Source organism: Burkholderia ambifaria AMMD (assembly GCF_000203915.1).
In the GTDB taxonomy this organism is placed as follows: Bacteria; Pseudomonadota; Gammaproteobacteria; order Burkholderiales; family Burkholderiaceae; genus Burkholderia; species Burkholderia ambifaria.
On sequence record NC_008391.1, the window covers coordinates 1,373,271 to 1,430,941 of the forward strand.

The following is a 57,671-nucleotide window of genomic DNA, read 5'->3' on the forward strand; positions in this document are numbered from 1 at the left end:
ACGCGCCGAGCACGCTGACGAGCAGGCAGCCGAGAATGCCGCCAATGCCACCGAGCAGGAATCCGAAGAATTGGTGTCCGCGCCCACGCACGATGACCTGACCGACGACGATGCCGTCGTGCATCACCGGGATGGTCACGGGCCCGGGCAGCGCGAGATCGGCGACACCGCGCTCGAGCCGTGCAATCCGGCCTTCGGCGGGCAGCTTCCAGGTGGCGAACAATTGCCCCCTGGCATTGGTGACGACCACCTGCGCGACGTCCTCGTCGTTAGCGATGGTGGCGATCGCCTCGTTTGCCGCGACGCGGTCGCCGAACACGAGCGCCGCCTCGACCGTATAGCCGAGCGAGCGGGCCAGCAGGTTCAGGTTGTTGCCGGCATACGCGCGCAACGCGATCACGGCGACGACGATCAGCGACACGGCGGCCATCGCAACCGCGACGAACGCGAGGCGCAAATGCGCGCGACGCAGCACGCTTTGCAGCGTCGGGCGCGGCACACGTGAAGACGAAATGGGGGGCGCGGAGCGTGTCATGGCGTCAGCGGCCGTCGCGCGAGATTGAGCACGTTCGGATGCACGCGCACGCCGCTGCGCGCGACGGCATCGAGATTGATGTCGAACGTCACGCGTTCTCCATCGACGGTGAGGCAGAACATGGCACCCGCGGTGCAGGACTCGTCGTGTTCGGCGATCGTCAGCACCGGGCGGCCCGCCAGCGCGGCTCTCACCCGTGCTCGCTGATCGTCGCCCAGGGTGCCGAGATACACGACGTCGCATGCGAGGCCGAGCGCGGAATCGTCGAAGCGCACGCGCTGCACGTCGAGCACGGTCGCGCCGGCCTGCAACGTGTCGGTGAGGCCGGCCGCGTAGTCGGGGCGACCGGTCACGCACAAATGCAGACGAACGGGCGTCGACGGCCAGCGCGTGAAACTGACGATGCCGAGCACGACCTGGCGCACGGTGGAGTCGTGTGAGGAAATCGCGGGATTGGCAGGAGTGACGGCCGGCCCGGGGGCGGCGATGCGCACGGTTTCGCCCGGCTCGTCCGGATCGGCAGACGCCCCGGCGAGGACGGCCGGCGCACCGCTCAGAACGCAAACGATTGCGACGAACGCGCGGCGTAACGTGGCGACTCGGCCCGGTCGGCCGGACGCCGTATGCGCAGCGATGGCCGCCGCGCGCACTGGCGTCGATACGGCTGCATGACTCGCAGCCGCCGCGCACACACTCGCATCCATGATGGAAACATCTGCTGCAGTCGTTCCCGGCGCTACCGCTTACCTGCATGCGCATGCAAGCACCGTCTCACGCGCACGAATGCTTCCATCTTAGGTAAAAATTCGTATCCCAAACCAGTGGGATACACCCGCGAATAACATCGGAAAGTATGTTGAATCGCGGCTGTACACATCGATACGAGCGAACGCGTTAGCCGACGTCGATCGAGTCGCGACGCCAATACATTGATCAGTGGATTGGACGCCCGGTTACGTCAGGTTATCGATCGGGGCAAGCTGTTGAGGACCTTGTCTGCGTCAGCCGTCGTGATCGGCAATGCGTGTACGCTCGACGGCCATACGGGGCAATATGGCAGGCCGCGAATCAACCTCGCCGACAATATCGATGCGTGACTCCTGCCGCCATATCCGCCGGAATGCCGGAGCCGACCCGAACATTGGAGCGTCATGAAAATAGAAAACTCGGAACTCGAAGCGTTCGTCGCCGTCGCGGAACTCGGCACGTTTCATCGCGCGGCGGAAAAGCTGCACCTGACGCAGCCGGGGCTGTCGCGCCGGATCCAGAAGCTCGAACAAACGCTTGGCGTCGAGTTGTTCCAGCGCACCACTCGCAGCGTGACATTAACGGGCGTCGGTCGTCAGTTCCTGCCGATGGCGCGCGAGCAGATCGCCCAGCTCGGGATGATGCTGTCGTCGATCCAGGAAATCGCGCAAAAGCGCTACGGCAAGGTGCGGCTGTCATCGATCCCGACCGTCGTCGCGCAAACGCTGCCCGATGTACTGCGTCACTACTCGGACAAGTATCCGCAGGTCGCCGTGCAGATCCTCGACGGCAATCACGACTTCGTACTGTCGCAGGTGCGCGCGGGCATCGCCGAGTTCGGCGTGAGCCTGCACCCGGGCGACGACGACGATCTGTTGTTCGAACCGCTGTTCACCGACCGCTACGTGCTGGCAGTCCACGAGGACGATCCGCTGGCACGCGCGGACGCCATCACGCTCGGCGAATTGCGGCACGCGAAGCTGATCATCGGCGGCCGCGACAGCGGCAACCGTCTGCTGCTCGAAATGCTGATGGGCCAGGAGGCGGTGCGAACCCGGTGGTTCTATGAGGTCGAGCACATCTCATGCGTCGCCGCGCTCGTGGCAGCCGGTGTCGGATGCGCGATCCTGCCCGAGAGCGCATTGCGTGCGTACGGCTCGCCCGAGGTACGCACGGTGCCGATCGCGAGCCCGACGATCGACCGCACGGTCGGCATCGTGCGGCATCGCACCATCTCGATGTCCAGCTTCGCGAGCGACCTCCATGCGCTGGTGAAGGCAGCGTTCGCATAACGCCGCGGGCCGCGTGGCGTCGCCGCATTGATGCCGGTTTCGCATGAATCGTGAGCCGAACGGCATTGGACGCCCGAAAAATGGCTGGTGACGATGGTGGCGAACATGAACGACGGAAACGGGCAGCGCCCCGGTTCCGGGCTGATTCTGGAGGAGCCACCATGCATTTCGACGTGATCCTGCGCCGCGGCGAACTGATCGACGGTACGGGAGCCGCGCGCTTCGAGGCCGATCTCGGCGTGACCGGCGAGCGCATCGCCGCGATCGGCGACCTGAGCGGCGCAACCGCCGTGCACACGCTCGATGCGAACGGCCTGGTCGTCGCGCCGGGCTTCATCGACAGCCACACGCACGACGATGCGTTCGTGCTGACCGCCCCCGACGTCGAGCCGAAAGTTGCGCAAGGCGTGACCACGGTGATCGCCGGTAATTGCGGGATCAGTCTCGCGCCGCTGCTCGCGGAACGCGACGTGCCGCAACCGCTCGACCTGCTGGGCGCATGGCAGTCGTTTCGCTTTCCGTCCTTTCGCGCCTATCTCGACGCGCTCGACGCAACGCCCGCCGCCATCAACACGGCGGCCCTGGTCGGCCACTCGACGCTGCGCGTGCGGCACATGGCCGATCTCGGACGCGCAGCCGACGCGGCGGAGATCGCGGCGATGGCGGCCGACGTGCGCGAGGCGATGACGGCCGGCGCATTCGGCGTCTCGACGGGCACCTTTTACCCGCCCGCGGCGGCCGCGACGACCGACGAGCTGATCGACGTGTGCGCGCCGCTGCGCGAGACGGGCGGCGTGTTCGCGACGCATCTGCGCGACGAAACCGATGCGATCATTGCGTCGCTCGACGAAGCTTTCTCGATCGGTCGCGCGCTCGACGTGCGCATCGTGCTGTCGCATCACAAGGTGGCCGGCAAGGCGAACCACGGCCGCTCGGTTGAGACGCTCGCGCATATCGATGCGCAGCGCATCCGGCAACCGCTGTGCCTCGACTGCCATCCGTATCCCGCCACGTCGACGATGCTGCGCGCGGATCGCATCCGCCAGTCGTCCCGCGTGCTCCTCGCATGGTCGAAGCCGCATCCCGAACTCGCGGGCCGCGAATTCGCCGAACTGCTGCCACTGTTCGGCGATTCCATCGACGCCGCGATCGATGCGCTGCGCCCCGCCGGCGCGATCTACTTCGTGATGGACGAAGCGGACGTCGAGCGCATCATGCGCCACGAACTGACGATGGTCGGCTCCGACGGCCTGCCCAACGACATGCGCCCGCATCCGCGGCTGTGGGGTACGTTTCCGCGCGTGCTCGGCGAATTCTCCCGCGAGCGCGGCCTGTTCCCGCTCGAAACCGCCGTGCGCAAGATGACAGCCCTCACTGCCGAACAATTCGGAATCGCGAAGCGCGGGCGCCTCTCGGTCGGTCACTACGCCGATTTGGTCGTGTTCGATCCGGCGCGCGTGATCGACCGTGCGACGTTCGCTCACCCGACGCTACGCCCTGAAGGCATCGAGCACGTGTTCGTCAACGGCCGAGCCGTGCTCGAACACGGCCGGCACACCGGCACGCGCCCCGGCCGGGCGCTACGCCGCGCAAGCTAGGATCGGCCGGCCCATGGCGCGCCTTTGCGCTGTCGCGGAAGCCGCCGCTCGCGCGGCCGCCGCGCTGGAGTCAACCTGCACGGAGTCACCATGACGAATTCCAACGGCATCCCCACGCCGCGCGGCATGCAAACCGGCTCGGACCCGCATGCGGATGCCACCGCGCCCGGCATCGACGCGCTGTACACGCGCGTGAGCCGACGCATCATTCCGCTGATCCTTGTTTGCTACTTCTTCGGCTATCTCGACCGCGTCAACGTCGGCTTCGCGAAGCTGCAGATGGTGACGGACTTGCATCTCACGGACGCTGCCTACGGCGTCGGCGCCGGTCTGTTCTTCGTCGGCTACCTGCTGCTGCAGGTGCCGGCCGGCTGGCTCGTGCGACGGATCGGCGTGAAGCGTTGTCTCGCCGGCTCGATGCTGACGTGGGGCATCGTGTCGGTCGCCACGCTCGCAACCCGGGACACCGCGAGCTTCTATGTACTGCGCTTCCTGCTCGGCGTAACGGAAGCGAGCTTCTTTCCGGCCGTGATCGCCTACTTCAGCGTGTGGTTTCCGTCGCACCGGCTCGCCAAGGTGATGGCCTTCCTGTTTCTCGCCATGCCGCTGGGCGTGATCGTCGGCGGCCCGCTGTCGGGCTGGATCATGGACGCGACGCATGGCGGCTTCGGGCTGCGCGGCTGGCAGTGGATGTTCCTGATCGAAGGCCTGCCGGCCATCGTGCTCGGCATGTATCTGCTCGTGCGTGTAACGGAACGGATCGACGATGCAGCGTGGCTGACCGACGCGGAAAAACGGATGATTCGCGCGGAGATGGCCCAGGAAGCGACAGGCAAGCGCACCCGCCTCGGCGCCGCGCTGCGCGAACCGACGCTATGGCTGCTGTTCGCGACATCGTTTCTCTACAACGTCGGCAACTATGGGCTGGTGTTCTGGATGCCGACGATGATCAAGGCACTCGGGTCGCTGAGCAACCTCGGAATCGGCCTCGTCAGCGCCATTCCGTATCTGGTCGCGTCGGTCGCGATGGTCGCGAACGCGCAGCATTCGGTACGAACCGGCGAGCGCCGATGGCATACGGCGCTGCCCGTCGCGATCGGCGGCGTCGCGCTGCTCGCGAGCCTCGGCGTGCGCACGCATCCGGTGCTCGCCGTCATGTGCCTGACCGCAGGCGTGGCGGGCATCATGAGCACGCTCGCGATGTTCTGGAGCTTGCCGTCGCGGATTCTCGCCGGCGAGGCCGCCGCGGGCGGCGCCGGGCTCGTCAACATCGGCGCGGCCGTCGCCGGGTTCGTCGGACCGACGCTGATGGGCTACGCGACGGGATTGACCGGCAGCACTGAACTCGGCGTCGCGCTGCTCGCCTTCACGCTATTCGCCGCCGCCGCGCTGATCCTGTCGATTCCGCGCCGGCTCATGGTGCGCGCGTGAGCGTGGTGCCTTCGATGCGCGGCGCGCTCGCGCTGGCGGCCGAGGTTCGCGCGGGGCGCGTGAGTGCAGTGTCGCTCGTGCAAACCGTGCTCGCCGATATCGCCGCGCGCGACGGCACCATCCATGCCTGCGCACAAACCTTCGACGCGCGCGCACTGCGTGACGCGCTGCGGATCGACGGCCTCGTGCGCAACGGGCGTGACCCCGGCCCGTTGGCGGGCGTGCCGTTTCTCGTGAAGTGGAATTTCGACGTGACGGGTTACACGGCGGTCGCGGGATCGCCGGCGCGCGCCGCATTGCCGGCCGCCGCCACCGATGCATCAGCGGTCGCGCGACTGTGCTCGGCCGGCGCGGTGCCGGTCGGCGCAACGCATATGGACGAACTCGCGTGCGGCGCCACCGGCGTGAATCCGCACTATGGCGCGGTGCGCTTGCCGGCTGACCCGGCACGCATGACGGGCGGCTCGTCGAGCGGCTCGGCCGCCGCCGTCGCCGCCGGATACGTACCGCTCGCGCTCGGCAGCGACACGAACGGCTCGATCCGCGCACCGGCGGCGCTGTGCGGCGTGTGGGGGTTTCGCCCAAGCGATGGGCGGCTGTCGCGAGCCGGTTGCCTGCCCTATGCCGAATCGCTCGACACGGTCGGCGGATTCGCGAACGATATCGACGATCTGGCGGCGCTGTATGACACGCTATGCGACGCGAATTCATTGCGCGCGCAACCGATTCGCGATCCGGCCGCCCCGCTTCGCGTCGCCGTGCTGACGGGCGATTTCGACAGACTTGCCGATGCGGAAGCGCAACGGGCCGTCCGGCGCGCGGCGCTCTGTCTGCATGCGGTGGAATCCGTGCCGGTCGACAGCGACGAAGTCGCACGCGTGCGTGACGCGGCGACCGCGATATCGAATGTGGAGCTGGCCCGCACCCATCGCGGGCTGCTCGACGCGCCGGCGGCGCTCGTCTCCGAACGCCTGCGCTCACGCATCGCAATCGGCCTCGCCACCCCCGACGCCGCTTATCGGGACGCGCTTGCCTGCCGTGACGCCTGGCGCACGCGCATCGAAGCGCTGTTCGCGCGCTACGACGTGCTGCTCGCGGCCGCGACGCCCTGTGCCGCACCGCGCGTCACCGACGCGACCGTCGATGTCAACGGCGTCGCGCTCGAACCCGCGAAGACGCTCGGCCTGCTCACGCAGCCGATTTCGTTCGCGGGGCTGCCGGTCGTCAGCGCGCCGTGCTTCATGTCAGGTGAATTGCCGGTCGGGGTGCAGTTGATCGGCGCACCGCAAGCCGACGCGGTTTGCTTCGACGCCGCGCGGCAATTCGCTGTCGCCTGGAGCGACCTGCGCCGCTAACGACGCGCCCCCCCTTGGTGCCCCGCCCCACCGCGAGTATCCTTGCGGTTCGAGCCACTCCAACCAGGGCGCACACCGCACCGCGGCCAGGCGCCCCCGCTAACGGCCAATACACGATGGATTTCGACGTAATCGTTCTGGGCGCAGGCATCGTCGGCGTCTCCGCCGCGCTGCACCTGCAGGATCGCGGCCGCAAGGTCGCCCTCATAGACCGCGGCGCGCCCGGCGAAGGCACGAGCTTCGGCAACGCCGGGCTGATCGAGCGCTCGTCGATCGAACCGTATCCGTTTCCGCGCAGCCCGTTCACGCTGATGCGCTACGCGCTGAACCGCTCCACCGATCTCTACTGGCACAGCACGTCGCTGCCCGCGTTCGCGCCGTGGCTCGCGCGTTTCTGGTGGGAATCGGCGCCGATGCGTCACGCAGCCGCGTCGCGCGACATGCTGCCGTTGATCGAGCGCTGCATCGTCGAGCACGACGCGCTGATCGCGCGTGCCGGCGCCGGGGAACTGGTGCGTGCAAGCGGCTGGATGGAAGCGTTCCGCACGCCGGCCGCATTCGAACGCGCGGTCGCCGATGCAGGGCTCACCGCGCGCCGCCACGGGCTCGGCATCACGCCGCTCGATGCCGCGGCACTTCGTGATCAGGAACCGAGCCTCGCGCCGGGCTTCTGCGGTGCACTCCACTGGCTCGATCCGAAAAGCGTCGTCGATCCGTCCGCGCTCGTCAAAACCTACGCGCAACTCTTCGTGCAAGGCGGCGGCACGCTGCTCACCGGCGATGCCGCGAGCCTCGACGCGTTGTCGCCAGGCTGGCAGGTCACGACGGAACAAGGCAAGATCGCCGCGCCGGCCGTGGTCGTCGCGCTCGGCCCATGGTCCGACACGGTGTTCGGCAAGTTCGGCTACAAGATTCCGCTGCGCGAGAAGCGCGGCTATCACATGCACTACGCGCCGTCCGAACGCGGCGCGCCGTCGGCGCCGATCGTCGATCGCGAATACGGCTACGTGATCGCGCCGATGCGGCGCGGATTGCGGCTGACCACCGGCGTCGAGATCGCGCGGCGCGGCCTGCCGCCGACCGGCGTGCAGCTCGATCGCGCGGAGCGCGTCGCACGCCCGGTGTTCGGCTTCGGCGAACGGCTCGACCCGCAGCCGTGGCTCGGCTTCCGGCCCTGCACGCCGGACATGCGGCCGGTGATCGGCCCCGCGCCCGCGCATCGCGGGCTGTGGTTCTCGTTCGGGCACAACCATCACGGGCTCACGCTCGGCCCCGTCTCCGGCCGCCTGCTGGCCGAGATGATGACGGGCGAAGCACCGTTCACCGATCCGACGCCCTACCGCGCCGATCGCTTCTGAGCGCGCGCGCTCAGTCGAGCGCGCGGCCGAAGATCCGGATCACCTCGTCGAGATGCTCGGCCATCGCGCGGCGCGCGGCCTCGGGGTCGCGTGCGCGGATCGCGTCGAGGATCGCGCGGTGTTCCAGCTCCGACCGGTGCGGCATGTCGTTCGGCATGTACAGCGACTGCAGGCGCTGGAACATCAGGTCGTACTTGTGCGCGAGCAACTGCTTGATCATCAGCGCATAAGCCGGGTTGTCGCTCGCTTCCGCGATACGGATATGGAACAGCCGGTCGCCCGGATGCGTGAGCGAGCCGCTGCGGTTGTCTTCCTGGTTGCGCAGGAACGCGTCGTGAATCCCTTCGATCTGCTCGTCCGAGCCGTGTTTCGCCGCGAGCGATGCGGCTTCCGGCTCGATCAGCCGGCGCGCCTGCAACAGCGCGAACGGCGGGATTTCGGTATCGAGGTCGAGCGCGATGCCGAGCTCGGGATCGATCTCGACGATCGAAAACGGCGCAACCTTCGTGTCGGGCCGCGGTGCCGGTGCGGCAGCCGCCTCGGGTTGGCGCACCTTCACGCCGTCGCCGACACGCACGCTGACGAGCCCGCTCACTTCAAGCGCGATCAGCGCCTCGCGCACCGACGTGCGCGACACGCCGAACTGCTCGGCCAGTTCGCGCTCGGGCGGCAGATAGCTGCCCGGCGGAAAATCGCCAGAGCCGATCATCGCGCTGAGCTTGTCGGCGATCTGCTGGTAGAGGCGGCGGTTCTGAATCGGCTGGATGGACATACGTTGATACAGGTAAGCGGTTGTGTTGCGGACGGCCCGACGCGTGAAGCATCGGGCCGCTCGCGCCTATTTTATATGCCGGGCTTCGGGTCGCCCGGCACCGCATAGCAACGTGCGGCCGTGCCGCCCCACAACGCGTTGCGCTCGGCCGCCGACAATCGCGCTTCGGCCCAGCGCTCGATCAGCGACGTCACTTCGTCATACGACGCCGCGAGCAGGCACACGGGCCAGTCCGACCCGAACATCAGCCGCTGCGGGCCGAACGCGTCGAGCGCCGCATCGAGGCATTGCTCGATGTGCCGGATGTCCTGCCCGCGCAGGCCGCGCCGCCAGTCCGTCTCGGTCACGAGCCCCGACAGCTTGCACACGACATGCGGCAGCGCGCCGAGCTCGCGCAACGCGGCACGCCAGCGTGCGAGCGCGGTGTCGTCGCGGTCGAACTCGGCGAGCGCGGGCTTGCCCGCATGATCGAGCACGAGCCAGTGCGCGTCGTGCCGTGCGCAGAACGCGCGCACGTCGGGCAACTGGCGTTCGAACACGAGCACGTCGTACACGTAACCGTTCGCCTGCAGCCACGCGACGCCGCGATTGAACGCGGGATCCGCGACGAACGCGCCGACGTCGGCTTCGTCCTGCATCTGATGACGAAAGCCGCGCAGCTTCGGGCTGCGCCATTCGGCGATGCGGTCGGCTAGCGCCGGCGCACCGAGATCCTCCCAGCCGACCACCGCCGCGATGCGCGCGTCGTCGCGGGCGAGATCGAGCAGGAACGCCGTCTCGTCGCGTCCGGCGCGCGCCTGCACCGCGATCGACGCGCCGAGCGCCTGCGCATGCATCTGCGGCCACAGCGCGTCGGGCAGGTAATCGCGGGCGAGCACGCCCATGCCGGGGCCGATCCACGGATAGTCGGCCGCGCGGTAACGCCAGAAGTGCTGATGGGAATCGATACGCACTGCGCCCATGGTGTCCTCGTGGTTCGCGCTCTAACGCGGCATCACATCACGCTCAGTCGTACAGCACCGCCGAGATCTTCGGGTCGTCGATATTGGTCTTGTCATACCAGTAGAAACCGGTATCGATGACCTTCGGCAGCTTCTCGCCCTTGGTCGCCTTCACGGCCGCCTCGACGGTCTTGTAGCCGATCCCGATCGGATTCTGCGTGATCGCGCCGGCCATCAGCCCGCTGCGGATCGCGTCCTTCTGCTGCTTGCCCGAATCGTAGCCGACGATCACGACCTTGCGCTTCATCTCGCGCACGCCATTCACCACGCCGATCGCCGAGCCTTCGTTGGTGCCGAACAGGCCCTTGAGCTTCGGATACGCCTGCAGGATCGACTTCGTCACCTCGGTCGACTTCAGCTGGTCGCCTTCACCGTACTGCACGGTCACGACCCGCACCTTCGGGTGCGCCGACTTCATCCGTTCGAGAAACCCGTCGCGGCGGTCGATGCCGGTGCGGCTCGTCTGGTCGTGCGCGACCACGGCGACCTCGCCTTCGTCGCCGATCAGCGCGGCGAGCTTGTCCGCGGCGAGCGATGCGGCGGCCTTGTTGTTGGTCGCGGCCGTCGTCACCGGGATGTCGCTGTCGACGCCCGAGTCGAACGCGATCACGGGGATCTTCTCGGCCTGCGCCTTCTTCAACAGCGGCAGCGCGGCCTTGCTGTCGAGCGCGGCGAAGCCGAGCGCGGCCGGCTTCTTCGCGATCGCGGCGGACAGCATGTCGATCTGCTTGTCGACCATCGCCTCGGTTTCGGGGCCTTCGAACGTCACCTTCACCTTGTAGTCCTTTGCGGCCTGCGTCGCGCCCGCTTTCACGGCTTGCCAGAACTGATGCTGGAAGCCCTTCGAGATCAGCGGGATATAGGCTTCCTGCGCCTGCGCGCCGGCTGTCACGCCGACGGCGAACGTCAGCCCGACGATCGCGTTCAACACCTTGCTCCTGATCACTTCGCGTCTCCTTGGTTGGTATCGACTGAAATGCCGGCCCGGCCGGCGGTGAAGCAGATGCGTATCACGTGCATGCGTCAGCGGCGGCGCCGGCGCAGGATGTCGACGTAGACGGCGAGGATGATGATCACGCCGGTCACGACCGTCTGCCATTCCTGCGCGACCGACATGATGCGCAGGCCGTTGGTCAGCACGCTCATGATGAACGCGCCGATGATGGTGCCGACGATGCTGCCCGCGCCGCCCGACAGCGACGTGCCGCCGATCACGACGGCCGCGATCGCATCGAGCTCGTAGCCCTGCCCGAGCGCCGGCTGCGCGGAGTTGAGCCGCGACGCGATCAGCAGGCCGGCGATCCCGCACACCGCGCCGCTGAACGTGTAGACGGCGATCTTCCACGCATCGACGTTCACGCCGGACAGCCGCAGCGCTTCCTCGTTGCTGCCGAGCGCGAACGTGTAGCGGCCGAAGATCGTGCGGTTCAGCACGATCGACGCGCCGATCGCGACGAGGAACAGGATCAGCACCGCGTTCGGAATCGGCAGCGCGGGAATCAGGCTGCCGATCAGCGAATCCTGCGCGATCGACGTGAAGCCCGGCGTGTCGTTGAAGTAGATCGGCCGGGTGCCCGAGATCACGAGCGACAGCCCCTTCAACAGCATCATCATGCCGAGCGTCGCGATGAACGGCGGCACCTTCATCTTCGCGATCACGAAGCCCGACACGCTGCCCGACAGCGCGCCAAAGCCCAGCGCGGCCAGGATCCCGAGCGGCAGCGGCATCCCCCACTTCGTCAGCACGACGCCGGCCATCACCGCGCAGAACGTCATCAGCGTGCCGACCGACAGGTCGATGCCCGACGTGATGATCACGTAGGTGCAGGCGACCGCCAGCACGCCGTTCACAGCGGTGGCCTGCAGGATCGACACGAGGTTGTCAACGTCGAGGAAGTTCGGCGACGCGAAGCTGAAGAATGCGATCAGCAGCACGAGGCTCGCGAACGCGAGCAGCTTCTGCCGCGCGGCCGGGTTGAAGAAGCGGGCTTTCAGGCCGGCTGCGCCGGCCGGCGTGTCGCCGGTGGCCAGAGGCGGAACGGGATGCGTATCGTTAGGCATGGTCGTAGGGGCTGATTCAGGACAATACGGTCGACTCGCGCTGCGTCGCGAGCTGCATGATCTTTTCCTGCGTGGCGTCGGCCGCGCGCAACTCGCCGGTCACGCGCCCTTCGCACATCACGAGAATCCGGTGGCTCATGCGCAGCACCTCGGGCAACTCCGACGAGATCATCACGATCGCCTTGCCCTCGGCGGCGAGCGCGTCGAGCAGCTTGTAGATCTCGCTTTTCGCGCCGACGTCGATGCCGCGCGTCGGCTCGTCGAAGAACAGGATGTCGCAATCGCGCAGCAGCCATTTCGCGATCACGATCTTCTGCTGGTTGCCGCCCGACAGCAGGCGCGCGGGCTGCGCGACCGACGGCGTGCGGATCGCGAGCTGCCGCACGTACGACTGCGCGGTGTCGCGCATCTGGCGCGCATCGAGGAACAGGCCGCGCCGCACAAAGCGGCGCATGCTCGACAGCGCGATGTTGTTCTGCACGTCCATCCCGACCGCGAGCCCGAAGTGCTTGCGGTCTTCCGACAGATAACCGATCCCGTGCGCGACCGCGTCGGCCGGCGTGCGGATCGTCACGGTCTTGCCGTGCACGCGGATCTCGCCGGCGTCGACCGGGTCCGCGCCGAACACCGCCCGCGCGACCTCGGTGCGGCCCGCGCCCATCAGCCCCGCGAAGCCGAGAATCTCGCCGCGCCGCAGCGTGAAGCCGACGTCGCGGATCGCGCGCCCGCGCGACAGCCCGCGCACTTCGAGCGCGACGTCGTTGGCGGACGTATCGGGCGGCGTGCGGAATTCAGTATCGAGCTGGCGGCCGACCATCATCGCGATGATCGCGTCCATCGACGTACCGGCCATCGGCACGGTCGCGACATACTTGCCGTCGCGCATCACCGTCACGCGGTCGGCGATCTGGCGCAGTTCGTCCATCTTGTGCGAGATATAGACGATGCCGACACCGTGCGCGCGCAACTCGCCGATGATGCGGAACAGCTCGGCGATCTCCGCGTTGTTCAGCGCGGCGGTCGGCTCGTCCATGATGAGCACGCGCGAGTCGAACGACAGCGCCTTCGCGATCTCGACCATCTGCTGCTTCGCGACCGTCAGCCGGCCGACGAGCGTTCGCGGGTCGAGATCGAGCCGCATCCGCGCGAAGATCGCGGCCGCGTCGCGGTTGAGTTTGTCCTCGTCGACGAACACGCCGAAGCGGCCGCGCGGCTCGCGCCCGATGAAGATGTTCTGCGCGACGCTCAGGTGGTTCATCAGGTTCAGTTCCTGATGGATGATGCCGATCCCCAGCGCCTGCGCGGCGCGCGGATCGTCGATCTCCACCGCGCGGCCGTCCATCCGGATTTCACCGCCGTCCTTTTGATACACGCCGGCGAGGATCTTCATCAGCGTCGACTTGCCGGCGCCGTTCTCGCCCATCAGCGCGTGCACTTCGCCGGCGCGCAGGTCGAACCGGCAATCGTCGAGCGCCTGCACGCCCGGAAAGCGCTTGCTGACGCCGGTCAGCTCGATCAGCGCGGCGGGTGCGGCGGCCGGGTTCGGATCAGGTTGCATGGCTCGCCGTCCTCAGCCGATCGCGCGATCGAGATGCGTATAGCCGCCGTCGACGAACAGCCACTGCCCCGTCGTGTGCGATGCGCGTTCCGACAGCAGGAACACCGCCGTGTCGGCAATCTCGTCGGCCGTCGTGAAGCGCTTGCCGAGCGGCACCTTGCCGGCGATCTCCGCCAGCTTCGCATCCGGGTCGTCGAAGCCGGCGATCCAGTTCTGGTAGAGCGGCGTCATCACCTCCGCCGGGATCACCGCGTTCACGCGCACGCCGTCGTCGCGCAACGCGACCGCCCATTCGCGCGTGAGCGCGAGCTGCGCGCCCTTCGACGCGCAATAGCCGCTCGTGTTGCCCTGCCCGGTGACGGCCGTCTTCGACGAAATGTTGACGATCGCGCCGCGCGTGGCCTTCAGGTGCGGCACGCAGTGATGCGCCATCACGTAGTAGTGGATCAGGTTGCGTTCGAGCGATGCGACGAACGCGTCGCGGCCGGCATCGAGGCCGACGCTGTCGTTGATGCCCGCGTTGTTGACGAGGCCGTCGATGCGGCCGAAACGCGCGACGGTCTGCGCGACGCCGTCGCGGCACTGCGCGTCGTCCTGCAGTTCGACGGACACGCGCTCGGCGCGCGGCTGCGTCTGCGTGAGTTCGCGCCAGAAGCCGTCGTCCGGCGCGTGGCGTGCGAACACGACCGGAATCGCGCCTTCGCCGGCGAGCCGCATCGAGATCGCAGCGCCGATGCCCGACGCGCCGCCGGTCACGATCACGACCTTGTCTTGCAGATTCAAATCCACTTCGCGTCTCCGTCGTTCATGTTGTGGCCGCGCGCGACGCGCGGCGCCTTGCTTCAGCCGCGGAACCGATACTGTTCCAACGATGCCGGCTTCATCTCGATCGAGAAGCCGGGCGCCGTCGGCGGCATGTACGCCGCGCCGCGCACGACGCACGGCTCGACGAAATGCTCGTGCAGGTGATCGACGTATTCGGTCACGCGCCCTTCCTTCGTGCCGGAAATGCACACGTAGTCGATCATCGACAAATGCTGCACGTATTCGCACAGCCCGACGCCGCCCGCATGCGGACACACCGGCAGCCCGTACTTCGCGGCCAGCAGCATCACCGCGAGAATCTCGTTCACGCCGCCGAGCCGGCACGCGTCGATCTGCACGACGTCGATCGCGCCGCGCTCGATGAACTGCTTGAACAGCACGCGGTTCTGGCACATCTCGCCGGTCGCGACCTGCACGGGCGCGATCGCCTCGCGGATCTTGCGATGCCCTTCGACGTCGTCGGGGCTCGTCGGCTCCTCGATGAACCACGGTTTCGCGAACGCCAGCGCGCGCACCCAGTCGATCGCCTCGTCGACTTCCCACACCTGGTTGGCATCGATCATCAGCTTGCGCTCGGGGCCGATCACCTCGCGCGCGATCGTCACGCGGCGGATGTCGTCCTCCAGGTTCGCGCCGACCTTCAGCTTCACGTAGTCGAAACCGGCGTCGACCGCCTCGCGGCACAACCGGCGCAGCTTGTCGTCGCTGTAGCCGAGCCAGCCCGCCGACGTCGTGTAGCAGGGGTAGCCGTCGCGCTCGAGCGCCGCGATCCGCGCGGCCTTGCCCGGCGCCTGGCGGCGCAGCAGCGCGAGCGCCTCGTCCTGCGTCAGGCAGTCGGTCAGGTAGCGGAAGTCGATCGCGCGCACGATTTCCTCGGGGCTCATGTCGGCGACGAGCCGCCACAGCGGCTTGCCCGCGGCCTTCGCCCACAGATCCCACACCGCATTGACGACGGCGCCCGTCGCCAGGTGGATCGCGCCCTTGTCGGGGCCGATCCAGCGCAACTGGCTGTCCGACGTCACGTGCCGCCAGAAGCGGCCCATGTCCTCGCGGATCCAGTCGAGGTCGAGACCGACGACGAGGTGACGCATCGCGTCGATCGCCGCGCAGCAGATTTCGTTGCCGCGCCCGATGGTGAACGTGAGCCCGTGGCCTTCGAGCCCGTCGTGGTCGGTTTCGAGCACGACGTACGCAGCCGAATAATCGGGGTCCGGATTCATCGCATCGGAGCCGTCGAGCTGGCGCGAGGTCGGGAAGCGCACGTCGAGGACGCGCATCGATCGAATGATAGGCATGACGAACGGTCCGTTAAAGGAAATCAGGCCTGCACGGTGCGCTGGCGCTGCTCGCCGAGCCCGTCGATGCCGAGCGTGATCACCTGCCCGGCACGCAGATAGACGGGCGGCTTCTGGCCGAGCCCGACGCCCGGCGGCGTGCCGGTCGAGATCACGTCGCCCGGCTGCAGGCTCATGAAGCGGCTCAGGTAGCTGATCAGGTGCGGCACGCGGAACACCATCGTCGCGGTCGTGCCGTTCTGGTAGCGGTGGCCGTCCACCTCCAGCCACAGCCGCAGCGCGTGCGGATCGGGCACTTCGTCGGCCGTCACGAGCCAAGGGCCGAGCGGGCCGAACGTGTCGTTGCCCTTGCCCTTGTCCCACGTGCCGCCGCGCTCGAGCTGGTATTCGCGCTCCGACACGTCGTTCACCACGCAGTAGCCGGCGACGTGCGACAGCGCGTCGGCTTCGTCGATATAGCGGCCGCCCTGGCCGATCACGACACCGAGTTCGACTTCCCAGTCGGTCTTCTCCGAGCCGCGCGGAATCTCGACGTCGTCGTTCGGCCCCGAAATCGCGCTCGTCCATTTGCCGAACACGACCGGCTCCTTCGGCACCTCCATGCCCGATTCGGCCGCGTGGTCGGAATAATTGAGCCCGATGCAGATGAACTTGCCGACGCGGCCGACGCATGCGCCGAGCCGCGGCGTGCCTTCGACGCGCGGCAACGACGACGGGTCGATGTCGCGCAGCCGTACGAGCGACGCGGGCGTCAGCGCGTCGCCGGCGATATCGTCGATCACGCCCGACAGGTCGCGGATCGTTCCCTGCGCGTCGAGCAGGCCCGGTTTCTCATGGTGTTTGTCGCCAAATCTCAGCAGTTTCATGTCGTCTGAATGGAATCGGAAAGGGAATGGGGAGCGCGGTCAGTTCGACACGGTCAGTTTGACCAGCCGCCATCGATCAGGTGAATCGCGCCGGTGGTGAACGACGCTTCGTCGGACGCCAGATACAGCGCGAGCGCGGCGACTTCATCCGCGGTGCCGATACGGCCCATCGGCTGCCGCGCGACGAACGCCTGGCGCACCGTGTCGGTCGACACCTGGCGCGTGCGCGCCTGTTCGGCGATCCGCTGTTCGAGCGACGGCGACTCGATCGTGCCCGGGCAGATCGCGTTGCAGCGAATGCGCTGCTCGACGAAATCGGCGGCCACCGACTTGGTGAGGCCGATCACGGCCGCCTTGGTCGTGCCGTAGACGAAGCGGTTCGGCACGCCCTTCACGCTCGACGCGGCCGACGCCATGTTGATGATCGACGCGCCGCCCGCTTCCAGCATCGCCGGCAACAGCGCGCGGATCAGCCGGTACATCGACGTGACGTTCAGGTTCAGCGAAAACGCCCAGGCGGCGTCGTCGCAGTCGAGGATCGAGCCGTGGTGCACGTAGCCGGCGCAGTTGAACAGCACGTCGAACGCGCGCTCCTGCGCGGCGAGTGCCGCGATGTCGCCCGCGTCGGTGACGTCGAGCCGCCGCGTCGTCAGGCGGCCGCCCGCGCGTTCGGCGTCGGCCGCGAGTTGCGCGAGCGCGGCTTCGTTGATGTCGGTCGCCAGCACGTCGGCGCCCTCGCTTGCGAACCGCAGCGCGGTCGCGCGGCCGATCCCCTGCCCGGCCGCCGTCACCAGCGCGCGCTTGCCCTGCAATCTCATGAGCACTTCTCCTGTGGAAGTCGGCCGAGCCGATCGATTGGCACAAAGGACTAAAGGTCCAACCAATAATAGGAACAGATTCAGGATTTGTCACGAACGCGCGATTCAGTATTTTCCCGAGCGGGAGAATCGGGGCGAACGGAGTAAAGCCGGCGGTGCGGCGGCTTTTTTGGGATGCCGGCGATCGGCCGCTCGTCGCGCAAAGCCAATACCGGCGCGGGTTTGCGGCGAGCGTCGAGGCCCGCACCACGCGCCGGCCGGCCGAAACTGACAAGAAAGTCATGTTCGCGTCAGGGTTCTAACCGGGTGCGCGCGCGATCATGGTGTTGCCGGACCGCGCTTCCCGGTACACCGCCCCCGCCCGTCGCAGATCCCTGACGGGCACCTCCGTCCTCCGCGGTGTCCACGTGACTGAGCGAGCAGCCACGGTGGCGCGGCCCGATTTTTCGCCCCGGACGTTCGCGTCCGGGGCGCTTTTGTCGCTGCTTTTTCAAGAAAATGTGCGGCGATTGTTTCTGATTCGGCAAAAGGTAATTTGAGCCAGACAGGATGTTTTTTCCGGTCACAGACGCTTACATTTACCGCACCACTCATGGAAACCGCTACGGATGCGCCCGCGGGTAGTGACATCCACTGCCACGGCCGAACCGCACGAGTTTTAGGAAACGGCAAAATGAAGGCCTCGAAATCCCTGCCTGCGCTCGATCCCGCCGACGTCCACGTCGAAATTCTCGAACGTTCCGATACGCTGCTCGTCGTGCGCTGGGTCGAACCCGGCCGCTGTCATTACGGCGAACAGCGCTGGCGGCGCCGCTTCGCGCAGCGCACCGGCACCTGCGCGCTGTCGCGCCAGGTCATCCAGCGCGGCGACGAAGTATTCCGCCCGGCCGAGCGCCCGGCCCCGGCGAACGCGGCCGCGATGATCTCCGCCGCGGAAGTACTGGCGCTGGCGGGCACCCTCTGAGGTCCGCCCGCCGCGTGCAAGGGCTGGCTGCGTGATGCGCGGGCCCGCCCTAGAAGCGCCGGTCTAATCACCCGCTTGTCTGCCCCGCCTGCGCGGACTATCGTTACAGCACTCAATGTAACGATTACGCGTCGTGGCGCATCGGCCGCGCCGATGGAGACAGACATGCATGCATGGAGCGCGCGCCACGTCCCGGCGCAAGGCGGCAAAGTCGCGGTCGTGACCGGCGCCAATAGCGGCCTCGGCTGGCAGATCGCGGAAACGCTGGCCGCCAAGGGCGCGACCGTCGTGATGGGCTGCCGCGATGCCGCGCGCGCCGCCCAAGCCGCGGACGCAATCCGCCGGCTCCATCCTGCCGCCCGGGTCGAAGTCGATCCGCTCGACCTCGCCGATCTCGCATCGATCCGGCGCTTCGCCGCCGACATCTCCGCGCGCCACGGCCGCGTCGACATCCTCTGCAACAACGCCGGCGTGATGTTCCTGCCGCTGCGGCACACGCACGACGGCTTCGAGATGCAATTCGGCACCAATCACCTCGGCCATTTCGCGCTGACCGGCCATCTGCTGCCGGCGCTGTCCGCCGCACCGCGGCCGCGGGGTCGTGACGATGTCGAGCGGGTTCAACCGCGGCGGCCGGATCCGCGTCGACGACCTGCGGGCCGAGCACCGCTACAACCGTTATCTCGCCTACTGCGACAGCAAGCTCGCGAACCTCGTGTTCGCGATCGAGCTGCAGCGCCGCTTCCAGCGCGCGGCGTTCGCGGGAATCAGCGTCGCCGCGCATCCCGGCTACGCGGCGACCAACCTGCAGTTCGCGGGCCCCGCGATGGACGGTTCGCCCCTCCGCGCCTCGCTGATGCGCGCGGCAAACCGTTATCTCGCGCAACCGGCCGACCAGGGCGCGTTGCCCGCGATCCATGCGGCGACGTCACCCGAGCTCACCGGCGGCGCGTACATCGGGCCGTCCGGCTGGTTCGAGTCGCGCGGCCTGCCGGCGCGCGCGAGCGTGCCGCGCGCGGCACGCGACGTGGCCGTGGCGGCACTGCTGTGGGAAGCGTCGGAGGCCGCGACGGGCGTGCGTTTCCTGAGCGCGGGCGCGCCTGCCGGCCGGCCGCCGGGCACGCCGTTCGACACGACGGCCGAAGTGCGCTGACTCGCGCATTTCCTGTCGCCATTCTTCATACTTATTACACTTACCGAAACGAAAGGCCGATGAAAGCCTGATTCGCCGCGCCACTGTTACCAGCCAGGAAACAATTTATCGTCAAAATCGGCGTTTACCCTGAACCACCCGGTGACTAAGATTTAGTCAATCGCTGCAGACATGGTGTCGACAGCGAACCCAATAAAACACCGGAGGTCATCATGAAATCGCTCGTTTCCGCAGTCGTTGCCGCTGTCGCCCTGTCCGCTTCGTTCAGCGCTTTCGCACAAAGCACCGTGACGCGCGCACAAGTGCGCAACGAACTCGTCCAGCTCGAACAAGCCGGCTACAAGCCGGGCGTGTCGAGCCCGTACTACCCGAACGACATCCAGTCGGCGGAAGCGCGTGTTCATGGTGCCGATGCCAGCGGCTACGGCGCACAACCGGCTCCGGTCGTCCACTCGGGCGTCCCGGCCGCCGCAGCGTCGTCGAACGCTCGCGACTCGGTCTTCTTCGGCCAGTAAGCCGACGCGCCCCCGGCGGGCGCACCGCGCATCGCGCGATGAAGCTGGATCCGGACGAGCCCGTCATGCGGGCTCGTCTTTTTTCTGAAACGCATACCTCCGCCGCCCGGCAGCGGGTGGCTTCGCCCGGGCGCGTCGCGTCCGGGCGCTTTTTCCTCGGCGAGGTACGCGTAACGAAGCGGTATGCGCCGGTCAGCGCGCCGCGGCTGCCGCAGGCACCGTGCGCGACAGCACGCGCCACCGCGACAGCAGTTCGTCGCGATCGACGTAACACCCCTGCAGATGGCGGCGGCCCGTCGACGGATCGAACTCGGTGCGCGCGTGCAGCACGCGCCGGTTGTCGAACGCCCACATGTCGCCGGCCCGCAGCCGTCGCTGCACGCGAAAGCGCGGCTCGCGCGCGAGCGCGAGAAAACGCCGGTATGCACGATAGACAGCCGCCACCGCATCGGCCGGCGCATCGAGCGGCCCGCGCAGGAAGTTCGCGACGCGCACCTCGGTCACGTTGCCGCGCGCATCGAGCCCGATCACCGGCGCCGAACAGCGGTAGTCACTGTCAGCACTCTTGTTCCAGAACTCGAACGGTGTCGACGCAAGGTGCCGGAAATCAGCCGGATATTCGCGCCGCAATGCATCCGCGAGCGCGAAGCCGTCGAGGAAGACGCTGTCTCCGCCCGTTGCGTCGTTCGCGAGGCAGTGCAGGAACTGCACGCCCGGCTGCAATTCACGCGTCGGCAGGTCGGTGTGCGGCGGCAGGTTGAGCGACGTATAAGCGTTGCTGTCCGGTCGCGGCTTCGATTCGACGTCGAACAGCACGCCGAAATTGCTTTCGCGAATCAGGCCGATACGACGCGCGATCTGATCGACCCGGCCGCGTTCGGCCGGCACACCCTCGACGAGCGTCAGCCCCGTGCGCTGCAACGCGGCGAGCCACGCGAGCAACGCGCCGTCGTCCTCCATCACGTCACGCCACGCGAACACGCCGATCGCCGTCGCGTCGTCGCCGGTCCACACGTGCCGCCCGTGCGCGGCCTGACGCTCGGCGCGCGACGCATCGTCGTATGCATGCGCGCGCAACCATCCCGGCGACCAGGTACTGCGATGCCCGTCGTTCCACTCGACGTGCAGCGCGCCGTCGGTTTCGACATGCACGACGAGGGCCGACAGATCCTCGCGCGCGTCGGCGATCTCGAACACCTGTTCGCGCGTGAGCGCATGCACGCACGCGGAACACGCGCAGTTGTCGCGCAACCAGTCGAAGTGAAACGGCGATCGTCGCGTGTCGCTCCACTCGACGTCCACCGCGCCATCGCCGATCGTCGCCGCCGCGATGGCCGCGTCGCCGGAAAAAGTCCGCCAGTCCTCGATACGGTGTTGCGCTGCCTGCATCGTTGCCTCCCGGAAACGCCCGCTACGCATGTGGTGCGAGCAGAAACTCGCCGACCATCCGGTGCATCCGCGTCGCCTGCGGGCTCGTTCCGAGCGCGCGCCAGCAGCCATGCACCAGCCCCTTCCCCATCCAGTAACGCGCGGCGCCCCCGGCCGCGCGAATCCGTTCGACGTACACACGCGCATCGTCGCGCAGCGGATCGTGTTCCGCGCCGACCGCGAGCACCGGCGGCAGCCCGTCGAAACGCGATGCCGCGAGCGGCACCGATGCACGCAGCAGCGGATCGTCATCGCCCGGCGCAATGTGTTGTGCCTCGCCCCAATACAACGCGCGATAGCGATGGACGTCGTCGAGCGTCAGCATCGGCGCGTGCGCTTGCGTTTCGCGCGCCGGCGATTGCGGTTCGATGCCGAGCATCGGATATACGAGTGCGATCCCGTCGATGCCGCCTTCGCCTGCATCGCGCAGCGCGGTTGCGACGGCGGCCGCGAGATTGCCGCCCGCGCTGTCGCCCGCGAGCGTCAGCGGTCGCGCGCACGAGCCGAACGACCAGCACGCATCGCGCGCGGCGCGCGTGACGGCCAGGCAATCCTCGAGCGCGGCCGGCGCGCGATGCTCGGGCGCGAGCCGGTAATCGACCGCGATCACGGCCAGCCCCGTGTCGGCCGCCAGTTGCGCGGTGATCAGCGCGTGACTGTCGAGCGAGCCGACGACGAACCCGCCGCCATGAAAGAACAGCACGGTGCCGCGCGGTTCGCCGTGAGCCGGCGCGGAGCGCCGCAGCGCGATCGCGTGTCCGTCCGGTGCGTGCCACACCGCATCGTGCTGCACGACGCCGGCCGGCAGTTCGGCGGGCGTCCATGCGGCCGCGAAACGATCGTAGAGGCGGCGTTGCTCGTCGGGCGAGCGCGCCGCCGCGCCGGCCGGATACGCCGCGTCGACAGCCGATACGAACGCCGCAATTTCCGGTTCGAGCATCGTGCGCGCCCCGTCGTCGCCGGCGCTAGCGGCGCGGCGGCAGGCCGATCACGCGGCCCGCATACGCGGGCGCCGCGCAATCGCGCTGCAACGCATGCAGTTCGGCCACGCGCGCGGCGACGTCGTCGTCGAACGGCGCCGATTTCGCGCCGCCGCGCGTGTCGACGTGCAGCAGCATCTGCTCGCTCGCCGACACCGCGCCGTCGCGCCCGTCGGCAAACAGTTCGAGATACAGGTGCAGCCGCTTCGCGTCGTGCGCGAACACCCGCGCATCGACGCGCACGCGCGTGCCTTCCTTGATCTCCTGCAGATAGTTCACGTGCGCTTCGAGCGTATAGACCGAGCGGCCCCGCTCGCGACGCGCGGCATCGTCGAGGCCGATGCGCTCCAGCAGCGCATCGGTCGCGAAACTGAAGATCAGCAAATAGAACGCGTCGCGCAGATGGCCGTTGTAGTCGACCCACTCGGGCCGCACGACGTCGCGGTATATCGTCAGCGGGGTATCGCCGGTCATGTTCGTTCAGTCCTCGAATCGCATTCCGTGCCGCGCCTTCACAGTGGCGATCGCCTTCAGCACCTCGGTAATGCACTCGTCGCGATAGCGTTCGAGCTCCTTGATGCTGCGCGTGCCCTGCTGCTCGCTCGTGCCTGCGACGACGCTGTCGATCAGTTCGTCGGTCAGCGTCGGCGCGACCAGCTTCGTCCACGGCAGTTCGAGCGCGGGGCCGAACTGCTGCATGAAGTGTCGCATGCCCGCGTCGCCGCCGGCCAGCGTATAGGTCAGGAACGTGCCCATGAACGACCAGCGGATGCCCGCGCCGAAACGGATCGCATCGTCGATCTCGCCGGTCGTCGCGACGCCTTCGTTGACGAGATGCAGCGCCTCGCGCCACAACGCCTCCAGCAGCCGGTCCGCGATGAAGCCCGGCACTTCCTTGCGCACGTGCAGCGGCCGCATGCCGAGCTTGCGATAGATCGCCATCGCCGCGTCGACTGCTTCGGGCGACGTGCGCGCGCCGCCGAGCACCTCGACGAGCGGCAGCAGGTAGACCGGATTGAACGGGTGGCCGACCACGCAGCGCTCCGGATGCGTCGCACGTGCGTAGAAGTCGGTCGGCAGCAGCCCCGACGTCGACGATGCGATGATCGCGCCGGGCTTCGCCGCGCGGCTGATCTGTTCGTGCAGTTCGAGTTTCAGCGCCTCGCGCTCGGGCGCGCTTTCCTGGATGAAATCCGCGTCGGCGACGCAGGCCTCGATCGTCGCCGCAAAGTGCAGCCGTGCGGGATCCGCGCCCGGCGCGAGGCCGACGCGTTCGAGCGCGGGCCACGCATTCGCGACGGTCGCGCGCAGCCGCTCCTGCGCGCCCGGCGCCGGGTCCCACACGACCACGTCGAGACCGTGCGCGAGCGCACGGCAAATCCATCCGCCGCCGATCACGCCGGTGCCGATCGCGGCGAACGTCTTGATGTCGGTCTTCACAGCCATGTCCACGCATCCTTCAAATCGAGGGGAATCGGACGGCGGCCGCCCTCGTGCGTGCCGCCGCAATGCATCACTGGTTCAGCCGTCGACGCTCACGCGAATTCGGTCGCCGCACGGCGTTCGAGCAGGCGCTCGCCGCGCGCCGGCAGGCCGAGCTTGCGACGTCCTTCGGCCGGCGTCAGCACCCGGGCGCCGAGCCGCTCGATGATTTCCCGCGCGCGCTCGACGAGCGTGCCGTTGGTCGCATGCACGCCGCGATCGAGCCAGATGTTGTCTTCGAGGCCGACGCGCACGTGGCCGCCGAGCAGCATCGCCTGCGCGACCATCGGCATCTGCATGCGGCCGATCCCGAAGCCGGCCCAGTGCGCGCCCGGCGGCAGGTTGTCGACCATTGCCTTCATCGTGCCGGTGTCCGCCGGTGCGCCCCACGGAATGCCGAGGCACAGCTGGAACAGCGGCGGATCGTCGAGCAGCCCTTCCTTCAGCAATTGCTTCGCGAACCACAGATGGCCCGTATCGAAGATTTCCAGCTCCGGCTTCACGCCGAGTTCCTGGATGCGCTTGGCACCCGCACGCAGTTGCGCGGGCGTCGACACGTAGATGTAGTCGCCGTCGCCGAAATTCAGCGTGCCGCAATCCAGCGTGCAGATCTCGGGCAGCAGTTCCTCGACGTGCGCGAGGCGCGTGAGGCCGCCGACGAGGTCGGTGCCCTTGCCGAAGCGCATCGGGTCCTCGCCCGGGCCGATTTCCAGATCGCCGCCCATGCCGGCCGTCAGGTTGATGATCACGTCGACGTCGGCCGAGCGGATCCGGTCGACCACTTCGCGGTACAGATTCGGATCGCGGCTGCCGCGGCCCGTCTGCGGATCGCGCACATGGCAGTGCGCAACCGTCGCGCCGGCCTTCGCGGCTTCGATCGCGGCGGACGCGATTTCCTTCGGCGTGACCGGGATCGCCGGATGCTTGCCGACCGTATCGCCCGCGCCGGTGACCGCGCAGGTGATGATGACTTCGTGGTTCATGTTGACTACCCTCGCTTGATTCGAATTGTGTCGCTCGATTTGTGTCGTACGTACTGCAGATGATTTGTCGCCGCGCACCGCATGCATCCGGCGCGCGAGCTGTTACAGGCCGAGATAGGCCTTCACGGCAGGCAGGCCGTCCTTGCCGTCGAACGTCTTGACGCCGGCGAGCCACGCATCGAGCACCTGCGGATTCTTCTTCAGGTACGCCTTCGCGGCGTCGGCCGGCTTCGTCTTGTTCATCACCGACTGCATCAGTTGGTTCTCGAGCTGCGTCGAAAAGCGCAGGTTCTCGACGAGCTTGCCCGCGTTCGGGCAGCGCGAGATGAAGTCGGGCGCCGTCAGCGTGTACACGCGCGCTTCGCCATAGTTCGGGCCGAACGACGCATCGCCGCCGGACAGGTAGTTCATGCTGATCTGGATGTTCATCGGATGCGGCTCCCATCCCAGGAAGACCACCCACTTCTTGTCGCGGATCGCGCGCTCGACCGTGACGAGCATCCCCGCCTCGCTCGATTCGACCAGCTTGAAGCCGCCGAGACCGTACTGGTTCGTGTCGATCATCTTCTGGATTGTCGCGTTCGCGCTGCTGCCCGGCTCGATCCCGTAGATCTTGCCGTCGAGCTCGGCGCGGTGCTTCGCGATGTCGTCGAAGGTCTTCAGGCCGGCCTGGTATTCATAGCTCGGCACCGCGAGCGTCGCCTTCGCGCCCGACAGGTTCGGCGGCTCGACCACGTTGATCGACTTGCTGTCGAGGAACGGCTGGAGCTGCTTTTGCTGCACCGGCCACCAGTAGCCGAGCGACACGTCGAGCTGCTTGCTCTTCAGGCCGGCGAACGAGATCGGCACCGACGCAATCGTCGTCGTCGGCTTGTAGCCGAGCCCCTCGAACACCGTCGACGCGAGCGCCGTCGTGGACGTGATGTCGGTCCAGCCGATATCCGCGAAGCGTACGGTCCGGCAGGTCGCGGCATCCGTTTCGGCCTGCGCCGCGGTCGCGAACGCGCCGGTCGCCAGCATGGCCGCGACGAACGCGGCGATCTTTGTCGACTTCATGGTTTCTCTCTCCCGATTGGACCGATGTCCGACGGGTTCGCGGTGTGCGTCCCGGCCTGCATCGTGGGAGTAAAAGTAACGAGCCATATTGGTCGCGGGAAGACCGGCGGCGACCTGTTCTTGACTGTTTGCGACTATGAGTGGAAACCACTATGCGCGGGCAGGCGCTTGTACTGCGGGGGTTTCGAGCGAATCCCGGCGAACGGGGGTTTGTCCGGATGCGGCGTGGAGCCGTGCGTTGGCGGCGGAGCTCGGGCGCGGCGTGACGCGATTTCCGCCCCTGCGAGCAGCACCCGCCTCCGCCAAGCGTTATCGCGGCACTTCGACGTAGGTTTCCCGGCAGATCTCGCGCAATGCCTGAACCAGCAGATCCCGCGTCGGCGCATGCGATTCGCCGGCGCGGGTGAACAGCGCGATGGGCGGCAGCGTCCAGACCAGCGAGTAAGGCACGATCGCGACGCCGGCGATGCGCACCATTTCTTCCGCGATATCGGCCGGCACGATCGACACCGCGTCGTCGCTCGACGCGATCATCTCGCCGATCAGCTTCGACGAATAGCTTTCGACGATCGGCACGGGCGGCGCGATGCCCGCCGACAGGAACAGGTCGGTCACCTGCTCCCGCATCGGCGTATGCGGCGCGCCGAGGATCCAGTCCAGCGCGTGCAGCTTCTGCCAGTCGAGCTTCGTGCGGGCCAGTTTCGCGGCGAGTCGCCGGCTCGCGATCATCCGCGGCTGCTGCTGGTACAACACTTCAAAGGATACCTGCCCCAGATCGATCGCCGACGATGCGCGCCCGATCACGAGGTCGACGCTGTGGTCCTTGAGCTGCAGCAGCAGCTGGTCGCTGGTGCCTTCGTGGATCGTCACGGTCAGGCGCCGCTCCATCCGGGATTGCAGGCGCTTGAGCGCAGCCGACAGCATCTGTCCCGAAATAAACGGAATCACGCCGATATGCAGGTGGGCCGCATGGCCGGCCGCGACCGCCTCCATCTCGCGGGCGAGATGGTCGAGATCCTTCAGCATCGCCCGGGCCCGCTCGAGCACGACCGAACCGAGCGCGGTCGGGCGCATCCCGCGTGACGTGCGCTCGAACAGCGGCGTGCCGAACATGCTTTCCAGCTCGGACAGCGCGTTGGTCACGGCCGGCTGGCTGCTGGCCATGTGCTCGGCGACGCGCGTCAGCGACCCGTGCTGCTGGATCTGCAGCAACAGCATCAGGTGCCGCATCTTCAGGCGCGCGCCAAGCCGCCTGACCACGTCGTTCGCGTCGAATGTCATCGCCGGCCACGCACCCATCATGAAAAAGTGATGGACCGATATTAAAACAGAATCATCTCCTTATGGCCGATCCCTAGAATCGTCCCTGGATCGCGTCGGGACTGGCCTGGCGCGCACGCCCGGACCCAAAAACATGAAACAGACAGAGACCCAGCAGCAGGCCGCGTACGACTATCACGAGTTTCCGACCCCGGGGAAGATCTCGGTCGTCGCCAGCAAGCCGCTCGTGACGCAGCGCGATCTCGCGCTGGCCTACACGCCGGGCGTCGCCAGCGTGTGCGAGGCGATCGCCGCGGATCCCCTGCAGGCGCGCCGCTTCACGAGCCGCGGGAATCTGGTGGGCGTGATCACCAACGGCACCGCCGTGCTGGGTCTGGGCAACATCGGCGCGCTCGCGTCGAAGCCGGTCATGGAAGGCAAGGCCGTGCTGTTCAAGAAGTTCGCGGGCATCGACGTGTTCGACATCGAGATCAACGAGACCGATCCGGACAAGCTCGTCGACATCATCGCGGGCCTCGAACCCACGTTCGGCGGGATCAACCTCGAGGACATCAAGGCGCCGGAGTGCTTCACGGTCGAGCGCAAGCTGCGCGAGCGCATGAAGATTCCCGTCTTCCACGACGACCAGCACGGCACCGCCATCACCGTCGCGGCCGCGTTCATCAACGGGCTGAAGGTGGTCGGGAAGTCGATTTCGGAGGTGAAGGTCGTGACGTCGGGCGCCGGCGCCGCGGCGCTGGCCTGTCTGGACCTGCTGGTCGACCTCGGGCTGCCGGTCGAGAACATCTGGGCGACGGATATCGAAGGCGTCGTCTATCGCGGCCGTACCACGCTGATGGATCCGGCCAAGGAACGCTTCGCGCAGCCAACCGACGCGCGCACGCTGGCCGAAGTGATCGGCGGCGCCGACGTGTTCCTCGGGCTGTCGGTCGGCGGCATCCTGAGCGCGGACATGCTGAAGGCGATGGCCGCGCGTCCGCTGATTCTCGCGCTGGCCAATCCGACGCCGGAAATCTTCCCGGAACTGGCGCACGCCACGCGCGACGACGTCGTGATCGCGACGGGCCGCTCGGATTTCCCGAACCAGGTCAACAACGTCCTGTGCTTCCCGTACATTTTCCGCGGCGCGCTGGATGTGGGCGCAACGACCATCACCCGCGAAATGGAAATTGCCGCGGTTCACGCGATTGCCGGCCTCGCGGAAGAAGAGCAGAACGACGTCGTCGCGGCGGCCTACGGTGGCGACGAAGTGTCGTTCGGCCCGCAATACCTGATTCCGAAGCCGTTCGATCCGCGCCTGATCGTGCGTATCGCACCGGCCGTGGCCAAGGCGGCGATCGAAGGCGGCGTGGCGACGCGCCCGCTCGAGGATCTCGACGCGTATGTCGAGCAGCTGCAGCAGTTCGTCTATCACTCGGGCGCGTTCATGAAGCCGCTGTTCGCGGCCGCGCGCCAGCTCGTGCGTGACGGCGGCAAGGCGCGCATCGTGTTCACCGAAGGCGAGGACGAGCGCGTGCTGCGCGCGGTGCAGGTCATCGTCGACGAGAAGCTCGCGCGTCCGATCCTGGTCGGCCGTCCGGAGGTGCTGCTCGCGCGTATCGAGCGGTTCGGGCTGCGCCTGCGTCTCGGTCAGGACGTCGAAGTGACCAATCCGGAATATGACGAGCGCTTCCCGCAATACTGGACGACGTACTGGGAACTGCGCTGCCGCGACGGCATTTCGAAGGAAATGGCGCGCGTCGAAATGCGGCGTCGCCTGACGCTGATCGGCGCGATGATGGTGCGGCTCGGCGATGCGGACGGGATGATCTGCGGGACGGTCGGCGAATATCACAATCACCTGCGGTTCGTGGACGAAGTAATCGGCAGGAAGCCCGATGCGTCGACCTACGCGGCGATGAATATCCTGCTGCTCAACCAGCGGACGGTCGCGCTGGTGGATACGCACGTCAACGACAACCCCGATGCGGAGCAGATCGCGGAATTCACGATCGCCGCGGCGCGGCAGATGGAGTGGCTGAATCTGACGCCGAAGGTGGCGCTGCTGTCGCGGTCGAACTTCGGCTCGGGCAGCGCGGCTTCGGGCGTGAAGATGCGGCAGGCGCTGGAGATCATTCGCGCGCAGGCGCCGGATATCGAGGCCGATGGCGAGATGCATGGCGACTGCGCGCTCGACGAAGGGCTGCGGGCGCGGCTGCTGCCGATGTCGCCGCTGAAGGGCGCGGCGAACCTGCTCGTGTGTCCGAACGTCGATGCGGGGAATATCGCCTATAACCTGCTCAAGACCGAAGCCGGCAGCAACGTTGCCGTGGGGCCGTTCCTGCTCGGGGTCAATGCACCGGTGAACATTCTCACGTCGAGTGCGACGGTGCGGCGGATCGTGAACATGACGGCGTTGACGGTGATCGAGGCGAATCGGAACGTGGCTGTTTGATTGCTGTTGATGTAATCACTTGATGCGGGTCGGCTGTGGCCGACCCCGTCGAGCTGCGCGGGTGGCGGGCGGGAATCATCACCGGATACCCTGTTCGACCGGCGAGCCAACGATCGACCGTTCACCGCCAACAGCGATATCCAAAAAATAAACTCCGCCTCTTCTGCCAGGCAATCGGACAAAAAAACAAATCCAAAAAATAGCAATTTCGTAAAAGTACGAAATCAACTTCTCCGCCTCGACAAGCTCCGCCTATCTATATAAATTTATCTCGCATCCCCGCATATATGGGGATCGGCTATATTTATTCTTCTTTCAAACTCCTGATACAGATATTGAATTTGGCGCAGCTTTCTCGGCAGGCAGGCTCTTAGTGAAAACCACCGGCAACGATTCTCAGCAAAATGCGAACTATGTCAAACGCCTGCTGCTGGCGTCCGAGCGTACCCGCCATGACGTACGTTCACTGGCACCTTGGGGAGCACTTTGATGGGCATCACGGGTCGATGGGCACTCGTCTTCATCTGCATCGCCCTGTCGTTTGGCAGCTTCGCGGATGAAGCAGCTCAAGTGAACTTTGCCCTGAGGCTGGCTGACGATACTGCATCGGTATCGATATTGCTTGCCGCAGGTCTCATTGGAGGCATTCTATCCGGCCCGATCGCCCCGATGATCCTCCAGCGGATCGGGCCTCGCCAAACGATTCCCGCGGTATTTCTCCTTCAGGCGATTCTGATCGCGGCAACTTCCCTGGCCAATGAGTTCTGGAGTTACATCGTCGTTTCAATGGCGCTCGGATCCACGGGGTCTCTTCTGTGGGCAGCAATCATGGTGGCTATTCCGAGCTATGCAAACGACGAACGGTACATCGATCGCGCCAATCGGATTACGCAATCGGTGCGGAACGTGGGTTATGTGGGCGGCCCCGCTCTCGGCGGCTTGCTGTACGGGATGGTCGACCGCTCACGGGGGCTATTGCTGCTGGCTTTGCTGGTATTGATCGCCGCGCCGGTCACTTCATTATGTTTCAACGCACTGGATTCTTTCATTCCGAAAACCGGTCAAGCCTCCACGCAAACCAGGCAGAAGGGACGACTCGACCTGCTCGGTCTCTTTCGCACGGCCGGCGTGATTCGTGCGGTCGCTCCGCTGTTGATGACGGTCGTGCTCACATCGACGCTCAATGTGCTCCTGATATTTGGAGTGCGTACTGAGCTGCAATTCAGTGCAGAGATCTATGGACTCGTCATCAGCGCATTGAGTGTGGGTCTGATCGTTGGCCCCGTGCTATTTGCGGGCCTGTTTGCGAGGCGCGGTGATGCCGCCGGTGCCTCCATCGCCGCCAGCCTCATCGGCGCCGGCATTTTATGGCTCGCATTGAGTGACGCAGCGTGGAGCCTCATGTGCGCCACGTTTCTGATCGGGTCGGCAAACGGCATCCAGAACGCGCTAACGGCGAGTTTCATGATGAAGGCGATCGATCCGCAGCGACGTGTCAACCTGATGCCGGCCTACCTATTTTGCATTCAGACTTCGGTGTTTCTCGGCTTTCTGAGCGCCGGCATGATCAGTACGGCACACGTGAGCATGGCTCTCGTGATTGTGGGAGCCGCAACAGCGATTATCGGCGCATGCGGCATCGCGTTGAATGTCAAGAACCGACCAAGCATGGTTACAAAAGGAGGCTGATCTCAGAATCAGTCACTACTACTTCGACGGGCCGCTATTCGACGAGTCCGCGTTGACGATGGCCCTGCGACGTGGGATTTCGCCCGCCGCGGAGTCCATTGTCCGCGATGGGCATTGTGTTCTGGATCTCGGCTGTGGCGATGGCCGACTTCTCCTGCATCTCGCGGGGAAATTCGCATTGAAGGAAAGCTTCGGCATCTCCCCCGTCGCCATCGATCGCTTCAATGCGTCCATCGGTCACCGCCACATTCACGCGCTCCGGTCACACCAAACCAACGCGCTACACAACCCGCTCCAACGCACTGGAAAACCTCGCAACAGCCGCATCGACATCATGCAGTTTGTCGAGACCGAACAAGCCGATCCGGAAGGTCTTGAAATCCGCCGGCTCGTCGCATTGAAGCGGCACGCCGGCCGCGATCTGCACACCGACATCGGCGAATTTCTTGCCCGAGCGGATGTCGTCATCGTCCGTATAACTGACCACGACGCCCGGCGCCTCGAAGCCTGCGGCGGCAACGCTCCTGAACCCCTTCTCGGCCAGCAACGCACGAACCCGCGTGCCGAGTTCGAGCTGCTCCGCCCTCACCTTGTCGAAGCCGTATGCTTCGGTTTCCTTGATGACGTCGCGCAGCGTCGCGAGGCTGTCCGTAGGCATCGTCGCGTGATACGCGAAGCCGCCGTTCTCGTAGGCTTCCATGATCTGCAGCCACTTGCGCAGATCGCACGCGAAACTGGTGCTGGTCGTCGCATCGATGCGCTCGCGAGCGAGCGGGCCAAGCATGACCAGCGCGCAACCCGGCGACGCGCTCCAGCCCTTTTGCGGCGCGCTGATCAGCACATCGACGCCGCTCTTCTCCATGTCGACCCAGATCGTGCCGGACGCGATGCAATCCAGTACGAACATGCCGCCGACCGCATGCACGGCATCGGCCACCGCGCGCAGATAGGCATCGGGCAACATCATCCCCGATGCGGTCTCGACGTGCGCAGCGAAGACCAGATCGGGCTTGTGCTCGCGAATCGTCGCGACGACTTCGTCGATCGGAGCCGGTGCAAAGGCGGCTTGCCTGCCCGCTTCGACCGGGCGCGCTTTCAACACGATCTCTTCGGACGGAATGCTGCCCATGTCGAAAATCTGCGACCAGCGGTAACTGAACCAACCGTTGCGGATGACCACGCACTTCTTGTTCGTCGCGAACTGCCGTGCCACGGCTTCCATGCCGAATGTGCCGCTGCCGGGGACGATGACGGCCGCCTTCGCGTTGTAGACTTTCTTCAGCGCGGCGGAAATATCGCGCATGACGCCCTGGAAGCGCTGCGACATGTGATTGATCGACCGGTCGGTGTACACCACCGAATATTCGAGAAGCCCGTCGCGGTCGACATCGGGAAGTAATCCTGGCACGTTCGCCTCCGGTAAAGGTTGAGCCATCTGGTGAGAGCGAGCGGTATTCGTGACGCGATGCCTCCACGCCTGTGCAAATCCGCGTTTTTGATTCGACGACGACCGATTCTAACGAAAGCCGTCTGAGGCTTGGGATTTTGGTGTGTTGTGGTGCGTCATGAGCACGGCACGAGATCGATCGCCGATTGGCGCTCCCGTAAAGCCCGCGCCACGAAACGCAACATCGTGAAACCGCGCTTGCTCTCGGACGACACCGGAACCTAATCTTCAATGGCACAGGCGGAGGTGGCGAACGATTCCGCCCGGGTTTCCTGACACGCGATAAACATGAAAAGCCGTGCCCGCCCCCATTCGGTTCAATCGACTCGCCAGCCCGCTGCCGGCCGGCTGCGGTGGATCACCGGCCTCGCCGCGGTGCGCGGCTATCAATGGTCGTGGCTGCCGCACGATCTGCTTGCGGGCGTCACGCTCAGCGCCGTGCTCGTGCCTGCCGGCATGGCGTACGCGAACGCAGCGGGGCTGCCCGCCGTCAGCGGCCTCTATGCATCGTTTGCTGCGATGCTCGCGTATGCGCTCTTCGGCCCGAGCCGCATCCTCGTTCTCGGCCCCGACTCCGCGCTGGTCGCGTTGATCGCCGCAAGCATCGTGCCGCTCGCTCACGGCGATGCCACGCGCGGGCTGGCCCTTGCCGGGGCGCTTGCGATACTCGCGGGCGCCATCTGCATTGCGGTCGGCGCGCTCAGGCTCGGATTCGTCACCGAGCTGCTGTCGCTGCCCATCCGGCACGGTTTCCTGAACGGCATCATGCTGACGATCAGCATCGGACAGCTACCCAAGCTGCTGGGATACCAAGGCCATGGCGAATCGTTCGTCGAGAAGGTGCGCGACGTGATCGATGGCATCGCGGCATCGAGGGTGAACGCGACATCGTTCGCACTCGGCGTCGCCGCGCTCGTGCTGATCCTCGTCTGTAAACGGCTCGGGCCCAAAGTGCCGGGCGTGCTGCTCGCCGTGGCGGGCGCGACGGCGGTAGTGATGTGGTTCGATCTGTCGCGGCGCGCGGGCGTCGCGACCGTCGGCGCGGTCCCGCCAGGCCTGCCCGTGCCGCGCATCCCGAACGTGACGCTCGACGACTGGCTGCATCTCGCGGGCAGCGCGGCGGCGATCGCGCTCGTTTCGTTCACGGATATCAGCGTGCTGTCACGCACCTACGAATTGCGCAACGACACCAGCGTTGACCGGAATCACGAATGCGTCGCGCTCGGGCTGTCGAACATCGCCGCTGGGCTGGTGCAGGGGTTCGCGGTGAGCGCGAGCGGCTCGCGCACGCCGGTCGCGGAGGCGGCGGGCGCGAAGACGCAGGCGACGGGCGTGGTGGCGGCCGCCGTCGTCGCCGCACTGCTCCTGTTCGCGCCACGCGCGCTGTCGCACACGCCGCAATCCGCGCTGGCTGCGGTCGTGATTGCCGCATGCGTGAACATGATCGAGGTGCGGGGCGTGATGCGGCTTTATCGTCTGCGCAAAAGCGAGTTCGTGCTGGCGTTGGTGTGCTTCGTCGGCGTTGCGGTCCTGGGTGTCGTGAACGGCATCGCACTGGCGCTGCTGCTCACCGTGCTGTCGTTTCTATGGCGTGCGTGGCGGCCTTACGACGCCGTGCTCGGGCGCGTCGACGGCATGAAGGGTTATCACGACGTGTCGCGCCATCCGGAAGCGCGGCGCGTGCCCGGGCTCGTGCTGCTGCGCTGGGATGCGCCGCTTTTTTTCGCGAACGGAGAGATCTTTCGTGAGCGCGTGCTGCGCGCCGTCGACGAATCGCCGCAGCCCGCGCGCTGGATCGTCATCGCGGCGGAGCCCGTGACCGATATCGACCTGACCGCCGCCGATGTGCTCGAACGGCTGCATGGCGAACTGGCGGCGCGGCAGGTCAAGCTGGTCTTCGCGGAGCTGAAAGGCCCCGTCAAAGACAGCCTCAAGCATTACGGGATGTTTGGCATGTTCGGCGAAAGCAACTTCTTTCCGACGGTTGGGGAGGCGGTCAGCGGCTATCTGAAAACGCATCGGGTGGAGTGGCACGACTGGGAAGACGAAGCATCGGGTTGAAAACGGATCGCCCGGCCGGAGCGCCGTATCCGGGCCTCCGCCAGTGACAGCACACGCTTAAAACGCAAAAGGGACGATTCAGCGCGGGAACTCGCGTGCGCTGCGGTGTAGTCTGATAGTCAGGTGCCACATCGGAGAGCGATATGGAACGGGAGTTGAAGCTACGGGTTTCCGTCAAGGATCTCGACAAGTTGCGACGCGCACCGTTGCTCGCGCAATCAAGCAGCGCCCACGCGCCTCAGCTGCTGAAGAGCACGTACTTCGATACATCCGCGCTGGCATTTCACGCGTGCGGCGCGTCTCTGCGGGTACGCGCGGTCGGCAAACAGCGAATTCAGACGTTGAAGCTGGAAGGATCGGTGCAGGCCGGCTTGTTTGACCGCGATGAGTTCGAGATGCCCGTCGATGGCGACCTCCCCGATCTGGCGCGGCTGCGGAATCGACTGCCCGCTGACAGCGACTGCGGCAGGCTGCTTCGCGACGTGGCCACGGCGGCCCGGATCGAGCCCGTATTCGTCACGCGAATCAGGCGTTCGGTTTTACCGCTGCGCTTGCCGTCCGGCGACGAAGTCGAGGTGGCGCTCGACAAAGGGACCGTGGAGGCGGAGTCGAATTCGGTGCCGATCGCCGCTGTCGAACTCGAGCTGAAACGGGGCCGCCCTGAAAGCCTGTACGGCGTCGCACTGGAATTGCTGGAGATCGTGCCGTTGTGCATCGATCGCGAGAGCAAGGCCGATCTCGGCTACGGACTGCTGGTGGCCGAGCACCGTCCACCCGTCAAGGCGCAACCGTTACAACTGAAGAAAAGCGATTCGATCGAAGACGCCTTCTGCCAAATCGCGCGCAACTGTCTGGATCAGGTCCACGCCAACGAGCGTGGCGTCGAGTCCGGCCACGATCCGTCGTGCGTCCATCAGATGCGTGTGGGGCTTCGCCGTTTGCGCTCGGCGCTCGACCTGTTCGCGAAAGTGATCCCCGCGTATCCCGGCCTCGACGACGAGCTGCGCTGGATCGCCGCCGAACTGGGCGCCGCGCGTGACTGGGAGGTGCTGGCGGGTACGACGCTCGACCATGCCGGTACGAACGGCATTCCGGACGAGATGCATTCGGTGCGCGAAGCGTGCGAGCACATTGCCGTCGAGAACCGGCAACGCGCGGCCGCGGCGGTCGGGTCGGTTCGCTACACGCGGCTCGCGTTGCAGCTCGCGTCATGGTTGAGCCGAAAGGGCTGGCGACAGGAGATGTCCGACGAACAGCGCGCCGCGATCATGCAGCCGGCCAAGCCGTTTGCCGCCGATGTTCTGCGTCGTCGGCACCGGAAACTGATCAAGCGCGGCAAGCGGCTGGCCGATCTGGACGATCACCGCCGCCACCGTGCCCGCATCGCGGCGAAGAAGGTTCGATACGCGACCGAATTCTTCGCGTCGCTGTGCCGCAAGCGGGCCGTCCGCTCGTATGTCGATGCGCTGACCGCGCTTCAGGACGATCTGGGCTGGCGTAACGATGCCGTTGTCGCGGACAAGCTTCTCAAGGCGCTGCCCGATACGTCGCCTGACGCCGCGCCGGGCGCGGGCTTCGCGCGCGGCTTTCTGGCCGCGCGCGCCGCGGCCGATCATCAGACCTTGAAGAAGCTGTGGAGCCGCTTCAAACGTCTGCCGCCACCGCACTGAATCGGCACGACGCTATCACCGCGCACAATCAGTATCGTTCGGACACACCGTCGATCCCGCGCGCCTGCAGCGCGCGAACCAGCCCGGCACGCACCGTCGCGACGTCGGAAAACGCCGGCCGTCGATGCGCGGCGACTTCGGCTGCCGTATAAGGCTTGAAATCGCGCGGCAGCGCGTCGCGGTTCATCGTCGTGAGCACCCAGTTGAGCACGTCGGCGAGATCCTGGTCCGACAGCGCCGAATTCGACGCACCCGGCACGCGCATCACGTACTCGCGCCCCGCCGGCAGATGCGTGAAATAACCGAGCGAGTTCGCAAGCGGCGGCACCTTGCCCGGAATGCCGCCACCCGTCGCCGTGTGGCAGCCCATGCAGTTGAGCACCCAGTGCTGTCGCGCGAGCGTCGCGTCGGCCGCGCCGTCGGCATGGGCGGGGATCGCGATCGCACACGCGGTGGCCGCGACCATCGTCGGCAACGAAAACAGACGGCGTGCGATGAACACCCCGCTCCGCCATGCCGCCGCACGCGGGCCGCCACGCACCACCCCGCCACGCCGCCGAATGCACCGGGCATTCACAGCCCCAGCCCCTTCGTCACGACCGCACGTTGCGCGTGAACGGCCGTGCCGTCCATCTCCTTCGCGCGCGCCGCGCGAATGTCGGCCGCCGTGAACGGCTTCGCGTCGCCATGCTTGTCGTTGAGATCGAACACGACGTAGTTCAGCACGTTCGCGATATCGTCATCGCTCGCGCTCGCGAACGACGGCATCTTGAAGTTGTAGCGCTTGTCGTGCACCGTGATCTCGCCGAACATCCCGTGCAACAGCGTCGCGACGAGTTGCGCGCGGCCCGCGTCGGCCGTCGCGTACTTGCCGGGATACTCGGTCAGCGGCGGCGCGAGGCCATCCTGTCCCTTGCCGCCGGCCTGGTGGCACACCGCGCACTGCGCGTCGAACAGGCTCTTGCCCGCCGGGTAATGGACGGCCTGCTGCGCACCGGCAAAACCGGGCAGCGCAACACCCGCAACAGCCGCCACGCACGCGACAACGATCTTTCCCGCTTGCTTCACTTTCATTGTTTTGCCGCCCCCAGCAGGACCGAAACCGAACAGTGGTAATTCGAATTGCCGTTCGCCATGCACCAGTTGATGTCGTTGTTCAACGACAGCTTGTACAGCGGCTTCTCGCGCTCGTTGCGGTTGCAGAAGCACTTGCCGCACGACGTCTTGCCGCAGCAGTCGTTGTACGACACGATGTAGTCCGAACCATCGTGCGGATTTCGGCACGTTCCGATCCACGTGATCGGCGACGGCGTCGTGCCCGGCGGGCAGCTGCTCGACGTGCCGCCGCAGCAACTGCACAGCCAGCCGTCGATCGCGCAGTACTTCCAGTAATCGCAGCTCGTCGGATCGTCGCTCGCGCCCGACGCAGCGGCGCCGGAAGCTGCCGACGCGCCCGATGCCGCATCGGCCGCATACGCGGTGCGATCGACGGGCAGCAGCGGCAGCATCGCCGAGCCCACCAGCACCTTGCCGAGCTTCGCCATCGCGCTGCGTCGCGAACTGTGCTGCGCGACGCCGCGCGCCGATCGTTCGAACCATGAATCAAACAGGCCCATGGGGTTGTTCTCCGTTGACGTTGAAAGAGGGTCGGCCGATCACGCGTGCTGCGCGTGTTCTTCGTGACCGCCGTGGTCGTGATCGCCATGGACGAACTGCTGTAGCGATGCGACGCCCCGCTCCTTCGCTTCGAACAGGCTCTCGAGATGCTCGCGCGTGTTGACGAGCCCCTTCGCACGCACGGTGCCGGTGTCGTCGAGCAGCACTGCGTACGGTAGCTTGCCGATCTGATACGCGAGGCCGAGCTCCTGCGACAGCACGTACGGGAAGCGCGCGAGGCCGTGCTTCTGCGCGAAGCGTGTGTGTTCGTCGAGTTCGCCGTCGCTCGCGAGCACGATGTTCACCGGCGTCGATTCGCTCGCCTGCAGCGACGGCAACAGCGGCAGCAGCTTCTTGCAGACCGGGCACGTCGGCGACAGGAAGAACAGCAGCGTCGCCTTGCCCGCCGCGTCGATGCCGCCGACCTTGATCCGCGAACCGCGAATGTCGGTCAGCTCGAACGTCGGCGCGATCGCGCCGACCGCCGGGCCCTTGTCGATCATCAATGCGCCGGCCGGCATGATGCGTTCGTACAGGATGCCGATCTGGCGCACGAGCGCGAGGCAGATCGCGCCGAGCGCGAGGACGGCGATCCACAACAACGCGGTGGAAACGGTGAGAGCGGTTTGCATCATGAATTCCTCAGATGTGAAAGGCGCGGGATGTTGGCGAGCAGCACGTCGACGGTGAGCAGCGCGCATACGATCAGCAGCACGGAAGAGAACAGCGTCAGGTAGTCGAACCACACGATCGCGCGGCCGCCCGGCTCGACGAGTGCGGTCGCGGCCAGCGCGACGAGCAGCAGCACGCGCGCGACATGCAGCCAGCCGATGCCGCGCGGCGCATCCGCGCGCGCGGCGGCAAAGCCGGAACACCCGCAGTCGATGTCGGTGTGGCCGCGCAGGATGTTGATCGTCATGCCGGCAGCGAACACGAGCAGCAACGCGATCAGGCCGAGCGCGCCGATCATGCGCGTATCGGGAAACAGCAGCGCCGCGGCGCAGGCGGCTTCCGCGAGCGGAATCGCGAATGCCGCGGGTGCGCTGAGCGCATCGGGCAGCAGGCGATAGCCGGCGAGCGCTTGCCGGAACGCCGCGGGCCGGCGCATCTTCGCGAACGCGCCGAGCAGCACGACGACGGCCGCGCCGGCTTGCGCGCTGGTGGCGAGTACGGGATCGAGCGTCATCGCGGCCTCACGGGTTCACGAGCAGCGTCGACGTACTGCCGATCTGCTTCTCGACGTGCTGCCGCTTGCCGGTGCGCGCGTCCATCACGACGAGGTCGGACGTGCCCGTCAGCCCGTAGAACAACGGCTTGTCGTCCTCGCTGACCTGGATCGACACGAGCGGATCGACCTTCTGCTGCGCGAGATCCCAGCGCGCGACCCGCTGTTTCGTCTTCAGGTCGTAGACCCACACCTGCGTGCCCGGATCCTTGTGCGTGCCGTCGCCGCCCTTGTGCATCAGCACGTAGTAGCGGTGCTGCTTCACCTGCACGGCCGTCTGCTGCATGCCGCCCGGGCGCCAGCCTTCGGCGCGCTCGGCGTCGGTCAGCAGCGACCACGGCTTGCCGAACGCCGGCTTGTCGCCGCTGAAATCGGCGCTGCGCACGTTGCCGTGATACGTCGTGAACAGATAGCCACCGTTGTAGCGCGACGCGTTGATGAAGGCCGGATCGTTGTCGACGTCGATGAACGCATCGGACATCGTGCGCTTCACCTCCTTGCCGTTCGCATCGAGCGTGACGGTCAGCGCCTTGCCGCTTTCGCACAGCGCGGTGAAGCGGTCGTTCCCCGACGGATACGCGAGCACGCATGCCGCGGTGTCGATCTCCGACAGCACCTTCTTCGCCACGGCGTCGATCACCGTCACCGACGCGGCCGGCGTGATGTTCGCGACGTACAGCCGCTTGCCGTCCGCGCTGAACGCCGTGTTGTACGGCGACGGCACGTGCTGCCCATGCTTCGCCGGAATCACGATCTCGCCAGTGTGATCGAGCGTTGTGTTGTCGGTCATCTCGACGACGTCGGTGCGCGTGCCGTGCGAGCCGCGCGAGAAATAGGTCGTCGCGATGAAGCTCGTCTTGTGGTCGGGCGAGATCGCGAGGCCGGGCGCGAAGCCGCCGTCGATCTGGCCGAGCAGCTTCTTCGCGTCGGCGTCATACACGTAGATGCGCCCGTCGGTCATCGTCGGCATCGCGATGTCGACGACGTACACCTCATGCGGATGCCACGACGGCATCTTTTGCACGACGAGTTCCTCGGGCTTTTCCGTCGCGCTCGCGCTGCCGGCCCACGCCGCCGCGAACGCCAGCGTCGCCGCGCAAACCGCGGTGCGTCGCCTTGCTCTCATGTCGCCTCCAATTGGGGATTCACGTTATGTGGGGCGACTGTAGTTCGACAATAAACCGGTTCAGCACCCGGACCGGCAACGCGTGCGTGCCGATTCGGGACATTGGAAAACCGCCTGAAAGGCACCGGGTGTCGACACCTTCCGGCCCCTCAAAAACCCCCGGCCAAATAGCGCTCGCCCGTATTGCGCCGACCATTTGGCCGGTTTAATCTTGCGCGGTCCGAACGACCACCGGAGGCGCCGTGCGCGTGTTTCATCAGATGTTCGACGACGCAGACCGGCATGCCGAGGCGCTGCGCGGCTGGGATCAGCGTTACGACCAGATCGGCTCCGGTTCCTATCGCAGTGCGGTCAAGCACGCGGTGCTCGACGGCGTGCAGCTGTTCCAGGAAACGGCGAACGTGCGCATCATCCAGCGTGGGCGCCTGCCACCCGGTCACACGGTGTTCGGGATGCCGCTCACCGGCTCGGGCAACTTTGCATTCGGCGATGCGCGCATGGAGCGCGGCACGATCGTGATGGCGCGCGGCGGCGCGCCTTTCGAACTCCATTCACCGGACGACATGTCGCTGATCGGCGTGGTCGTCGATGCCACGCTGATGCAGCAGATCGAGGATGCGGCCGATGTCCGGCTCGACGAGCGCGCGCTACGGCGTGGCGTCGTCGACGTGCCGGTCACCGCGCGCGAACGCGCGAGCGTCCAGCTCGCGACGCTGCTCGAGCGCGTGCTGTCGGCACCCGATACGTTCGACGCGGCGCGTGCGCAGTCCGAATTGCGCGGCGAAGTCGGCAACGTGCTCGTCGATCTCCTCACGTATCGAATGCCCGGGCCGCCGAACCGTCTCACGCATGCGTGCCACGCCGACATCGTGCGCCGCGTGCACGACTACGTGATCGAGCACCCGGAGGCGCCCGTCGACATCCTGAGCCTGTGCACGCAACTGCGCGTGAGCCGGCGCACGATGCAGAACAGCTTCCAGTCGGTGGTGCAAACCGGCCCGCTGAACTACACGCGCGCGCTGCGCCTCGCGCAGGTGCGGCGCCTGCTGCTCGACACGCGGCAGTCCGACCTGCCGATCAGCGAAGCGGCCGCGCGCTGGGGATTCATCCACCTCGGGCACTTTGCGAACGCCTACAAGGCCCAGTTCGGCGAACTGCCTTCGACGACGGCGCGCCGGACGGTGCGTGGCGCAAAAACGCGCTGACCGCGCGCAAAACCCGCGATAATCCCGTGTTGAACGTTCGGCTCCCGCGAGCCGGGCGCGCCGCGCTGCCCGGCCGCTCGCCGCACCGTGCCGCGCTGTGCGCGACGCCCACCCGATTCCACCCCACGCCCCGATGCCAGAGGATTTCCACTTCCTGTTGCTGCCCGGCTTCTCCGCGCTCGGCTTCATGTCCGCGGTCGAACCGTTGCGCGTCGCGAACCGGTTCCGCACCGAGCTGTACCGCTGGCACGTGATCAGCGCGGACGGCGCGCCCGTCGCCGCGAGCAACGGCATCCCGGTCGCGGCCGAAGCCGCGTGCGCGGACGTCGCGCAGGTCGACACGGTGTTCGTGGTAGCCGGCTTCGATCCGCTCGTGTGCTACGACCGCGCGCTCGCCGACTGGCTGCGCCGCCAGAATCGCCATGGCGCGACGCTCGGCGGCATCGACACCGGCAGCTTCGTGCTCGCGGAAGCCGGGCTGTTCGACGCATCGCAAACGCTCACGCTGCACTGGGAAGCGCTTGCCGCGTTCCGTGAACGCTACCCGGGGCTGAACGTGACGCAGGAGCTGTTCGAGATCGGCGAGCGGCGCATCACCTGCGCGGGCGGCACCGCGTCGATCGACATGATGCTCGACCTGATCGGCCGACGGCATGGCGCCGAACTCGCGGCGGCGATCTCCGAGCAGTTCGTCGTCAGCCGCATCCGGCAGCGGTCGGACAGCCAGCGGCTCGAGATCGCCGCGCGCTACGGCGTGCACAACCGCAAGCTGATCCAGGTGATCGGCACGATGCAGCGGCACATGGAGAACCCGCTCGGCTCCGACGCACTCGCGCAGGAAATATCGGTCACGCGGCGCCAGCTCGAACGGCTGTTCAGCGCGACACTGAACGACACGCCGACGCACTTCTACCTGAATCTGCGCCTCGACCGTGCGCGCGAGTTGCTGCAGCAGACCGACATGAGCATCACGTCGGTGTGCGTCGCGTGCGGCTTCGAATCGCCGTCGCATTTCTCGCGCACGTACCGCTCGCGCTTCGGCGTGAGCCCGCGCAGCGACCGCCGCGCGACGCGCTGAACGGCGCTGCTTTTGCGTACAATCCGGCGCGCTATTGCGCGCGCCGGCTGCGTTTGCCGCCATTCGCTGAACAATGCCGGCGAATGATCGACGGACCGAAGCAGGCTTCGAAAATAATTTGCAATGTCGCCGAAAATGTTCTGTAACATACCTCGCAATTAGATAGGCAGCCCTAAGGAGATGAGAGCCCGGGGCCGCGCACGTCGCGCCACGCAGGCTGCCAAATCGATCTCAATGCCGATCCGAGGGGTATGACATGACGATGCTCGCTTCGCCGTCGCCGCACCTGCCTTCCGTTCGCTTCCCCGCCGCCGCTCCTTCCCGATTCGTTTCGACCTGACGCTTAGTCCTCCTTAGTCAGTCGACGCTCCCAGCACCGCTACGCCGCACCGGTTCCATCGAGCCGGCGCGCGGGCCGTGTCGTGCCTGCTCGCCACAAGCGCGCGGGCGTGTCCAACCGTTGAGATGAGGATCACGTATGCAGACATCACGCAAAGCATTGCCGATCGCCCTGGGTCTCGCGCTCGGTTTCGGCATCGTCGGCGGCAGCGCGGCCGATTCCAAGGTCGGGAACCCGCAGGCGTCGAGCCTGCGCGAAAGCCTGACACGCGGCGTCGCGTCGGCGCCGGCCGCGGCCAGGACCGATACGGCCGCCGGCCAGTTCCGCGCCGACGGCGTCGCCGTCACGCTGTACAACCCCGCGTACCACGCGAAGAAGGCGGCCGCCACGCCCGCCGCCACCGCGCGCGATTTCGTCGCATCGCAGGCGACGCAGCTCGGGCTCGACGCGGCCGCGCTGGCGAGCCTCGTGGTGACGTCGGAACGCAACGACGCCGACTTCACCGTCGTGCGCTTCCAGCAGCAGGCGGCCGGGCTGCCCGTATACGGCAGCGAGATCGCGGTGACCGTCGCGAAGGACGGCCGCATCCTGTACGTCGCAAGCAACACGATCAGCGGCGTGATCGCCACCGCGCGCAAGGCACAGGCGGTCGACCAGCAGCAGGCGCTCGACCGTGCGCGCGCGTATCTCGGCGTAAGCGGCTTCACCAACCTCGATGCGCAACTCGTCGCGTTCGTCGACAAGGCCGGCACGCATACCGCGTGGAAGGTGCGCGGCCGCCCGCAGGACGGCCCCAAGGGCGACTGGGAATTGCTGATCGACGCGGGCAGCGGCGAAGTGCTGCGCGCCGAGGACAAGGCGTTCTATGCGACCGACGGCACCGGCTTCGTGTTCCGGCCGGATCCGCTGTCGTCGACGAAAAGCAGCTACGGCAGCACGGGCTACAAGGACAACAACGACGTCGATTCCACGCAGCTCACGGCCGCGCGCGTGCGCGTGACGCTGAAGGAGCTCGCGCTGTCGGGCTCGCGCTACACGCTGTCGGGGCCGTATGCGTCGTGCGTCGATTTCGATGCGCCGCGCGACGGCGCGTGTCCTGCGCAGGCGACGCCGACGTTCGAATTCACGCGCGGCAACCTGTATTTCGAAGCGGTGAACGTGTACTACCACATCGACACGTTCCTGCGCTACGTGAACCAGACGCTTGGCATCAAGGCGCTGCCGTACCAGTACACGGGCGGCGTGCAGTACGACCCGCACGGCGAATCGGGCGACGACAACTCGTCGTACTCGTCGAGCAGCGGCCGGTTGACCTTCGGTCAGGGCGGCGTCGACGACGCGGAAGATGCGGACGTCGTGATCCACGAGCTCGGCCACGGCATCCACGACTGGGTGACCAACGGCGGCCTGTCGCAACAGGAAGGGCTGTCGGAAGGCACCGGCGATTATCTCGCCGCCGCGTACAGCCGCGACTTCAATCAGTGGAGCCCGTCGGACGCGCAGTATCACTGGGTCTACAACTGGGACGGCCACAACGAATACTGGGCCGGCCGCGTGACGAACTGGAACGTCGGGCGCACCTACGCGCAAGCGCGCGGCGCGGAGATCCACACGGCCGGCCAGTACTGGGCGTCGTGCAACCTCGTCGCGCGCGATGCGATCGGCGCGCAGGCGATGGACAAGGCGTTCCTGAAAGGGCTGTCGATGACCAACAGCTCGACGAACCAGAAGGCCGCCGCACAGGCCGTGCTGACGGCCGCGGCCGCGCTCGGCTACAGCAGCGCGCAGCTCACGGCGATCGGCGACGCGTACAACAAGAGCTGCACGTACGGCGTGACCGTGCCGCAGAAGTCGTAATTCCGCAGCAGGCGGGGGCGTCGCACGACCTGCGGCGCACCCTTTCCTCGACATCGCTACCCTCACGAGATCGAACATGCCTACTCTGACATTGACCCGCCTGAGCGCCGCGCTGGGCGGCATGCTGCTGACCGCCGCCGCACAGGCCGCGCCCGTATGGATCACGCTCGGCGACACCGCGTTCCGGCAGCTTCAACGCATCGATGCAAGCGCAACCTCGCAATACAGCACGGCGCTCGACGCTGGCCATGCGGCCGACGGCGCCGTGCGCCGCGAAACCGTGCATATCGTCGAGATCGACGATGCCCGGCTCGGCGAGCTGGCCCACGCGGTACACCATGCGCGCGGCCACGGGCCCGGCTACATCGTGCACGACTCGTTCGACGACGCGCGCCAGGCGTTGCAGCCGGTATCGGCGGCAGTCGCGAAACAGGCCGCCCTGCCCGCCTACACAGTGTCGAACGCACCGCGGATCGGCACCTGGATCCAGCAACTGCAGGCCAGCAACATCGTCGGCACGATCACGTCGCTGTCCGGCTTCACGAACCGCTATTACACGACGTCGCATGGCGTCGCCGCGTCGGACTGGCTCGCGCTGCAGTGGAAGCAGCTCGCCGGCTCGCGCGCCGACATCACCGTCGAGCAGTTCGCGCATACGGGCTTCCCGCAAAAATCGGTGATCCTGACGATCCGCGGCAGCGATCCGGCCGCGGGCACGGTCGTGCTGGGCGGCCACCTCGATTCGACGGTCGGCCGCACGACGGAAAACACGCGCTCGCCCGGCGCGGACGACGATGCGTCGGGCATCGCCAGCCTGACCGAAGCGCTGCGCGTGTTGCTCGCGAACGACTACCGGCCGAAGCGGACGATCAAGTTCGTCGGCTACGCGGCCGAGGAAGCCGGCCTGCTCGGCTCGAAGGCGATCGCGAAGCAGTTCCGCGCGCAGAATGCGAACGTGGTCGGCGTGCTGCAGCTCGACATGACGAACTACAAAGGCGATCCGAAAGACATCTACCTGATCACCGACTATACGAACGCCGCGCAGAACACCTACCTGACGAACCTCGCGAAAACCTACCTTCCGGAACTCGCGATCGGCACGTCGCAGTGCGGGTATGCGTGCTCGGATCACGCGTCGTGGAATGCACAGGGCTATCCGGCGTCGTTCCCGTTCGAGGCCGACCAGAACGACAGTCCCTACATCCATACCGTGAACGACACGCTGGAGAATTCGGATCGGCAGGCGAACCACGCGCTGAAGTTCGGCAAGCTGGCGCTCGCGTATGCGGTCGATCTCGGCGGCGACGGCAGCACGGCCGTCAAACCCTGATCGCACCTCGGGCCGCACCGGGCGCGCGTGGCATGCGCGCCCGTTCGAGCGCGGTTCCGGTTCCGGATAGAATCGTCGTTCGATCACTTCCGCGCCACCGTGCACCGCCATGAACGATTTCTCCCGCTCCATCAGCGATCTCACGCCCGAGCGCGTCACGACCGCGTTCGACCTGGCCGGCCATACGACGGCGCGCTCGCTCGGCGTCGCGCAGGGCATCGTCGTGCGCTCGCGCTCGATCGTTGGCTCGTTCGGCGCAGGGCTGCAGACCCTCTTCGGCGGCAACATCACGCTCTATACGTCGCTGTGCGAAAAGGCGCGCCAGCAGGCGTTCGACAAGATGCTCGCCGATGCGCGCAAGCTCGGCGCGAATGCGGTCGTCGCGATGCGCTACGATTCGACCGAGATCGGATCGGGCATCACGGAAGTCATCTGCTACGGCACTGCCGTGCAGGTCACGCGCGACGCCGGCGCCTGAGCGTCACCCGCGCGTCATCCGTTACGCGCCCGCCGCCCACACGATCGCGACAATCGAGCCGATCACGAGCACCACGCCGATCGTCTTGCGCTTGTTCAGTTCGGTCCACAACAGCACGCCCGTCAGCGACAGCAGAATCAACGCGCCCGCGAGCGTATCGACGAGCAGCACCCAGCCGATGCTCATCCCGACGCCCTTGTGCAGGTTCGTCAGCCACGCGAGCGTGGTGTTGTCGGTGCGCTTGAGCGTCATCGTGTCGCTGCCGCCCCAGTATTCGACGGCGACGCTTTCACGCGGCGACGCGAACACGAGTTGCCAGTGCTCGGGCTGCACGGTCTCGCGCTCGCCCCATGCGACCGGATGCTCGGGTTCCTTCTGCACGCGGCCCATCCGTTCCGGCAAATGCAGATCCGGTTGCCCGCGCAACCATTGCGCGAGCGCGAGCGGCGAATCGGGTTCCGGGTCGGGCACGTCGAGCCGCAACGTCTCGACATGCGGCGCACCCGTCTGGATCCGCAGCGGCGGCGCACGATGATTCAGCAGGAACCCCGTCGCGCCGAACAGCAGGCCGAGCGCGGCGCCCCACAGGCCGATCCAGCCGTGCACCTTGCGCAGCCACTTGATGAACGTCCCGCGGCGCGATCGCGTGCGGCCGGCGCCGGCCGCACGCGCGCCCGGCGCAATGCGTGACGCGGGCGACACGGGCGCCGTATCGATTTCGATGGGATCGGCAACGCTCACGTTTCGCTCCAGATTCGCAAAAGATTGTGATAACAACCAACGAGGCTGCGGCATGCGTCGGTATCGGCGCCGCTCGCGTTGAGCCGCTGGATCGCGGTGTCCATGTCGAACAGCAGCGCGCGCTGCGCATCGCTGCGCACGAGGCTCTGCACCCAGAAGAAGCTCGCGACGCGCACACCGCGCGTGACCGGCGTGACCTGGTGCAGGCTCGTCGCCGGATAGACGATCATGTCGCCGGCCGGCAGCTTGACCTGCTGCACGCCGTACGCGTCCTCGATCACGAGTTCGCCGCCGTCGTATTCATCGGGCGCGGACAGGAACAGCGTGACGGACACGTCGGTGCGCAGCTTCACGCCGTTCGGCAGCACGCGCACCGCGCCGTCGACGTGACTGCCGAACGTCATCCCGCCTTCATAGCGGTTGAACAGCGGCGGATAGACCTGGTTCGGCAGCGCCGCGCTGATGAACAGCGGATTGCGCTCGAGCGCGGCGAGGATTACGTCGCCGAGTTCGCGCGCGATAGGCGAATGCTCGGCGATCTGCTGGTTGCGCTTGACCGGCGCACCCGTATAGCCAGCCGTCGCACGGCCGTCGACCCACGCGTCGCCCGCGCGGTCGAGCCGGTCGCGCACCATGCTCACCTGCTCGGGCGTCAGAACGTTCGGGATGTGGACAAGCATCGTTTCCCCTCTTTCATCGAATGGCGCGGCGGCGCGCGTGTCGCTCAGAACCGGTAGTCGAGCGTCGCGAGGAACGTGCGCCCGACGCCCGGCACCGCACGGCCGCCGTCCGACTGGATCAGCGCATCGTAATAGAACTTGTTGGTCAGGTTCAGCAGGTTCAGGCGCAGGTCCCACTGCTTCGCGTGATACGCGGCCGTCGCATCCCAGCGCGTGTAGCCGCCCACCTGCACGTAGTCCGTGTTCGCCGCGTAGCGGCCCGACATGTACGTCGGACCGCCGCCGATCTCCCAGTGCGGCGTGAACGCATACGTGGTCCACAGCGTGAACGTGTTGCGCGGCGTATTCGCGAGCGTCTTGCCCTGCGTGCCGTCGCGCGCGCCCAGGATCACGCCGTTCATGTACGTGTAGCTGCCGAACACCTGCCACTTCGGCGTGATGTGGCCCGTCACGCTCGCCTGGAAGCCGCGCACGCGAACGTCGCCTTCGAGCAGGTATTCACCCGTCGACGTCTGCGTGCGCGCGTTACTCTTCTCCTGCTGGAACAGCGCCGACGTGACCGACAGGTTGTCGTTGAGCAGATCCCACTTGCCGCCGACCTCGTACGACTTCGTGTGCTCGGGCGACAGGTTCTGCGTGTTGTTCGTGACCGTCAGCGTCTCGAGCGACGGGTTGAACGACGTGCCGTACGAGAAGTAGTACGACTGCGATTCGGTCGGCTGGTAGATCACGCCGGCCCGCACGCTCGTGAAATAGTTGGTCTGCGATGCGTAGCGGGGCGCGCTCACCGTGTTCGCGAGATGCGCCTGGAAGCGATCCCAGCGCAGCCCGCCCACGAATTTCCAGTCGCGGCCGATCGACACCGTGTCGTTCAGGTACGCCGCGAGCGTGGTCGCGCCCGATTCGGCGTGGTTGGCCGGCGTCTGCGTCGCGTTGGTCGGCGTCGACGCCAGGTAGGCCGGGTTGATCAGCGACAGGATCGGCAGACCGCTGCGCGTGTACGCCTGGTTCGTGTAACTGTCGTGGCCGACCTCGACACCGCCGATCAGGTCGTGCTTCACGAAACCCGTGTCGAACTTGAAATGCGCCATCGTGTCGTTGTCGACCGAATGGTTTTCGATCACGCGGTCGTGGCTCGCGAGCCTCACGTACAGCGCGGACATCGGCAACGACGTGTAGTTACCGTTCGTCAGCGCGGTGCTCGACGACAGCGGCCCGGTCAGCACCGCGTTCGCGGCCGTCTCGCGCGCATCGGTCATCGAGTGCGAGAACGACGTGCGGTTGCTGATCGTCAGCGCATCGTTGACCCGATGATCGATGCGTGCGGACACGGTCTGCACGTCCTGGATCGTGCGATCGTCGGTGAGGCCATAGAAGGTGTTCTTCGGCACCGGCGCCGGATGGCCGTTGACCGCGAGCACGCCGTAGTCGGGCATGTCGTAGTTGTGCTGGATCAGCGCGGACAGCGTCACCTCGGTCGGCGTGCCGATCCCGAAGCGCAGCTCCGGTGCGATCCCGTAGTCCTTGTTCTTCATCACGTCGCGCGTCGAGCCGAGCGACTGGCCGAACGCGTTGATGCGGAACGCCGACGTCGCGCCCAGCGGCCGGTTCAGGTCGACGCTCGTGCGGTAGCGGTCGTTGGTGCCGATCGTCGTCGACACCTCGGCCGACGGCTTCAGGTTCGCCTTCTTCGACACCTGGTTGATCACGCCGCCCGTCGAACCGCGTCCGAACAGCATCGACGACGGGCCGTACAGCACCTCGACGGAATCGAGGTCGAACGTGTCGCGGTAATACTGGTTGCGGTCGCGAAAGCCGTCGAGATAGATGTCGTTCTGCGCGGTGAAGCCGCGCAGGTTGATGTTGTTGCCGATCTGCCCGCCTTCCGCGCCGCCGATCGTGATGCCCGGCGCATTGCGCAGCGCGTCCTGGAACGACGTGAGCCCTTGCGATTCCATCAGCGCCTTGTTGATCACCGTGACCGACTGCGGAATGTCGCGCAACGCGGTCGGGGTTTTCGCGCCGACGGTCGAACGTTCGGCCTGGAAGTCCTGTTGCACGGCCTGCCCCGACACGCTGATAGTCGGCAGCGTTTCGCGCGCGGCGGCGGCAGCCGGCGGCGCATCGCCCGGTTTCGCGGCGGCGGCCGGCGACGGTTCGGCGCTCGTGCTCTGAGCGAGTGCAGGCGAAGCGATAGGCAAAGCAAAGGCCAGCGCGAGCGCGCTCGCGAACGGGGTCCTGTTCAGCATGGAAATCCAGTCGGAGTGAAACCGCCCCGCGTGGACACGCGCCGAGGCGCACGCACGAGGCACGGATGCGATGGCTTGCGGGCCACCGGCAATCAGGCCGACGGCACTAGCTGGCTAGGGTTGACGAGTCACCGGCGGCAGTCGCCGCACCGGTCACGGAAATGAGAATCGGTATCATTCCATGTATTTCTTTTGGTTTCAATTGATAACCGCTTCGTCATACGAAAGCATGATGTTTCAGAAAATTACTGAAAGTAATATGTAATTTTTAGAATGGCTTCCGTAATTTTAAATCCGCTATTTCATCGGACGAATGCCGCCTGAGGCCTTGTGCGGCAAGGCCTTGACGGAAGAGTCCCTTTTTTCGTTTTCCGGCCTCGTCGAACTGGCTGACGCTTCAGTCCAATCGAAAACGACGATGGGCCGACCAATTAATCAGACGATTATCCAAGCCGAATTCCGTTTGGCATTTGATTGAAACAAGAAAGTATTTTGAAATGAATTGCAGTGACCGCGGCTGCTCAATGATCGCGTTCCAGCGACGTCATGTTCCGCAACGTCGGAAACAGGCGCATCCATGTGAGCGCCACGGCGATCGTCGCCGCGCCGCCCACCACGATCGCCGCCGGCGCGCCCCACCACGCAGCCGTCACGCCCGATTCGAATTCGCCGAGCTGGTTCGACGTGCCGATGAACAACGAGTTGACCGCGCTCACGCGCCCGAGCATGTCGTCGGGCGTACGCAACTGCACGAGCGACAGGCGCACGACGACGCTCACCACGTCCGACGCGCCCAACGCCGCCAGCGCGATGAGCGACACCGCGAAATGCGTCGACAGCCCGAACACGATTGTCGCGATGCCGAATGCGATCACGCCGCCGAACATCGCGCGGCCCGGCCGCCCCTTCAGCGGAAAACGCGTGAGCCACAGCGTCCCCGCGAGCGCACCGACCGCCGGCGCCGCGCGCAATGCGCCGAGCCCCCACGGTCCGACCTGCAGGATGTCGCGTGCATAGATCGGCAGCAGCGCGGTCGCGCCGCCGAACAGCACCGCGAACAGGTCGAGCGACAGCGCGCCGAGGATCGCCGGTTCGCGCCGGATGAACGCGATGCCCGAGAACACCGAACGCAGCGTGACCGGCTCGCGAGCCGGCGGCGCGCTGCGCAGCGGAATCGTGCCGCTCAGCACCGCGGCGATCGCGAACGCGACCACGCTCGTGCCGAACGCGGCGGGCGCACCGATGCCATACAACAACCCGCCGAAGGCGGGCCCGAGAATCTGCGCGGCCTGGTTGGCGGACGTCGACAGCGCGGTCGCGCGCGGCAGGTCGCTGCGCGGCACGACGGCCGGCAGCAACGACGACACCGACGGCGATTCGAACGCGCGTGCGGTGCCGACGATCGCCGCGAGCGCATACACGGCCGGTTCGGTGAGCCCGCCTTTCGCCGCGCCGAACAGGAACACGCCGGCAGCCAGCGCCTCGGCGCTCTGGCAGATCGTCGCGATGCGCCGGCGGTCGTAGCGGTCGGCCACCTGCCCGACGACGAGCGTCAGCGCGAACATCGGCACGAACTGCGCGAGGCCAACGAGGCCGAGCGCGAACGCGCTGTGCGTGAGCGAATAGACATACCAGCCGATCGCGACCGACAGGATCTGGAACGCCAGCGACGACATCACGCGCGTGCCCCAGAAACGCTGGAACGGTGCGTGGCGGAACAGATTGGCGGGTAACGCGGATGCGGTGCTGGCGTCGGGTAACGGGGTGGTCATCGAGGAGGCGTCATCGGAGGGGAGCCGGCGATCGGATGCGCGATGCGGCCAAACCGCGATGATATCGCCAACCGCCCCGCGCCGCCCCGCGCCGCCCCTGCCGCGCGCTCGCCCGGCGCCGCGCCGGCGACACCGGCGCACGCTGCACGACTACGACGCCCCAAAAAAAGCGCGAACCGTGGTTCGCGCCAAAGAGAGACCTCGCTGAAGACGTCGAAAGATCTACCTCATCCCACTCAGAAAGAATGCCGCATGCCGATCCGCACGTCGGCCTGCGTCTGCGTGGTCGACGGCGTGAAGCTGTAGCCGACCACCGCATCGACACCGTGCGACGCGCGCAGGTAATCGCCGGAGATGTACACGTCGGTGCGCTTCGACAGCAGGTAGTGCAGGCCGGCCGTGCCCTGGTTCCAGTGGTGGCCTTCGAAGCGCGTGTGCTGGTAGCCCGCGATGAAGCTCAGCGCCGGCGTGAACTGATACAGGCCGCCGCCTTCGTACACCTGCATGTGCGACGACTGGCCGAAGCCCTTGATCGTCGTGTACGAGTAGTTCGCGTCGAGCGTCAGCTTGCCGATCGTGTAGCTCGTGCCGACGCCGAACGTGCCCTGGCTGTCGACGTCCATCGCGGTATTCGCGAACAGGTCGGTGCGCGCGCCGGTCGCCGGATCGACGGTGACGGTCTGCTGGCCGAGGAACGTATGCGTGCCGATCATCGCGTACGGGTCGAACGCGTAGATGCCGTTCGGGTTGTTCAGGCGCGTGTACGCGGCGCCGATCGAGAAGTCGCCCTTCGTGTAGCTCGCGCCCGCGCTCCATGCGCTGTTGCGGTGGAAGTTGCCGGCGACGTTGCCGAACGAGTACATCGCGCCGAACTTGAAGCCGCTCAGGTCGTTCGACAGGAATTTGACCGAGTTCGGCAGGCGGTCGCCGTTGAAGCGGTCGAAGTCGCCCTGGTGGATCGCATAGCCGCTGCCCCACGCGGAGATGTTGTAGATCGATACCAGTTCGTTGGTGATGTCGAGCTGGTTGCCGAACGACAGCGTGCCCCAGTCGTTCTGCAGACCGACATAAGCCTGCCGACCGAACTCCGACCCGCCGAAGCCGAGCTGCCCGTTGCCGAGGTGGAAACCGCTCTCGAGCACGAACACGGCCTTCAGGCCGCCGCCGAGATCTTCCGTGCCTTTCAGGCCGAAACGGTTCCCGTATGCGACGCCGTCGTCGAACTTGACAACGTGCGAGCCGCCCGTGTTGTTCACGTAGGTGATGCCCGCGTCGAGAATCCCGTACAGCGTCACGCTGCTCTGTGCATGGCCGATGGCGGGAATACAGGCCGCGCATGCAAGCGCAGCGGCTACGGCAACTTTCTTTTGCTTCATTATCGACCACCCTCCCTGAACCGTTCGATGGAACGAACCGTGGCCTGGCGCGCGCCGCAATACGCCGGCTGATTCGAATTCGGTACGTCTGCTGGCTGCGGTATTTCGTTTTCCGCAATAACGTAGCCATTGGCGAAAAATACAAACCCATATTTCGGGTCACCCGTCTGAAGGCGACACCAAATGGTCTCGATGCGACTGGTCGGGAAAACACGGAGACGGGCGGCGCGGCAAAAACCGGCCGCCCGGAGGCAGGTCAGCGGGCGTCGAGCGCCGCGCGCACGGCCGGCAGCGCCGGTGTGCCGGACGCGGTCGTCACGCCGTCCAGCCAGCCCTCGACGAGCGCCGGGTCGGCCTTCAGCACGTGTTGCGCCGCGAGCGCGGGCGAGGTCTTGTGGTCGAGCATGTCGGCGATGATCCGGTTTTCGACGTCGACCGAGAACGTCATCTGCCGGAACAGGCGCGCGAGGTTCGCACACTGGCCGGCAAAGCCCGGGCGCGTGACCGTGTTGACCGTCGCGCCGCCGTAGTTCGGACCGAAATACGCGTCGCCGCCCGACAGGTAGGTGAGGTGGAACTTGGTATTCATCAGATGCGGCTCCCACGCCAGAAAGACGATCCAGCGCTTGTCGCGCACCGCACGCTCGACCTGCGTGAGCATGCCCGTCTCGCTCGATTCGACGAGCGACCAGTTCGCCGGGCCGAGCGCATGGTCGGACAGCATCCGCTTGATGTTCTGGTTCGCGGGCGCGCCGGGCTCGATCCCGTAGATCTTGTCGCCGAAGCGGTCGGCATAGCGCGCGAGATCGGCGAACGTGTGCACGCCCGCGGCCGCGACGTAGTCGGGCACGGCCAGCGTGAACTTCGCACCGCTCAGGTTCGCGTGCAGCACGTCGATCGACTTCTCGTCGACGAACGGCTTCACGAGCGGTGCCTGCGCGGGCATCCAGTTGCCGAGGAACACGTCCACCTGCCCTTTCTTCAAGCCCTGGTACGTGATCGGCACCGACAGGTTCGCGACGTCCTGCCGGTAACCGAGCGCCTTCAGCACGACGCCGGCCATCGCGTTCGTCGCGTCGATGTCCGTCCAGCCGGGCGCCGCCATCTTCACGTCGCGACACGTCTGCGGATCGGCCGCGTGCGCGGGCTGCGTCGCCAGCACGCATGCAGCCGCGGCGAGCGCCGTGCCGAGCCTGCGGATTGCTGCATGGGATTGCCGTTTCATGGTGCTTCTCCTTCGTCGTTCGTCAATGATCGTGTGCGGATCGTTCAGCGCCCGACGCGCGGAAAGCGCGCCATCGCTTCGAGCGTATCGAGTTCGATGTGATTGCGCATGTAGCGCTGGCTCGCATCGGTGAACGGCTGCCAGTCCCACGCCTGGATGCGGCCCTGCGTCGTCGCCGCGTAATGGAAGCGCCGCCGCCGCTGGCTCGCGCGCACCTGCGCGTCGAGTTCCGGCAGGTTCCAGCGCCGCGCGGCCTCCGCGCGGAACGCGGCGAGCACGTCGGCGGCTTCGGGCAGGCCGGCCAGGTTCGTGCGCTCGCGCGGATCGTCGGCGAGATGGTAGAGCTGGTCGGGGTCGGCCGGGCAATGCACGTACTTCCAGTCGCCGCGGCGGATCATCACGACCGGCGCGACCGCCCCTTCCGCGAGGTATTCGCCCAGTGCCACGTCGTGCGCGGGCGTGCCTTGCAGATGCGGCACGAGGCTCGCGCCATCGACCGGGTCCGGCCAGCCGCCGGCGGGCGCCGCGCCGGTCAGGTCGACGAGCGTCGGCAGCAGGTCGAGATGCGACACGGGCCCGCGCACGCGCGCGGCGTCGAAGCGGCCCGGCGCGTGGACGATCAGCGGCACGCGGCAGCCGCCTTCGAAGAACGTCATCTTGTACCAGAGCCCGCGCTCGCCGAGCATGTCGCCGTGGTCGGACGTGACGATCACGATCGTGTCGTCGGCGAATCCGCATTGCTCGAGCGCGGCCAGCACGCTGCCGAACTGCGCGTCGACGTACGACGTCGCGCCGTAGTATGCGCGGCGCGCGGCGCGGATCTGCGCGTCGGTCGGCGGCGTGCGGTCGTTTTCGCAGACGAAGCGCAGCCGCTGCGAATGCGGATCGCTCTGCTCCGCATCGAGCCGCACGGCCGGCATGTCGATCTCGTCGTCGCTGTACAGATCCCAGTATTCGCGCGTGATCGCATACGGATCGTGCGGATGGGTCAGCGACACGACCATGCAGAACGGCCGCGCGTCGTGCCCGGCCGCACGCTCGCGCGCGACGTCGTACAGCTTCTGTTTGGCCGCGAACGTGACCTCGTCGTCGAAGTCGAGCTGGTTGGTGCGCACGCACGGGCCGGCTTCGAGCACCGAGCTCATGTTGTGATACCAGCTCGGCCGCTCGGTCGGGTGGTCCCAGTCGGGCACCCAGCCGAAGTCGGCCGGATAGATGTCGGTCGTGAGCCGCTCCTCGAAACCGTGCAGCTGGTCGGGTCCGCAGAAATGCATCTTGCCGGACAGCATCGTGCGGTAGCCGCCGGCGCGCAGGTAGTGCGCGAACGTCAGCGTTTGCGCCGGCAATTCGGCGGCGTTATCGTAGGCGCCGATACCCGACGGCAGCTTGCCGGTCAGCAGCGAGAAGCGCGACGGCGCGCACAGCGGGCTCGCGCAATACGCGGCGTCGAACACCACGCCTTGCGCGGCGAGACGGTCGAGCGTCGGCGTGCGCGCGACGCGGTTGCCGTAGGCCGGCAGCGCGAACGGCGTCAGCTGGTCGGCCATCAGGATCAGGATGTTGGGAGTCGGGTTCGTCATCGCGGTCGTGGGGAAATCGGTGTTCGAACGGAACGGCGCGACGCTCGTGCGGCGACGCAGCCGGCATGACGGACGCGGCCTGCAGAAAGTCCCGCGCGCACCGGCCGCGACTGGCTAGAATCGCGGAAGGACCGGCGCGGCGCCGTGCCGTCCAGAGCACTATCCCCCGCCCGAATTCGGGCGGGAAGGTGGCCGGCCCTTATGGGGCCATTAGAGAGACTTATGTCGAAATCCGAAGCGTTACCGTCGATGCAGGCGCTGCGCGCGTTCGAATCGGCCGCCCGTCTCCAGAGCTTCACGGCCGCCGCGCGCGAGCTCGGCTCGACGCAGCCGGCCGTGAGCCAGCAGGTGTTCCAGCTCGAGGCGGAGCTCGGCGTGCCGCTGTTCGAGCGCAGCCCGCGCGGCGTCACGCTGACGAGCGACGGCCAGTGCCTGTACGAAGCCGTACGGGTAAGTCTCGACACGCTGCGCGGCGCCACCGCGACGCTGCGCGCGCGACGCGAGCACGGCGCGCTCACGATCGTCACGGATTTCGGCTTCGCGACCTACTGGCTGATGCCGCGCCTCGCAGGCCTGAAGCACGTGATGCCGGACGTCGACGTGCGGGTCGTCACGTCACAGGATTACGACGCGCAGCGCGACCACGCCGACATCGCGATCCTGTTCGGCGACGGCCACTGGCCGTCGTGCACGGCCGCCCGGCTCTTTCCCGAATCCGTCACGCCCGTCTGCTCGCCCGCGTTCCGCGCCGCGCACCCGGACGTCGCTCGGCCCGACCACCTGCACGCGCTGCCGCTGCTGCACGTGCAGCCGACGCGCCCCGAGCGCTGGCTGTCGTGGGCCGGCTGGTTCGACGCGCACGGCCTCGACGCGCCGGCCGCCGCGCGCGGCGTGACCTTCAACAGCTACGCGCTGGTGATCCATGCGGCGCTCCTCGGCGAGGGCGTCGCGCTCGGCTGGTCGCCGCTCGTCGACGAGCTCGTCGCGTCCGGGCAGCTCGTGAAGCTCGTCGACGCGCCCGTCGTGACGTCGCGCGGCTACTTCCTCGTGCGGCCGCCGCAGCGGCCCGAGACGGACGCGACCCACGTGTTCCGGCGC

At 66.7% G+C, this 57,671-nt stretch carries 49 protein-coding genes and 1 pseudogene (2 of these 50 cut by a window edge); 18 read left to right on the plus strand and 32 right to left on the minus strand.

Translation table 11 applies throughout. The features are described from left to right. Positions 1-535 carry the 5' portion of a diguanylate cyclase DgcN/YfiN gene (dgcN, locus tag BAMB_RS22190; protein WP_011659414.1) on the minus strand. 734 nt of this gene lie to the left of the window's left edge, so the window shows 535 of its 1,269 coding nt (coding positions 1-535); it begins with the start codon at positions 533-535; its stop codon lies off the left edge, out of view. Then, positions 532-1,239 carry a regulatory sequestration protein YfiR gene (gene yfiR / locus BAMB_RS22195; protein ID WP_011659415.1) on the minus strand — a complete coding sequence of 236 codons (708 nt, stop codon included), beginning with the start codon at positions 1,237-1,239 and terminating at the stop codon, positions 532-534. The genes dgcN and yfiR overlap by 4 nt, the downstream gene beginning before the upstream one ends. Positions 1,240-1,686: 447 nt before the next feature. Here yfiR and BAMB_RS22200 point away from each other — a divergent pair, with 447 nt between their 5' ends. From BAMB_RS22200 to BAMB_RS22220, 5 genes are all read left to right on the plus strand, one after another. Next, complete coding sequence (locus tag BAMB_RS22200; RefSeq protein ID WP_011659416.1) at positions 1,687-2,574, plus strand: LysR family transcriptional regulator; 888 nt, start codon at positions 1,687-1,689, stop codon at positions 2,572-2,574. A 161-nt stretch (positions 2,575-2,735) separates the two neighbouring features. After that, positions 2,736-4,172 carry an N-acyl-D-amino-acid deacylase family protein gene (locus BAMB_RS22205; RefSeq protein ID WP_011659417.1) on the plus strand — a complete coding sequence of 479 codons (1,437 nt, stop codon included), beginning with the start codon at positions 2,736-2,738 and terminating at the stop codon, positions 4,170-4,172. A 90-nt stretch (positions 4,173-4,262) separates the two neighbouring features. Next, complete coding sequence (locus tag BAMB_RS22210) at positions 4,263-5,603, plus strand: MFS transporter (protein WP_011659418.1); 1,341 nt, start codon at positions 4,263-4,265, stop codon at positions 5,601-5,603. A gap of 14 nt (positions 5,604-5,617) precedes the next feature. Next, positions 5,618-6,958 carry an amidase family protein gene (locus BAMB_RS22215; RefSeq protein ID WP_011659419.1) on the plus strand — a complete coding sequence of 447 codons (1,341 nt, stop codon included), beginning with the start codon at positions 5,618-5,620 and terminating at the stop codon, positions 6,956-6,958. A gap of 116 nt (positions 6,959-7,074) precedes the next feature. Then, complete coding sequence (locus tag BAMB_RS22220; protein ID WP_011659420.1) at positions 7,075-8,316, plus strand: NAD(P)/FAD-dependent oxidoreductase; 1,242 nt, start codon at positions 7,075-7,077, stop codon at positions 8,314-8,316. A gap of 10 nt (positions 8,317-8,326) precedes the next feature. Here the strand turns inward: BAMB_RS22220 and BAMB_RS22225 are convergent, their stop codons facing one another. From BAMB_RS22225 to BAMB_RS22265, 9 genes are all read right to left on the minus strand, one after another. After that, complete coding sequence (locus tag BAMB_RS22225; protein ID WP_011659421.1) at positions 8,327-9,088, minus strand: FadR/GntR family transcriptional regulator; 762 nt, start codon at positions 9,086-9,088, stop codon at positions 8,327-8,329. A gap of 71 nt (positions 9,089-9,159) precedes the next feature. Further along, complete coding sequence (locus BAMB_RS22230) at positions 9,160-10,050, minus strand: L-fucono-1,5-lactonase (protein ID WP_011659422.1); 891 nt, start codon at positions 10,048-10,050, stop codon at positions 9,160-9,162. A 43-nt stretch (positions 10,051-10,093) separates the two neighbouring features. Beyond that, positions 10,094-11,035 carry an ABC transporter substrate-binding protein gene (locus BAMB_RS22235; RefSeq protein ID WP_011659423.1) on the minus strand — a complete coding sequence of 314 codons (942 nt, stop codon included), beginning with the start codon at positions 11,033-11,035 and terminating at the stop codon, positions 10,094-10,096. A gap of 77 nt (positions 11,036-11,112) precedes the next feature. Next, positions 11,113-12,150: an ABC transporter permease gene (locus BAMB_RS22240; protein ID WP_011659424.1), complete on the minus strand. Its 1,038-nt coding sequence runs from the start codon at positions 12,148-12,150 to the stop codon at positions 11,113-11,115. Between the two features lie 16 nt (positions 12,151-12,166). Next, entirely contained in the window at positions 12,167-13,708 is a 1,542-nt protein-coding gene (locus BAMB_RS22245; protein ID WP_011659425.1) for a sugar ABC transporter ATP-binding protein, read from the minus strand. A 12-nt stretch (positions 13,709-13,720) separates the two neighbouring features. Next, complete coding sequence (locus BAMB_RS22250) at positions 13,721-14,497, minus strand: SDR family oxidoreductase (RefSeq protein WP_011659426.1); 777 nt, start codon at positions 14,495-14,497, stop codon at positions 13,721-13,723. A gap of 53 nt (positions 14,498-14,550) precedes the next feature. Beyond that, positions 14,551-15,828 (minus strand): L-fuconate dehydratase, encoded by a 1,278-nt coding sequence (locus tag BAMB_RS22255; protein ID WP_011659427.1) that lies wholly within the window; start codon positions 15,826-15,828, stop codon positions 14,551-14,553. Positions 15,829-15,851: 23 nt separating this feature from the next. Then, on the minus strand, positions 15,852-16,694 hold the full coding sequence (locus BAMB_RS22260; protein WP_011659428.1) for an ureidoglycolate lyase: 843 nt from the start codon (positions 16,692-16,694) through the stop codon (positions 15,852-15,854). A 53-nt stretch (positions 16,695-16,747) separates the two neighbouring features. After that, positions 16,748-17,512, minus strand: coding sequence for an SDR family oxidoreductase (locus BAMB_RS22265; protein WP_011659429.1), 765 nt, complete (start codon positions 17,510-17,512; stop codon positions 16,748-16,750). 673 nt (positions 17,513-18,185) lie between these two features. On the opposite strand from BAMB_RS22265, the gene BAMB_RS22270 reads away from it, so the two are divergent. From BAMB_RS22270 to BAMB_RS22280, 3 genes and pseudogenes are all read left to right on the plus strand, one after another. Beyond that, complete coding sequence (locus BAMB_RS22270; RefSeq protein ID WP_011659430.1) at positions 18,186-18,476, plus strand: DUF3331 domain-containing protein; 291 nt, start codon at positions 18,186-18,188, stop codon at positions 18,474-18,476. A gap of 165 nt (positions 18,477-18,641) precedes the next feature. Further along, positions 18,642-19,629 (plus strand): annotated as a pseudogene (locus BAMB_RS22275) (oxidoreductase). Between the two features lie 212 nt (positions 19,630-19,841). Continuing rightward, complete coding sequence (locus BAMB_RS22280) at positions 19,842-20,144, plus strand: DUF4148 domain-containing protein (protein ID WP_011659431.1); 303 nt, start codon at positions 19,842-19,844, stop codon at positions 20,142-20,144. Between the two features lie 192 nt (positions 20,145-20,336). Here the strand turns inward: BAMB_RS22280 and BAMB_RS22285 are convergent, their stop codons facing one another. The 7 genes from BAMB_RS22285 to BAMB_RS22315 all read right to left on the minus strand — a co-directional run bounded on the left by BAMB_RS22285 (position 20,337) and on the right by BAMB_RS22315 (position 27,354). Continuing rightward, the gene (locus tag BAMB_RS22285; RefSeq protein ID WP_011659432.1) at positions 20,337-21,533 is read right to left on the minus strand and encodes a TauD/TfdA family dioxygenase; all 1,197 of its coding nucleotides are present in this window, start codon (positions 21,531-21,533) and stop codon (positions 20,337-20,339) included. Positions 21,534-21,555: 22 nt separating this feature from the next. Then, positions 21,556-22,512, minus strand: coding sequence for an alpha/beta hydrolase (locus BAMB_RS22290; RefSeq protein ID WP_011659433.1), 957 nt, complete (start codon positions 22,510-22,512; stop codon positions 21,556-21,558). 25 nt (positions 22,513-22,537) lie between these two features. Continuing rightward, on the minus strand, positions 22,538-23,026 hold the full coding sequence (locus BAMB_RS22295; RefSeq protein WP_011659434.1) for a thioesterase family protein: 489 nt from the start codon (positions 23,024-23,026) through the stop codon (positions 22,538-22,540). 6 nt (positions 23,027-23,032) lie between these two features. Then, the gene (locus BAMB_RS22300; RefSeq protein ID WP_011659435.1) at positions 23,033-23,998 is read right to left on the minus strand and encodes an L-carnitine dehydrogenase; all 966 of its coding nucleotides are present in this window, start codon (positions 23,996-23,998) and stop codon (positions 23,033-23,035) included. Between the two features lie 89 nt (positions 23,999-24,087). After that, positions 24,088-25,017, minus strand: coding sequence for a 3-dehydrocarnitine:acetyl-CoA trimethylamine transferase CdhC (gene cdhC / locus BAMB_RS22305; RefSeq protein WP_006749513.1), 930 nt, complete (start codon positions 25,015-25,017; stop codon positions 24,088-24,090). 102 nt (positions 25,018-25,119) lie between these two features. After that, positions 25,120-26,073 (minus strand): choline ABC transporter substrate-binding protein, encoded by a 954-nt coding sequence (locus BAMB_RS22310; RefSeq protein WP_011659436.1) that lies wholly within the window; start codon positions 26,071-26,073, stop codon positions 25,120-25,122. Positions 26,074-26,382: 309 nt separating this feature from the next. Continuing rightward, on the minus strand, positions 26,383-27,354 hold the full coding sequence (locus BAMB_RS22315) for a LysR substrate-binding domain-containing protein (protein ID WP_011659437.1): 972 nt from the start codon (positions 27,352-27,354) through the stop codon (positions 26,383-26,385). A gap of 133 nt (positions 27,355-27,487) precedes the next feature. Between BAMB_RS22315 and BAMB_RS22320 the strand changes: the two genes are divergently transcribed. Further along, a complete protein-coding gene (locus tag BAMB_RS22320; protein ID WP_011659438.1) occupies positions 27,488-29,788 on the plus strand; it encodes an NADP-dependent malic enzyme in 2,301 nt (766 codons plus the stop codon). A gap of 489 nt (positions 29,789-30,277) precedes the next feature. After that, positions 30,278-31,477 (plus strand): MFS transporter, encoded by a 1,200-nt coding sequence (locus tag BAMB_RS22325; RefSeq protein ID WP_011659439.1) that lies wholly within the window; start codon positions 30,278-30,280, stop codon positions 31,475-31,477. Between the two features lie 280 nt (positions 31,478-31,757). Here the strand turns inward: BAMB_RS22325 and BAMB_RS22330 are convergent, their stop codons facing one another. Further along, complete coding sequence (locus tag BAMB_RS22330) at positions 31,758-32,885, minus strand: aminotransferase class V-fold PLP-dependent enzyme (RefSeq protein WP_041491518.1); 1,128 nt, start codon at positions 32,883-32,885, stop codon at positions 31,758-31,760. 321 nt (positions 32,886-33,206) lie between these two features. Between BAMB_RS22330 and BAMB_RS22335 the strand changes: the two genes are divergently transcribed. Next, positions 33,207-34,985, plus strand: coding sequence for a SulP family inorganic anion transporter (locus BAMB_RS22335; protein ID WP_041491519.1), 1,779 nt, complete (start codon positions 33,207-33,209; stop codon positions 34,983-34,985). 143 nt (positions 34,986-35,128) lie between these two features. Beyond that, complete coding sequence (locus BAMB_RS22340) at positions 35,129-36,655, plus strand: CYTH and CHAD domain-containing protein (RefSeq protein ID WP_011659442.1); 1,527 nt, start codon at positions 35,129-35,131, stop codon at positions 36,653-36,655. Between the two features lie 28 nt (positions 36,656-36,683). Here BAMB_RS22340 and BAMB_RS22345 read toward each other — a convergent pair whose 3' ends face one another. From BAMB_RS22345 to BAMB_RS22370, 6 genes are all read right to left on the minus strand, one after another. Beyond that, the gene (locus tag BAMB_RS22345; protein ID WP_085963175.1) at positions 36,684-37,121 is read right to left on the minus strand and encodes a c-type cytochrome; all 438 of its coding nucleotides are present in this window, start codon (positions 37,119-37,121) and stop codon (positions 36,684-36,686) included. Between the two features lie 107 nt (positions 37,122-37,228). Next, positions 37,229-37,729, minus strand: coding sequence for a c-type cytochrome (locus BAMB_RS22350; RefSeq protein WP_011659444.1), 501 nt, complete (start codon positions 37,727-37,729; stop codon positions 37,229-37,231). Then, positions 37,726-38,271: a methylamine dehydrogenase light chain gene (locus BAMB_RS22355; RefSeq protein WP_011659445.1), complete on the minus strand. Its 546-nt coding sequence runs from the start codon at positions 38,269-38,271 to the stop codon at positions 37,726-37,728. Before BAMB_RS22355 ends, BAMB_RS22350 begins: the two co-directional genes overlap by 4 nt. Before the next feature lie 39 nt (positions 38,272-38,310). Beyond that, complete coding sequence (gene mauD / locus BAMB_RS22360) at positions 38,311-38,946, minus strand: methylamine dehydrogenase accessory protein MauD (protein WP_011659446.1); 636 nt, start codon at positions 38,944-38,946, stop codon at positions 38,311-38,313. Further along, on the minus strand, positions 38,943-39,497 hold the full coding sequence (locus tag BAMB_RS22365; RefSeq protein ID WP_011659447.1) for a MauE/DoxX family redox-associated membrane protein: 555 nt from the start codon (positions 39,495-39,497) through the stop codon (positions 38,943-38,945). Before BAMB_RS22365 ends, mauD begins: the two co-directional genes overlap by 4 nt. Before the next feature lie 7 nt (positions 39,498-39,504). Beyond that, positions 39,505-40,662 carry an amine dehydrogenase large subunit gene (locus BAMB_RS22370; protein ID WP_011659448.1) on the minus strand — a complete coding sequence of 386 codons (1,158 nt, stop codon included), beginning with the start codon at positions 40,660-40,662 and terminating at the stop codon, positions 39,505-39,507. A 242-nt stretch (positions 40,663-40,904) separates the two neighbouring features. Here BAMB_RS22370 and BAMB_RS22375 point away from each other — a divergent pair, with 242 nt between their 5' ends. The 5 genes from BAMB_RS22375 to BAMB_RS22395 all read left to right on the plus strand — a co-directional run bounded on the left by BAMB_RS22375 (position 40,905) and on the right by BAMB_RS22395 (position 46,950). Continuing rightward, positions 40,905-41,867 (plus strand): helix-turn-helix domain-containing protein, encoded by a 963-nt coding sequence (locus BAMB_RS22375; protein ID WP_011659449.1) that lies wholly within the window; start codon positions 40,905-40,907, stop codon positions 41,865-41,867. A 133-nt stretch (positions 41,868-42,000) separates the two neighbouring features. Next, positions 42,001-42,945: a GlxA family transcriptional regulator gene (locus BAMB_RS22380; protein ID WP_011659450.1), complete on the plus strand. Its 945-nt coding sequence runs from the start codon at positions 42,001-42,003 to the stop codon at positions 42,943-42,945. Between the two features lie 478 nt (positions 42,946-43,423). Continuing rightward, positions 43,424-45,142, plus strand: coding sequence for a M36 family metallopeptidase (locus BAMB_RS22385; protein ID WP_011659451.1), 1,719 nt, complete (start codon positions 43,424-43,426; stop codon positions 45,140-45,142). A 76-nt stretch (positions 45,143-45,218) separates the two neighbouring features. Beyond that, entirely contained in the window at positions 45,219-46,472 is a 1,254-nt protein-coding gene (locus BAMB_RS22390; RefSeq protein ID WP_011659452.1) for a M20/M25/M40 family metallo-hydrolase, read from the plus strand. Positions 46,473-46,581: 109 nt separating this feature from the next. Beyond that, a complete protein-coding gene (locus BAMB_RS22395; RefSeq protein WP_011659453.1) occupies positions 46,582-46,950 on the plus strand; it encodes a YbjQ family protein in 369 nt (122 codons plus the stop codon). Positions 46,951-46,971: 21 nt separating this feature from the next. Here the strand turns inward: BAMB_RS22395 and BAMB_RS22400 are convergent, their stop codons facing one another. The 7 genes from BAMB_RS22400 to betC form a co-directional block, all read right to left on the minus strand. Continuing rightward, positions 46,972-47,691 carry a PepSY-associated TM helix domain-containing protein gene (locus tag BAMB_RS22400; RefSeq protein ID WP_011659454.1) on the minus strand — a complete coding sequence of 240 codons (720 nt, stop codon included), beginning with the start codon at positions 47,689-47,691 and terminating at the stop codon, positions 46,972-46,974. Further along, the gene (locus BAMB_RS22405) at positions 47,688-48,371 is read right to left on the minus strand and encodes a Fe2+-dependent dioxygenase (RefSeq protein ID WP_011659455.1); all 684 of its coding nucleotides are present in this window, start codon (positions 48,369-48,371) and stop codon (positions 47,688-47,690) included. Before BAMB_RS22405 ends, BAMB_RS22400 begins: the two co-directional genes overlap by 4 nt. A 44-nt stretch (positions 48,372-48,415) precedes the next feature. Then, positions 48,416-50,620, minus strand: a complete 2,205-nt coding sequence (locus BAMB_RS22410) for a TonB-dependent receptor (RefSeq protein WP_011659456.1) — start codon at positions 50,618-50,620, stop codon at positions 48,416-48,418. A gap of 521 nt (positions 50,621-51,141) precedes the next feature. After that, positions 51,142-52,392: an MFS transporter gene (locus tag BAMB_RS22415; protein WP_011659457.1), complete on the minus strand. Its 1,251-nt coding sequence runs from the start codon at positions 52,390-52,392 to the stop codon at positions 51,142-51,144. Between the two features lie 236 nt (positions 52,393-52,628). Continuing rightward, positions 52,629-53,768, minus strand: a complete 1,140-nt coding sequence (locus tag BAMB_RS22420) for a porin (RefSeq protein ID WP_006749535.1) — start codon at positions 53,766-53,768, stop codon at positions 52,629-52,631. 256 nt (positions 53,769-54,024) lie between these two features. Then, the gene (gene choX, locus BAMB_RS22425; RefSeq protein ID WP_011659458.1) at positions 54,025-54,993 is read right to left on the minus strand and encodes a choline ABC transporter substrate-binding protein; all 969 of its coding nucleotides are present in this window, start codon (positions 54,991-54,993) and stop codon (positions 54,025-54,027) included. Between the two features lie 44 nt (positions 54,994-55,037). Next, positions 55,038-56,573 carry a choline-sulfatase gene (gene betC, locus BAMB_RS22430; protein WP_006749537.1) on the minus strand — a complete coding sequence of 512 codons (1,536 nt, stop codon included), beginning with the start codon at positions 56,571-56,573 and terminating at the stop codon, positions 55,038-55,040. Positions 56,574-56,774: 201 nt separating this feature from the next. On the opposite strand from betC, the gene BAMB_RS22435 reads away from it, so the two are divergent. Then, positions 56,775-57,671: the 5' portion of a choline sulfate utilization transcriptional regulator gene (locus BAMB_RS22435; protein ID WP_011659459.1), read on the plus strand. 30 nt of this gene lie beyond the right edge of the window; only the first 897 of its 927 coding nucleotides appear in the window; the start codon lies at positions 56,775-56,777; its stop codon lies beyond the right edge, outside the window.

Coding starts and splice junctions, on each gene's coding strand:
- BAMB_RS22255 (WP_011659427.1), bottom strand. CDS start 15,828: ATGCCTATCATTCGATCGATGCGCGTCCTCGACGTGCGCTTCCCGACC.
- BAMB_RS22405 (WP_011659455.1), bottom strand. CDS start 48,371: ATGCTTGTCCACATCCCGAACGTTCTGACGCCCGAGCAGGTGAGCATG.
- betC (WP_006749537.1), bottom strand. CDS start 56,573: ATGACGAACCCGACTCCCAACATCCTGATCCTGATGGCCGACCAGCTG.
- BAMB_RS22245 (WP_011659425.1), bottom strand. CDS start 13,708: ATGCAACCTGATCCGAACCCGGCCGCCGCACCCGCCGCGCTGATCGAG.
- BAMB_RS22295 (WP_011659434.1), bottom strand. CDS start 23,026: ATGACCGGCGATACCCCGCTGACGATATACCGCGACGTCGTGCGGCCC.
- mauD (WP_011659446.1), bottom strand. CDS start 38,946: ATGATGCAAACCGCTCTCACCGTTTCCACCGCGTTGTTGTGGATCGCC.
- BAMB_RS22370 (WP_011659448.1), bottom strand. CDS start 40,662: ATGAGAGCAAGGCGACGCACCGCGGTTTGCGCGGCGACGCTGGCGTTC.
- BAMB_RS22345 (WP_085963175.1), bottom strand. CDS start 37,121: ATGGTCGCGGCCACCGCGTGTGCGATCGCGATCCCCGCCCATGCCGAC.
- BAMB_RS22355 (WP_011659445.1), bottom strand. CDS start 38,271: ATGGGCCTGTTTGATTCATGGTTCGAACGATCGGCGCGCGGCGTCGCG.
- cdhC (WP_006749513.1), bottom strand. CDS start 25,017: ATGAACCACGAAGTCATCATCACCTGCGCGGTCACCGGCGCGGGCGAT.
- BAMB_RS22420 (WP_006749535.1), bottom strand. CDS start 53,768: ATGAAGCAAAAGAAAGTTGCCGTAGCCGCTGCGCTTGCATGCGCGGCC.
- BAMB_RS22395 (WP_011659453.1), top strand. CDS start 46,582: ATGAACGATTTCTCCCGCTCCATCAGCGATCTCACGCCCGAGCGCGTC.
- BAMB_RS22300 (WP_011659435.1), bottom strand. CDS start 23,998: ATGGCTGTGAAGACCGACATCAAGACGTTCGCCGCGATCGGCACCGGC.
- BAMB_RS22265 (WP_011659429.1), bottom strand. CDS start 17,512: ATGAGATTGCAGGGCAAGCGCGCGCTGGTGACGGCGGCCGGGCAGGGG.
- BAMB_RS22340 (WP_011659442.1), top strand. CDS start 35,129: ATGGAACGGGAGTTGAAGCTACGGGTTTCCGTCAAGGATCTCGACAAG.
- BAMB_RS22315 (WP_011659437.1), bottom strand. CDS start 27,354: ATGACATTCGACGCGAACGACGTGGTCAGGCGGCTTGGCGCGCGCCTG.
- BAMB_RS22230 (WP_011659422.1), bottom strand. CDS start 10,050: ATGGGCGCAGTGCGTATCGATTCCCATCAGCACTTCTGGCGTTACCGC.
- BAMB_RS22365 (WP_011659447.1), bottom strand. CDS start 39,497: ATGACGCTCGATCCCGTACTCGCCACCAGCGCGCAAGCCGGCGCGGCC.
- BAMB_RS22220 (WP_011659420.1), top strand. CDS start 7,075: ATGGATTTCGACGTAATCGTTCTGGGCGCAGGCATCGTCGGCGTCTCC.
- BAMB_RS22240 (WP_011659424.1), bottom strand. CDS start 12,150: ATGCCTAACGATACGCATCCCGTTCCGCCTCTGGCCACCGGCGACACG.
- choX (WP_011659458.1), bottom strand. CDS start 54,993: ATGAAACGGCAATCCCATGCAGCAATCCGCAGGCTCGGCACGGCGCTC.
- BAMB_RS22260 (WP_011659428.1), bottom strand. CDS start 16,694: ATGAAACTGCTGAGATTTGGCGACAAACACCATGAGAAACCGGGCCTG.
- BAMB_RS22200 (WP_011659416.1), top strand. CDS start 1,687: ATGAAAATAGAAAACTCGGAACTCGAAGCGTTCGTCGCCGTCGCGGAA.
- yfiR (WP_011659415.1), bottom strand. CDS start 1,239: ATGGATGCGAGTGTGTGCGCGGCGGCTGCGAGTCATGCAGCCGTATCG.
- BAMB_RS22320 (WP_011659438.1), top strand. CDS start 27,488: ATGAAACAGACAGAGACCCAGCAGCAGGCCGCGTACGACTATCACGAG.
- BAMB_RS22350 (WP_011659444.1), bottom strand. CDS start 37,729: ATGAAAGTGAAGCAAGCGGGAAAGATCGTTGTCGCGTGCGTGGCGGCT.
- BAMB_RS22270 (WP_011659430.1), top strand. CDS start 18,186: ATGAAGGCCTCGAAATCCCTGCCTGCGCTCGATCCCGCCGACGTCCAC.
- BAMB_RS22390 (WP_011659452.1), top strand. CDS start 45,219: ATGCCTACTCTGACATTGACCCGCCTGAGCGCCGCGCTGGGCGGCATG.
- BAMB_RS22215 (WP_011659419.1), top strand. CDS start 5,618: ATGCGCGGCGCGCTCGCGCTGGCGGCCGAGGTTCGCGCGGGGCGCGTG.
- BAMB_RS22410 (WP_011659456.1), bottom strand. CDS start 50,620: ATGCTGAACAGGACCCCGTTCGCGAGCGCGCTCGCGCTGGCCTTTGCT.
- BAMB_RS22225 (WP_011659421.1), bottom strand. CDS start 9,088: ATGTCCATCCAGCCGATTCAGAACCGCCGCCTCTACCAGCAGATCGCC.
- BAMB_RS22210 (WP_011659418.1), top strand. CDS start 4,263: ATGACGAATTCCAACGGCATCCCCACGCCGCGCGGCATGCAAACCGGC.
- BAMB_RS22285 (WP_011659432.1), bottom strand. CDS start 21,533: ATGCAGGCAGCGCAACACCGTATCGAGGACTGGCGGACTTTTTCCGGC.
- BAMB_RS22325 (WP_011659439.1), top strand. CDS start 30,278: ATGGGCATCACGGGTCGATGGGCACTCGTCTTCATCTGCATCGCCCTG.
- BAMB_RS22205 (WP_011659417.1), top strand. CDS start 2,736: ATGCATTTCGACGTGATCCTGCGCCGCGGCGAACTGATCGACGGTACG.
- BAMB_RS22280 (WP_011659431.1), top strand. CDS start 19,842: ATGAAATCGCTCGTTTCCGCAGTCGTTGCCGCTGTCGCCCTGTCCGCT.
- BAMB_RS22290 (WP_011659433.1), bottom strand. CDS start 22,512: ATGCTCGAACCGGAAATTGCGGCGTTCGTATCGGCTGTCGACGCGGCG.
- BAMB_RS22310 (WP_011659436.1), bottom strand. CDS start 26,073: ATGAAGTCGACAAAGATCGCCGCGTTCGTCGCGGCCATGCTGGCGACC.
- BAMB_RS22385 (WP_011659451.1), top strand. CDS start 43,424: ATGCAGACATCACGCAAAGCATTGCCGATCGCCCTGGGTCTCGCGCTC.
- BAMB_RS22415 (WP_011659457.1), bottom strand. CDS start 52,392: ATGACCACCCCGTTACCCGACGCCAGCACCGCATCCGCGTTACCCGCC.
- BAMB_RS22380 (WP_011659450.1), top strand. CDS start 42,001: ATGCCAGAGGATTTCCACTTCCTGTTGCTGCCCGGCTTCTCCGCGCTC.